The sequence below is a fragment of the Clostridium sp. NSJ-145 genome (assembly GCF_021044725.1).
GTDB lineage: Bacteria > Bacillota > Clostridia > Clostridiales > Clostridiaceae > Clostridium > Clostridium disporicum_B.
Genome location: NZ_JAJNOS010000001.1, coordinates 403,699 through 461,369, shown reverse-complemented (window position 1 = coordinate 461,369; position 57,671 = coordinate 403,699). Strand labels below are relative to the sequence as shown.

The 57,671-nt window shown below is 28.0% G+C and carries 57 protein-coding genes and 2 riboswitches (2 of these 59 only partly in view); of the genes, 49 read left to right on the top strand and 8 right to left on the bottom strand.

Annotated elements, in window-relative coordinates:
* Positions 1–242, bottom strand: the beginning of a protein-coding gene (locus tag LQE93_RS02340) for a class I SAM-dependent methyltransferase (RefSeq protein ID WP_055264680.1). It extends 370 nt beyond the left edge of the window; 242 of the gene's 612 nt are visible here — the first part of the coding sequence; it begins with the start codon at positions 240–242; its stop codon lies off the left edge, out of view.
* A 259-nt stretch (positions 243–501) separates the two neighbouring features.
* Here LQE93_RS02340 and LQE93_RS02335 point away from each other — a divergent pair, with 259 nt between their 5' ends.
* The 11 genes from LQE93_RS02335 (at position 502) to LQE93_RS02285 (ending at position 12,015) form a co-directional block, all read left to right on the top strand.
* On the top strand, positions 502–1,773 hold the full coding sequence (locus LQE93_RS02335) for an MFS transporter (RefSeq protein WP_055264681.1): 1,272 nt from the start codon (positions 502–504) through the stop codon (positions 1,771–1,773).
* A 229-nt stretch (positions 1,774–2,002) separates the two neighbouring features.
* Positions 2,003–3,658, top strand: a complete 1,656-nt coding sequence (locus tag LQE93_RS02330; protein ID WP_231071823.1) for a M28 family peptidase — start codon at positions 2,003–2,005, stop codon at positions 3,656–3,658.
* Positions 3,659–3,911: 253 nt separating this feature from the next.
* Positions 3,912–4,349 carry a LytTR family DNA-binding domain-containing protein gene (locus tag LQE93_RS02325; protein WP_055264683.1) on the top strand — a complete coding sequence of 146 codons (438 nt, stop codon included), beginning with the start codon at positions 3,912–3,914 and terminating at the stop codon, positions 4,347–4,349.
* 14 nt (positions 4,350–4,363) lie between these two features.
* On the top strand, positions 4,364–4,822 hold the full coding sequence (locus LQE93_RS02320; RefSeq protein ID WP_231071822.1) for a hypothetical protein: 459 nt from the start codon (positions 4,364–4,366) through the stop codon (positions 4,820–4,822).
* Positions 4,823–5,710, top strand: a complete 888-nt coding sequence (locus LQE93_RS02315) for an ABC transporter ATP-binding protein (RefSeq protein WP_231071821.1) — start codon at positions 4,823–4,825, stop codon at positions 5,708–5,710.
* Positions 5,711–5,712: 2 nt separating this feature from the next.
* Positions 5,713–6,525: an ABC transporter permease subunit gene (locus LQE93_RS02310; RefSeq protein WP_231071820.1), complete on the top strand. Its 813-nt coding sequence runs from the start codon at positions 5,713–5,715 to the stop codon at positions 6,523–6,525.
* A 216-nt stretch (positions 6,526–6,741) separates the two neighbouring features.
* Positions 6,742–7,662 (top strand): ABC transporter ATP-binding protein, encoded by a 921-nt coding sequence (locus LQE93_RS02305; RefSeq protein ID WP_231071818.1) that lies wholly within the window; start codon positions 6,742–6,744, stop codon positions 7,660–7,662.
* Positions 7,662–8,885, top strand: a complete 1,224-nt coding sequence (locus tag LQE93_RS02300) for an ABC transporter permease subunit (protein ID WP_231071817.1) — start codon at positions 7,662–7,664, stop codon at positions 8,883–8,885. The genes LQE93_RS02305 and LQE93_RS02300 overlap by 1 nt, the downstream gene beginning before the upstream one ends.
* A gap of 501 nt (positions 8,886–9,386) precedes the next feature.
* Entirely contained in the window at positions 9,387–10,049 is a 663-nt protein-coding gene (locus tag LQE93_RS02295) for an ABC transporter ATP-binding protein (RefSeq protein ID WP_231071816.1), read from the top strand.
* Entirely contained in the window at positions 10,049–11,224 is a 1,176-nt protein-coding gene (locus LQE93_RS02290; RefSeq protein WP_055264690.1) for an ABC transporter permease, read from the top strand. Before LQE93_RS02295 ends, LQE93_RS02290 begins: the two co-directional genes overlap by 1 nt.
* 2 nt (positions 11,225–11,226) lie before the next feature.
* Positions 11,227–12,015 carry a hypothetical protein gene (locus LQE93_RS02285; RefSeq protein WP_055264691.1) on the top strand — a complete coding sequence of 263 codons (789 nt, stop codon included), beginning with the start codon at positions 11,227–11,229 and terminating at the stop codon, positions 12,013–12,015.
* 192 nt (positions 12,016–12,207) lie between these two features.
* On the opposite strand, the gene LQE93_RS02280 is transcribed toward LQE93_RS02285, so the two are convergent.
* Complete coding sequence (locus tag LQE93_RS02280) at positions 12,208–13,368, bottom strand: 3D domain-containing protein (RefSeq protein ID WP_070205659.1); 1,161 nt, start codon at positions 13,366–13,368, stop codon at positions 12,208–12,210.
* Positions 13,369–13,552: 184 nt separating this feature from the next.
* On the opposite strand from LQE93_RS02280, the gene LQE93_RS02275 reads away from it, so the two are divergent.
* The 8 genes from LQE93_RS02275 to dhaL all read left to right on the top strand — a co-directional run bounded on the left by LQE93_RS02275 (position 13,553) and on the right by dhaL (position 22,394).
* Positions 13,553–14,416 carry a nitroreductase family protein gene (locus LQE93_RS02275; RefSeq protein WP_231071815.1) on the top strand — a complete coding sequence of 288 codons (864 nt, stop codon included), beginning with the start codon at positions 13,553–13,555 and terminating at the stop codon, positions 14,414–14,416.
* Between the two features lie 131 nt (positions 14,417–14,547).
* The gene (locus LQE93_RS02270) at positions 14,548–15,747 is read left to right on the top strand and encodes an alanyl-tRNA editing protein (RefSeq protein WP_231071813.1); all 1,200 of its coding nucleotides are present in this window, start codon (positions 14,548–14,550) and stop codon (positions 15,745–15,747) included.
* Between the two features lie 77 nt (positions 15,748–15,824).
* Positions 15,825–16,439 carry a Yae1 family protein gene (locus LQE93_RS02265; protein WP_231071812.1) on the top strand — a complete coding sequence of 205 codons (615 nt, stop codon included), beginning with the start codon at positions 15,825–15,827 and terminating at the stop codon, positions 16,437–16,439.
* Positions 16,440–16,623: 184 nt separating this feature from the next.
* On the top strand, positions 16,624–17,208 hold the full coding sequence (locus LQE93_RS02260; RefSeq protein WP_231071810.1) for a hypothetical protein: 585 nt from the start codon (positions 16,624–16,626) through the stop codon (positions 17,206–17,208).
* A gap of 264 nt (positions 17,209–17,472) precedes the next feature.
* Complete coding sequence (locus LQE93_RS02255; RefSeq protein WP_055264696.1) at positions 17,473–17,760, top strand: ArsR/SmtB family transcription factor; 288 nt, start codon at positions 17,473–17,475, stop codon at positions 17,758–17,760.
* A 52-nt stretch (positions 17,761–17,812) separates the two neighbouring features.
* Positions 17,813–19,132: an MATE family efflux transporter gene (locus tag LQE93_RS02250; RefSeq protein ID WP_231071808.1), complete on the top strand. Its 1,320-nt coding sequence runs from the start codon at positions 17,813–17,815 to the stop codon at positions 19,130–19,132.
* The gene (gene gshAB, locus LQE93_RS02245) at positions 19,126–21,447 is read left to right on the top strand and encodes a bifunctional glutamate--cysteine ligase GshA/glutathione synthetase GshB (protein WP_231071806.1); all 2,322 of its coding nucleotides are present in this window, start codon (positions 19,126–19,128) and stop codon (positions 21,445–21,447) included. The genes LQE93_RS02250 and gshAB overlap by 7 nt, the downstream gene beginning before the upstream one ends.
* A 305-nt stretch (positions 21,448–21,752) precedes the next feature.
* Positions 21,753–22,394 (top strand): dihydroxyacetone kinase subunit DhaL, encoded by a 642-nt coding sequence (gene dhaL / locus LQE93_RS02240; protein WP_055264699.1) that lies wholly within the window; start codon positions 21,753–21,755, stop codon positions 22,392–22,394.
* A 150-nt stretch (positions 22,395–22,544) separates the two neighbouring features.
* Here the strand turns inward: dhaL and LQE93_RS02235 are convergent, their stop codons facing one another.
* Positions 22,545–23,429 carry a hypothetical protein gene (locus tag LQE93_RS02235; protein ID WP_231071798.1) on the bottom strand — a complete coding sequence of 295 codons (885 nt, stop codon included), beginning with the start codon at positions 23,427–23,429 and terminating at the stop codon, positions 22,545–22,547.
* Between the two features lie 175 nt (positions 23,430–23,604).
* Here LQE93_RS02235 and LQE93_RS02230 point away from each other — a divergent pair, with 175 nt between their 5' ends.
* Positions 23,605–24,474 carry a radical SAM/SPASM domain-containing protein gene (locus tag LQE93_RS02230; protein WP_231071796.1) on the top strand — a complete coding sequence of 290 codons (870 nt, stop codon included), beginning with the start codon at positions 23,605–23,607 and terminating at the stop codon, positions 24,472–24,474.
* Between the two features lie 242 nt (positions 24,475–24,716).
* On the opposite strand, the gene LQE93_RS02225 is transcribed toward LQE93_RS02230, so the two are convergent.
* Together LQE93_RS02225 and LQE93_RS02220 are read right to left on the bottom strand one after the other, a co-directional pair.
* Positions 24,717–26,456, bottom strand: a complete 1,740-nt coding sequence (locus tag LQE93_RS02225) for an LTA synthase family protein (RefSeq protein WP_231071794.1) — start codon at positions 26,454–26,456, stop codon at positions 24,717–24,719.
* A 114-nt stretch (positions 26,457–26,570) separates the two neighbouring features.
* Positions 26,571–26,891 (bottom strand): TIGR04104 family putative zinc finger protein, encoded by a 321-nt coding sequence (locus LQE93_RS02220; protein ID WP_231071793.1) that lies wholly within the window; start codon positions 26,889–26,891, stop codon positions 26,571–26,573.
* 150 nt (positions 26,892–27,041) lie between these two features.
* Here LQE93_RS02220 and LQE93_RS02215 point away from each other — a divergent pair, with 150 nt between their 5' ends.
* The 8 genes from LQE93_RS02215 (at position 27,042) to LQE93_RS02180 (ending at position 35,416) form a co-directional block, all read left to right on the top strand.
* Positions 27,042–29,669 carry a cation-translocating P-type ATPase gene (locus LQE93_RS02215; RefSeq protein ID WP_231071792.1) on the top strand — a complete coding sequence of 876 codons (2,628 nt, stop codon included), beginning with the start codon at positions 27,042–27,044 and terminating at the stop codon, positions 29,667–29,669.
* Positions 29,670–29,889: 220 nt separating this feature from the next.
* Positions 29,890–30,141 (top strand): hypothetical protein, encoded by a 252-nt coding sequence (locus LQE93_RS02210; RefSeq protein ID WP_186838140.1) that lies wholly within the window; start codon positions 29,890–29,892, stop codon positions 30,139–30,141.
* A 249-nt stretch (positions 30,142–30,390) separates the two neighbouring features.
* Positions 30,391–31,515 (top strand): MGDG synthase family glycosyltransferase, encoded by a 1,125-nt coding sequence (locus LQE93_RS02205; RefSeq protein ID WP_055264721.1) that lies wholly within the window; start codon positions 30,391–30,393, stop codon positions 31,513–31,515.
* A 63-nt stretch (positions 31,516–31,578) separates the two neighbouring features.
* On the top strand, positions 31,579–31,965 hold the full coding sequence (locus LQE93_RS02200) for a desulfoferrodoxin (RefSeq protein WP_231071790.1): 387 nt from the start codon (positions 31,579–31,581) through the stop codon (positions 31,963–31,965).
* A 109-nt stretch (positions 31,966–32,074) separates the two neighbouring features.
* Positions 32,075–33,292, top strand: coding sequence for a beta-N-acetylhexosaminidase (gene nagZ / locus LQE93_RS02195; protein WP_231071788.1), 1,218 nt, complete (start codon positions 32,075–32,077; stop codon positions 33,290–33,292).
* Between the two features lie 141 nt (positions 33,293–33,433).
* Positions 33,434–34,267, top strand: coding sequence for a mechanosensitive ion channel family protein (locus LQE93_RS02190; RefSeq protein WP_231071782.1), 834 nt, complete (start codon positions 33,434–33,436; stop codon positions 34,265–34,267).
* A 201-nt stretch (positions 34,268–34,468) separates the two neighbouring features.
* Positions 34,469–34,984 carry a flavodoxin domain-containing protein gene (locus tag LQE93_RS02185; protein ID WP_055264708.1) on the top strand — a complete coding sequence of 172 codons (516 nt, stop codon included), beginning with the start codon at positions 34,469–34,471 and terminating at the stop codon, positions 34,982–34,984.
* A 204-nt stretch (positions 34,985–35,188) separates the two neighbouring features.
* On the top strand, positions 35,189–35,416 hold the full coding sequence (locus tag LQE93_RS02180; protein WP_055264709.1) for a hypothetical protein: 228 nt from the start codon (positions 35,189–35,191) through the stop codon (positions 35,414–35,416).
* A 188-nt stretch (positions 35,417–35,604) separates the two neighbouring features.
* Here LQE93_RS02180 and LQE93_RS02175 read toward each other — a convergent pair whose 3' ends face one another.
* Positions 35,605–35,814, bottom strand: a complete 210-nt coding sequence (locus tag LQE93_RS02175) for a cold-shock protein (protein ID WP_055264710.1) — start codon at positions 35,812–35,814, stop codon at positions 35,605–35,607.
* A gap of 168 nt (positions 35,815–35,982) precedes the next feature.
* Here LQE93_RS02175 and LQE93_RS02170 point away from each other — a divergent pair, with 168 nt between their 5' ends.
* On the top strand, positions 35,983–37,218 hold the full coding sequence (locus LQE93_RS02170; protein ID WP_055264711.1) for an NAD(P)-dependent oxidoreductase: 1,236 nt from the start codon (positions 35,983–35,985) through the stop codon (positions 37,216–37,218).
* A gap of 86 nt (positions 37,219–37,304) precedes the next feature.
* Positions 37,305–37,404, top strand: a riboswitch (purine riboswitch).
* Positions 37,405–37,711: 307 nt separating this feature from the next.
* Positions 37,712–38,287: a xanthine phosphoribosyltransferase gene (locus LQE93_RS02165; RefSeq protein WP_055268305.1), complete on the top strand. Its 576-nt coding sequence runs from the start codon at positions 37,712–37,714 to the stop codon at positions 38,285–38,287.
* Between the two features lie 110 nt (positions 38,288–38,397).
* Here the strand turns inward: LQE93_RS02165 and LQE93_RS02160 are convergent, their stop codons facing one another.
* Positions 38,398–38,637, bottom strand: coding sequence for a hypothetical protein (locus tag LQE93_RS02160; protein WP_055268307.1), 240 nt, complete (start codon positions 38,635–38,637; stop codon positions 38,398–38,400).
* Between the two features lie 71 nt (positions 38,638–38,708).
* Positions 38,709–39,704 (bottom strand): serine hydrolase, encoded by a 996-nt coding sequence (locus LQE93_RS02155; RefSeq protein ID WP_231071781.1) that lies wholly within the window; start codon positions 39,702–39,704, stop codon positions 38,709–38,711.
* Between the two features lie 244 nt (positions 39,705–39,948).
* Here LQE93_RS02155 and LQE93_RS02150 point away from each other — a divergent pair, with 244 nt between their 5' ends.
* The 19 genes from LQE93_RS02150 to LQE93_RS02060 form a co-directional block, all read left to right on the top strand.
* The gene (locus LQE93_RS02150; RefSeq protein WP_186838133.1) at positions 39,949–40,626 is read left to right on the top strand and encodes a response regulator transcription factor; all 678 of its coding nucleotides are present in this window, start codon (positions 39,949–39,951) and stop codon (positions 40,624–40,626) included.
* A gap of 88 nt (positions 40,627–40,714) precedes the next feature.
* Positions 40,715–42,106 (top strand): sensor histidine kinase, encoded by a 1,392-nt coding sequence (locus tag LQE93_RS02145; RefSeq protein ID WP_055268313.1) that lies wholly within the window; start codon positions 40,715–40,717, stop codon positions 42,104–42,106.
* Positions 42,107–42,173: 67 nt separating this feature from the next.
* Complete coding sequence (locus LQE93_RS02140) at positions 42,174–42,818, top strand: HAD family hydrolase (protein WP_055268315.1); 645 nt, start codon at positions 42,174–42,176, stop codon at positions 42,816–42,818.
* Between the two features lie 131 nt (positions 42,819–42,949).
* A complete protein-coding gene (locus LQE93_RS02135) occupies positions 42,950–45,139 on the top strand; it encodes a stage V sporulation protein D (RefSeq protein WP_055268317.1) in 2,190 nt (729 codons plus the stop codon).
* Positions 45,140–45,150: 11 nt separating this feature from the next.
* A complete protein-coding gene (gene ftsW, locus LQE93_RS02130; RefSeq protein WP_055268320.1) occupies positions 45,151–46,347 on the top strand; it encodes a putative lipid II flippase FtsW in 1,197 nt (398 codons plus the stop codon).
* Positions 46,348–46,675: 328 nt separating this feature from the next.
* Positions 46,676–47,578, top strand: a complete 903-nt coding sequence (locus LQE93_RS02125) for a DUF5685 family protein (protein ID WP_055268322.1) — start codon at positions 46,676–46,678, stop codon at positions 47,576–47,578.
* Between the two features lies 1 nt (position 47,579).
* Positions 47,580–48,200 carry a J domain-containing protein gene (locus tag LQE93_RS02120; protein WP_055268324.1) on the top strand — a complete coding sequence of 207 codons (621 nt, stop codon included), beginning with the start codon at positions 47,580–47,582 and terminating at the stop codon, positions 48,198–48,200.
* Positions 48,201–48,295: 95 nt separating this feature from the next.
* The gene (locus LQE93_RS02115; RefSeq protein WP_055268326.1) at positions 48,296–48,838 is read left to right on the top strand and encodes a DUF2232 domain-containing protein; all 543 of its coding nucleotides are present in this window, start codon (positions 48,296–48,298) and stop codon (positions 48,836–48,838) included.
* Between the two features lie 86 nt (positions 48,839–48,924).
* A complete protein-coding gene (locus LQE93_RS02110) occupies positions 48,925–49,773 on the top strand; it encodes a DegV family protein (protein WP_055268328.1) in 849 nt (282 codons plus the stop codon).
* 207 nt (positions 49,774–49,980) lie between these two features.
* On the top strand, positions 49,981–50,268 hold the full coding sequence (locus LQE93_RS02105; RefSeq protein WP_055268330.1) for a DUF503 domain-containing protein: 288 nt from the start codon (positions 49,981–49,983) through the stop codon (positions 50,266–50,268).
* 91 nt (positions 50,269–50,359) lie between these two features.
* Positions 50,360–50,579, top strand: a riboswitch (SAM riboswitch).
* 116 nt (positions 50,580–50,695) lie between these two features.
* Positions 50,696–51,658, top strand: a complete 963-nt coding sequence (locus LQE93_RS02100; protein WP_055268332.1) for a methionine ABC transporter ATP-binding protein — start codon at positions 50,696–50,698, stop codon at positions 51,656–51,658.
* A gap of 13 nt (positions 51,659–51,671) precedes the next feature.
* Complete coding sequence (locus LQE93_RS02095) at positions 51,672–52,307, top strand: methionine ABC transporter permease (RefSeq protein WP_055268346.1); 636 nt, start codon at positions 51,672–51,674, stop codon at positions 52,305–52,307.
* A 30-nt stretch (positions 52,308–52,337) separates the two neighbouring features.
* On the top strand, positions 52,338–53,156 hold the full coding sequence (locus tag LQE93_RS02090; RefSeq protein ID WP_055268334.1) for a MetQ/NlpA family ABC transporter substrate-binding protein: 819 nt from the start codon (positions 52,338–52,340) through the stop codon (positions 53,154–53,156).
* 132 nt (positions 53,157–53,288) lie between these two features.
* The gene (locus LQE93_RS02085; RefSeq protein ID WP_055268336.1) at positions 53,289–53,978 is read left to right on the top strand and encodes an N-acetylmuramoyl-L-alanine amidase; all 690 of its coding nucleotides are present in this window, start codon (positions 53,289–53,291) and stop codon (positions 53,976–53,978) included.
* A gap of 206 nt (positions 53,979–54,184) precedes the next feature.
* Positions 54,185–55,144: a YkvA family protein gene (locus LQE93_RS02080; RefSeq protein ID WP_055268338.1), complete on the top strand. Its 960-nt coding sequence runs from the start codon at positions 54,185–54,187 to the stop codon at positions 55,142–55,144.
* Positions 55,145–55,164: 20 nt separating this feature from the next.
* Complete coding sequence (locus LQE93_RS02075; protein WP_070205707.1) at positions 55,165–55,785, top strand: ribonuclease H1 domain-containing protein; 621 nt, start codon at positions 55,165–55,167, stop codon at positions 55,783–55,785.
* Positions 55,786–55,859: 74 nt separating this feature from the next.
* Positions 55,860–56,024 carry a YtxH domain-containing protein gene (locus tag LQE93_RS02070; protein ID WP_148315783.1) on the top strand — a complete coding sequence of 55 codons (165 nt, stop codon included), beginning with the start codon at positions 55,860–55,862 and terminating at the stop codon, positions 56,022–56,024.
* A gap of 154 nt (positions 56,025–56,178) precedes the next feature.
* Positions 56,179–57,480, top strand: coding sequence for a helix-turn-helix domain-containing protein (locus LQE93_RS02065; protein ID WP_055268342.1), 1,302 nt, complete (start codon positions 56,179–56,181; stop codon positions 57,478–57,480).
* 16 nt (positions 57,481–57,496) lie between these two features.
* On the top strand, positions 57,497–57,671 hold the 5' portion of the coding sequence (locus LQE93_RS02060; RefSeq protein WP_231071779.1) for a helix-turn-helix domain-containing protein. The gene runs 1,085 nt beyond the window's last position; 175 of the gene's 1,260 nt are visible here — the first part of the coding sequence; it begins with the start codon at positions 57,497–57,499; its stop codon lies off the right edge, out of view.

Sequence of the window (57,671 nt, the reverse complement as noted above, 5' to 3'; positions counted from 1 at the left end):
TCCATTTCTACACCTGTAACATTAGAATTAAAAAAATGATTTATATAAAATAATAATCTGCCTTTTCCACAACCATAATCAACAATATAATCAGAGTCACATACTTTATACTCTTTAAATAAAAGTTCAAGTGCTGAATATGGTGTTGCCTCGTATCTATTATAGTGAAGTGATTGGTGAAAATTCTTTTGTTCTTTCTTTGTTTCGATATTTAATAATCTTTCGTAATCCTGTTCTATCATAGTATTTCCTTTCGTAATAGTAGTTTTTCTACTGTTTATATAATGAAAATAACCATATATATAATAACATTAGAATAAGGTAAATATAAATAGTATATTTAATTCTGTGAATATAATTTGAAAAATATGAATTACTAGATATACAATAATTTATTATATATTGCAATATAATTTCAGTAATGGAAAATTAAATAAAAAACAAACAATATTAAGGTTATGTGGTATAATTTACAGGATAAGAACTCAAAAGGAGAAAGATATGAGAAGTGAAAAATCTTATAAATGGACAATTATAGCTTGTTATATAGGATATTTTGTACAAGCTACAGTAATAAATTTAGTACCAATATTGTTTGTAACGTTAAGAGAAGGTTATGGGTTATCTTATTCTCAGTTAGGTGCGTTAGTACTTATAAATTTTGTTACCCAAGTAATATTTGATGTAGTATTTAGTAGGCCTGTTGATAAATATGGGTTTAGACCATTTGTTGTAGTTGCTCATGGAATATGTGCATTAGGGTTAATATTATTTTCTATAACTCCAAGGGTATTTAGTGAAAATATTTTCGCAGGCTTTGTGCTTTCTACTATAATATTTTCAGGAGGGGGAGGACTTTTAGAACTAGTTATTAGTCCGATTATTGATTCTATACCATCAGATGATAAGGCAACGGCAATGAGTTTGTTACATTCATTCTATGCATGGGGACAAGTAACGGTTGTTGTTATAACATCTATTTTTTTATTTTCTTTTGGAAAAGAAAAATGGTGGATTATTATGATGATTTGGGCAATAGTTCCTATAGTAAATTTCTTTATATTTATGAGAGTGCCATTAACTCAAAAATTACACGAATCTAAAATTATGAAGATAAGAGAACTTATAAAAAATCCTATTTTTATAGTTGCTTTTTTTGCAATAATGTTAGGTGCTGCATCAGAAGTTAGTATGAATCAGTGGGCAGCGACTTATATGGAAAGAGGACTTTTAATACCTAAGTTTGTAGGAGATATGTTAGGTATGTGCTTCTTTGCAATTATGTTAGGAATAGGTAGAGCTATATATGGAGTATATGGTTCTAGAATAAATATAAATAAGGTGATGATTTGGGGATCGCTAGGAGCAGCGATATGTTATTTAGTAGTAGCTATATCACCGTATAATTGGTTATCTATTATAGCCTGTGGAATTTGTGGAATATTTGTAAGTTTATTATGGCCAGGAACATTAGTAGTGGCATCAAGCAGGTTACCATTAGCTGGAGCTTCCATGTTTGCATTACTTGCTGCAGCAGGAGATGTTGGAGCAGCTATAGGGCCTTGGCTTATTGGTAGAGTTACTGATTTTACAACTAGTAATTGGACATCTTCTGCTAGTTATTCAATTAATTCTGAACAATTTGGATTAAGAGTAGCTATACTTTTAGCTGCAGTGTTTCCAATATTGACAATGATTTTTCACAGTATATTAAAGAATATTAAAGTAAAACAGAAAAGTTATGAATGTGAGAAGATAAGTTACGGAGAATAAATGAGCGATTAAGCTAAAAAGCTACAAATAATAATTTAATGTGATTTAAAACACTCTAAATATGATATTTAAAAAGTTATCTTATTAGTTCAAGATAACTTTTTATTTTTAGAAATAAAATATTTGATTATCAAAATAAATTCTGATATTATATCTGTATTGTAATTTTTACATAAGCTATAAAGAACCTCATTAATGGGGTTACTTATATTGAAGGGTGGTAAAAAAGATGAGAAACAAAGGAATTATTTTATTTTTATCAATTATTTTATCAATTGTCTTAGGAGTTACTTCGTTATATACTCCAAGACCTAAAAGTGAAGACAGTGGATTTTCTACAGAAATTGCAAAGGAGCATATAAAAGAGATTTCGAAGGAAGTTCATAGTATACAAGAACCAGAGGCCCTAGGAAGAGTTAGAGAGTATATATTAAATGAGTTAAAAGAATTGGGATTAGAACCAGAAGTATTTACATATGAAGGTGTAGAAAGTTCTAAAGGTGGTATATATGACATAAATAATATATATGCTAAAATTGATGGAAAAAATGGAGAAGATGGAAGTTATATTATGCTAGCATCTCACTATGATTCATCGCCTAAGAAGAGGTCAGGAGAGGATGGAGAGTCAAAAGGAGCAGCAGATGCCGGATATGGTGTATCTACTATCTTAGAAATAGTTAGAATTATAAAAGAAAGTGGACAAGAATTAGAAAATGGTATAAAGATATTAATTACTGATGGTGAAGAAATGGGGCTTATGGGGGCAAAGGAAGAGATGAATAATAACTTTGACCTATATGAGAATGTTAACTTTGTAGTTAATTTAGAAGCACGTGGAATTAAAGGACCAGCTTTGATGTTTGAAACTAGTAACAATAATAAAAAGGTTATAGATTTATACAAGAAGGCTAATTTACCAGTATCATACTCTTTAGCTGCTGATGTATATAATAAGATGCCTAACGGTTCAGACTTTACAGAGTTTAAAAATGCAGGTTTACCTGGAATAAATTTTGCTGTATTGAATGACTTAGATTATTATCATACAAAGAATGATAATTACGATAATATAAGTGATACATCTATCCAACATTATGGAGAACAAGTACTACCTATAGTACAAGAATATGTATACAACGCAAAATATGGACAAGCTGATTATTTTCAATCTAATCAAAATAGTGTGTTCTTTACCTTATTACCAAATGTATTTATAAATTATACTTCACTTATAGCTACTATACTTGCGGTAATTTCATTAATAGCCTTAGTAGTTATTATGAGAAACTTAAAAGTAAACGCTAAGATGGTAGTAAAATGGATAGCTGTTTGGACAGGATTAGCATTAGCTAGTACAGCAATAGGTATAGCAATATCTTACATAATTTCAATGGTAAGTGGTATTGAATTTAAAATAACGTATATGCCTAGAATTACAGGTTCAGATTTCATTGTTTTAATGGCTGTAATTTTAACTTCTATTTTAGTGGTACTATTATCAAAGAAATTAGCTAAAAATAGAGAAGATTTAGAGTCTATGCTGTTTGGGGGACTTTGGTTTAATGAGTTTTTATTAGTAATATTTATGATAGCCCTTCCAGGGGGAAGCTACTTGTTCTTATGGCCAGTAATTATTACTCTTATCTCTATAATTTTAACTAAGAAATTTAAAAATCAAAATATGTTATTAATAGCTACTATGTTTACTATAGTTATGTATGTACCTGTAATTTACAATATTTACATTGCGTTAACTATTGGGGCATTAGGAGTAGTCATGTTATTAACATTAATGTCTCTATCAACTATAGTACCGTTAGTTCTTAATGTATCTATGGAGAATGAGAATGTTATTAGAAATATATATAGAAAAGTTGCATAGATAAAATATAGATGGGTATGTATCAAAATAATTTTTGATACATACCCATTAAAATTAAATTTAGCCTACAGAAACTTCATTTTTAGAATCAATATACTTTAAATTATCTGAAGTTTTTAATTTTCTCATTTCAATGTTATATAACATATTTACATCTTAGTATGAAATATATGCAACTTAGTATAAAAGCATTGTAGTGTAATAATAGAAGTCATATACTTAAAATATGGAAAAATTATAGAGGGGGCTTTAAATGAGAATAATTATAAATGAATCGGAAGATATAGAGGAATTAGAAATAGTAGTTAATTGTAAGAGAGTAGATGAAAATTTGCTTAAAATGATAGCTACAATTAGAGCCTTCGATAGAAAGATAACTGGAACAAAGGATGGGAAGTTATTCATTTTAGATGTAGATCACATTTACTATTTTGAATCAGTTGATAAAAAGACTTTTATTTATCTTCATAAAGATGTTTATGAGAGTAGTTTAAGATTATATGAATTGGAGGATAAGTTTGCCAATTCGGATTTCTTTAGAGCCTCTAAATCAACTATTATAAATCTTTCTAAAATAAAAGTTATTACTCCTGTATTTGGAGGAAAGCTAGAAGTTATTTTGGAAAATAACGAAAAATTAGTAGTATCAAGGCAATATGTGCCTTTATTAAAGAGAAAGCTTAATTTTTAAGGAGGTGTATTATTATGAGAACATTCTTCATTAATAGTTATGAGATAAAGAAGTTATGCTGTTTGTTTTTTGCAGGTGAAGTTATAATGTATGCTTTAATAGGACCATTTATTGGTGTTGATAGTATATCGTTTTCTCTTATATGGCAAATGGCTGCAATATCAATATTGTTAACTATGCTGCAATATGTATTATATACTTTTAATTTTATGAATAAGGTAAAAAGGGAAGTTAAAGTATTAATTCATTATCTTATATTAATAGGATTAGGATATGGATTCGCAAAAGTTTTTAATTGGTTTAATTTAAATGATTTAAATAATATCATTATAGCAGTTAGTATTTTTACTGTATGCTTTATAATAACAGCTGGCTCTATTTACATTTATACAAAGCTTACTGGTGAAAGATTTAATGAAAGGTTGAAGGTATATAAGGAATTAAAAAAAAGTAATGAAGGTGAGGGAAATTAGATGTATGCTATTGAAACGAAAAGTTTAACAAAAAGTTATGGGAAAAGTAGAGGTATAGTAGATGTTAATTTAAAAGTTAAAGAAGGAGAAATTTTTGGATTTGTAGGACCTAATGGAGCGGGTAAATCTACTACTATAAGAACATTATTAAATTTTATCTTTCCAACATCAGGAGAAGGTAAAATTTTAGGGAAAGATATTGTAAAGGAAAGTTCAGAAATAAAAAAGATTCTAGGATATGTACCTAGTGAAGTTAAGTTTTATGACGATATAAAGGTTAAAGATATAATAAAGTACTCATCAAGCTTTTATAATTCTTGTAGTAAGGAAGAAATAACTAGGCTTTGTGAAAATCTTGAGGTAGAAGTTGAAAAGAAAATGGGAGAGTTAAGTTTAGGCAATAAAAAGAAGGTTGCTATAGTACAAGCTCTTATTCATAACCCTAAATTACTTATACTAGATGAACCAACAAATGGATTAGATCCACTTATTCAAAAAAAGCTATTTGAAATTTTATTAGAACAAAATAAGAAGGGAACTACAGTATTTTTATCTTCTCATAATTTAGTAGAGGTTGAAAACTTCTGTCACCGAGTTGCAGTTATTAAAGAAGGTAGAATTATTGATACTATTGAGATAGATAAGCTAACTAAAAATCTAGGATTGAAAGTTACTATAGAAGCGAAAGAAATAAAGAGAGAAGATATAGAAAGCTTAGGAGGAGAAGTTATATCTTTAAAAGGTACTGAATTTATATTTAATTATTCAAATGGTGCAGATGATCTTATAAAAGCCTTATCAAAATTTTATATAAATAAGATTTTAATTCATGAACAAAGTCTTGAAGATACTTTTATGAACTATTATGAAAATAAAGGGGGAAAATAACCATGAATATTTTTAAATTTGAATTTAAGAGGCAATTTAAATCTCTTATAATTTGGTCTATTGTATGTAGTGCATTAGTTATAATGTTTATGGCTCTTTTTCCTAGTATGAAGGATATGGGAATGCAAGAACTTGTCGGAGATAAGCTAGGTGCGATGCCTTCTACTCTATTGGAAGCTTTTAATATAGATGAAATGATGGATTTTTCAAATATTAAAGATTATATGGGGTATTGTCTTCAATATATAGTGATGGCAGCAGGAATATATGGGTTAATATTAGGAGCATCAGCTTTAAGTAAGGAAGAAAAAGATGGGACAATAGAATTCCTTTATTCAAAACCTATAACTAGAAATAAAATAGTTACCTCAAAGCTTTTAGCATCTATAGTAATTATCTTTATATTCATTTTTATAATTGGATTAGTAACGATGGCAATAGGTATAATAGTAAAACCAGAGGATATAAAGACTATAGATTTATTGATGGATATTAAGATTATGTATATTGGAATGGCTATGCTTTCTTATACATTTATGGCAATAGGATTTTTATTATCAATGATAATAAAAGCAAGAACTAATGTTACAGCAGTAGCTTTAGGAGTGTTTTTTGCAAGTTACTTTGTAGGTGTATTAGGAAAGTTAAAGGAGTCTTTTGAATGGCTAATATATTTTTCTCCTACAGATTATTTTATACCAGCTAAGATATTTAAAGATGGATTTGAACTTAGATATGTAATTGTAGCAACTGTTTTAATATTAGTGAGTATTGTTGGAACTTATATAATTTATAATAAGAAGGATTTAGGCTAAGTAGTAAAATTAATAGCTACGATATAAAATCTAAAAGTTTTTAAAATATAATAATAAAAATTTAAATATTAACTAAAAAATTATATCCCAATGATATGCAAAAAAGTACGTATCATTGGGGTATGTTATTTTAAGGAAATTTTAAGAATTTCTATAGCTTATATTTAAGATTTTATATTTATAATCATTATTATCATGAAAAATGGAGGAAAAGTAATGAAGGTTTTAGAGGTAAATAATTTAAAAAAGACCATTGGCAAGAGAGAAATCATTAAAGGTGTAAGCTTTGAAATAAATTCAGGAGAAATTTTTGGCTTCTTAGGTCCTAATGGGGCTGGTAAGACTACTACAATAAGAATGCTTGTAGGTTTAATTAAACCTACAGATGGAGAAATTAAAATATGTGGACATGATTTAAAAAGGGATACAAGCAAGGCATTAAAAGAAGTTGGAGCTGTAGTTGAAAATCCTGAGTTATATAAATATTTATCAGGAAGAGAAAATTTAATGCAGATAGCAAGAATAAGAAAAATATCTAAGGAGCAAGTAGAGGAAACTATAAAACTTGTTGGACTTGAAAATAGGATAGATGATAAAGTAAGAAAGTATTCATTAGGTATGAAGCAAAGATTAGGATTAGCAGCTTCACTTTTATCAAGACCTAAGCTTCTAATTTTAGATGAGCCTACAAATGGATTAGACCCTTCAGGAATATTAGATTTTAGAGAGGTAGTTCAAAAGGCTGCTAGAGAAAGAGATATGGCTGTATTTGTATCTTCTCATATTTTATCTGAAGTTCAGAATCTTTGTGATAAGGTTGCTTTTATTAATGATGGTGTGATTAAAGCTGTAGAGGATATTAATAAAGAAAGCAATACAATGGAAACAGATAGTGATGTAGTATGTTTAGTTTCTAATGATGATAACAATATTTTAGTTAAGGAAATAAGCAAGTTATCTTATATTTCATCATGTAATGAAAGTGATAAAGGATTAAAGATAATAATGGAATGTAACTCCACTCCTAAACTAGTTAAACATTTAGCTATGAATAACTTTAGTATTGAAGAAATTTATAAAGAAAGAAAAGGACTAGAGCAGAGATATATGGAACTAGTAGAGGGAGGTATAAGATAATGTTACTTACACTTATTAAAAATGAACTTATTAAATTATTAAAAAAGGGAAAGACATGGATAGTATTTGCGCTGTTTGCTTTGTTTATAGGAATTACAATCTTTGGGCAATATAGCTCAGATAAGAATATGAGGATGTGGCAGTCTCCAGAGAAACAATTGGAGATGGCAAAAGAGAACTTAGATTACTACAAAGAGGAGCTTGAATTAAATAAAAATTCTGATGTAAATCCAGAGTATATAGCATCTTTGGAGGAATCAATAGAATATTCTAAAGAGCAGATAAAGAGTTATGAAGATATAATTAAAAATGGTGTAAATGAAGATGAATGGAAAAAGCAATTAGATGAAGAAATAGAATATGCCAAAGAATCTATAATAAGATATGAGAAGTATGATGATGAATGGTCAAAGCAGTACGCTATGGAATCAAAAGAAAGATTAGAGCAATTAACGTATCTTAGAGATAATAATATTCAACCACTTTATGGATGGGAATATGATGCATATAATTATATGAGTTCACTAATGCAGTTTTTAGGAATGGCTATATTAGTAGCTGGTATAGCTGTATTTATGAGTGATATAGTATCAGGAGAATGTACTCCTGCAACATTAAAGTTTTTACTAATTCAGCCTGTAACTAGAGGAAAAGTGTTATTATCAAAATTTATAGCAGTTACTATAACTGTTCTTACGATGATTTTAGGAGCAGAAATTGTAGGATTCTTATTTGTTAATATAACTAGTGGAGTTAATAATTCTGCATACCCAGTAAGTATTGGAACAGTTTATGAAAAGATAATAAATGCTGATGGAACAACTATATTATCAAAAGTTGTAGGTTCAGGACATATGGGAACAAACTTAGAGTTATTTACAAAAGCTATGTTATTCCAAGCCTTATTTATAATAACAGCGTGTGCAGTTATCTTTATGATTTCTACATTAATAAAAAGTAGTATGATAACTATGGCGATTTCAGTAGTAGTTACAGTATTCTTAACTATAGGAAGTTATAACCTGTCAGCATTAAGAAAAATTGCACATTTAGTATTTTTAAACTTTGGGGACTCAATAAGTGTATTCACAGGAAGCAGTGCTATGATGATGCAAAATCCAAATATGACAGTAACAAATGGAGTAATAGTAATGATAGTAACAACATTAGTTGCATATTTAATAGCACATATTAATTTTAGTAAAAAAGATATATTAATATAGTAATAAGGAGTTGTTTTGAGACAACTCCTTTAGTTTTGGTTAAATGTGGAGTATGTTTAAAATTATTGTGTATATAGTTGAAAATAGGAATTTTTATAGTAGAATAAAATGTAGAGTTTTTTAGGGGTAGGAGGTGAGAAATTATAAGTTTTTTTAGATTTAATAAAAAGATAATAGCGTTGCTATTGGCTTTTTATTTGATTATTAATATTTTTACCAATATACAGTACTCAATATTAAATGAAAATCACAATTGCTTAAGAGGTCACTGTGAAATTTGTATTAATATTGAAAAGAGTGCAGAAAATTTGCAGCATTTTGGATCAGCACTTATAATCTTCTCTCTTATGAAATCTATAGGATTAGATTTTATCCAATATCTTGTAAGAAAAACTAAATATTTTCTTAATAGTATCACATTAATTAGTTTGAAGGTGAGGCTTGATATTTAAATCTCTAGATAATCATTTTAAATATTTAATACATTAAAAGGAGATTATAATGATAGAAATAAGAGACGTTTATAAAGAGTTTTCAAATGAGAGAATTAATTTTAGCAATATAAAATTTGAAGATAATAAATCATATGTTATATTAGGACCTTCTGGATGTGGTAAGTCGACATTACTAAATATTATTAGTGGAAATATAAAAGCTGATGGAGGAACTATTACTATAGATATTGATAATTCTATATATAATTTAGAAAAATTATCAAGTGAAGAACTTCAAAAATATAGACGAGATAATATAAGTTATGTATCTCAAGAATTTAATCTTTTTAATGATTTTACGGTTAAAGATAATTTAAAGTTAATTGAAAAAGTTAAAGGGAAGAGGATATCTATAGAGGAAGCTTTAGATGTTGTAAGTTTAAAAAATAAAGTAAATCAGAAAGTAAAAACTTTGTCTGGAGGAGAAAAGCAAAGAGTTTGTATAGCAAGAGCATTGCTTCAAGAAGGAAAGATACTTTTATGTGATGAGCCAACTGGTTCATTAAATCAAGCTTTAGCTAACGACATTATAAAATCTTTAATAGATGTTCATAAGAAAAATAAAAATATGTTAATAGTAGTTACTCATGATGATAGATTAATAGAGAACTTTGATTGTGTAATAAAATACGATGACTTTATAAAGATGAATATTGGAGGTGCTAATTAATGTTTAGATATTCAATAAAATCTTTATTAAGCAAGAAAACAGTAAGTATATTATTTATTATATCAATATGTATAGCAATTTCTATAAGTATGTTATCTATAAATATTAGTTCACAAATAGATGAAGGATTTTATCAGGTAGATAAAAAATACGATATTATAGTTGGACCTAAAGGTAGTAGTACTCAATTAGTAATGTCTAGTTTGTTTTTCTCAGATGACCCATTAGGAACTATAGATACGGATTATTTAGATAATATAATGGATGAATATGAGGTAACTACTATAGTTCCATTAGCTATGGCTGATTCATATAAAGGAAATAGAATAGTAGGAACTACAACTGATTTGCTAAATGATTATAGCTTGAAATCAGGAGAATTATTTAAAGAAGATTATGAAGTTGTTGTAGGATATAACATTGCTACTAGCTATAATCTTTCTATAGGAGATGAAATTACTACATCTCATGGGACAAGTAACTATGCAGAAGAACACACAAGTTCACCATATATTTTAGTTGGTATCTTAGATAAGACTAATACATCATATGATAACACTCTTTTTACAAGTATAAATAGTGTATGGAATGCACACGATGAAGAACACATTCATTCAGAAGAAGAAGAGCATTCTCATGAAGGGGATGATCATAATATGGGTTATACATCTATACTTGTTAAAACAGGAAGTTTGGCAACAGCAAATAAAATAGAAACTTCTTTAAGTGAAGATGTTGATGTACAAGCTGTAAACACTACAAAGATATTAAGAAAGCTAGTTGGTAATATTGATATGAGTAAGCAGGTTGCTTTATTGCTTTGTGGAATAATAGTAGTGTTAGCATCACTATTAACTTGTGTAATGAGCTTTTTAATGCTTGTTAATTCTAAGAATGATATTAAGTTACTTAAGTTTTTAGGAATGAATAAGAGTAAAATATATAGCTACGTTTTAGGACAAGTAATAATATTAATAGCTGTAAGTATAACTATTTCTTTATTAATTAATAGGGTAGCTTTAAGTCTAGTAAATAATATATCATCATCTTTAGGAATAGTACTTGACTTAACAAAGGTATATCCAACAGAGTTTTATATTGTATTCATATATGTTGGAGTTATTATAGTATCAACCCTTATATATTCTTACATTAGAGTAAAAAAGGAGAAGTAGTAATGAAAAAGCTAGTTTTTATATTATTTATAATACCTATGATAATGATTGGATGTGTGGCATCAGGTGAAAAAGATAATAATGAAATAACAGAAGTAAAATTTAAAGATATGATAGATATAAAGGAATTAGAAAAGTTAGATGGAAAGAAGATAAAAATGGTTGGATTCTTTGCACAGAGCTCTCCGTTAGATGGATCAATGGCGTATTTAATGAATATGCCTTATCAGAATTGTGCATATTGTCTACCTAATACAAATCAACTTATGAATACTATGGCGGTATATCCTAAGAAAGGTAAACAAATAGAATTTACAGACCTACCAGTAGAAATTATAGGAACTATAAAGTTTGAAAATATAACTGATCAAATGGGATATTCATATAATTATAGAATAGTTGATGCTGAAATATCTTTAGCAGATGTTGATTCTATGAGTGATGATGTGAAAATATATACTGATTTAGTTGATAGGGGGTTTCCTGATAAAATAAGCAATATAATATTACTTATAAATAATATACAGTCAATTAGAGTTGAGGGAGAAAATTTAGAGTCTGTAGAATTAATTCCAGATGAATTAGTAGAAGAGGTATATGAATTATTTAACGGATTAGATAAAGATAAGTATATTGATGTCCTAGCAATAGTTGATGAGGTAAAAATATTAGTAGATAAAGTTAATAATTCATTAATAACTAAAGATTATGATAGTATGGATGAGTATATAGATAATGAAGTTGAAATTTTTTATAAAGTATATGAATGGTTAATGAAGCCACAAGTATAATTAAATATATATATTTATATAATATTAAACACATTTTCAAATGTAGAATCAACTAAAAATATAATATTTTATTGTTAATTAAGAAAAGCTTGGACATAAAATGTCCAAGCTTTTAACTTTATATCTGCCATAAGGCATCTTTATATTAAACTAAGTTAAATATGATTCATTTGCCATAAATACAAACCTAGTTTACCATTCTCCTGGATAGGCAAGAATAGTAACTTCTACTTGTCTACGTCCCCAGCTAACACACTCACTATGTGTGTTAAAATATACATCTACTATGTTTCCTTTTATAGCACCACCTGTATCTGATGCTATTGCAACTCCATAACCTGATACATGAACCTTTGAACCTAAAGGAATAACATTTGGATCAACTGCAACGGTACTTATTCCATTTGGATTATGGATTGGCTTTAGCCCAATAGCTGTTATGCCACCACCAGTATAAGCTGTTGATTCCATTTGATATGTTGCTTTACCATCTTCATCTAATGATGGAGGGGCAACAGGTGGAGTGTTTGCCTCTTCAATTATAACATTACCTTGATAAATTCCATCTTGAGCTAGTCCAATTACATAAGAGCTAGTTAATTGAGGGAGTAATCCTTCAAGTGTATTAACTGCATCTTGAATTTGTGATATTGAAGAGGTAGAAGAGTTAATAATTGATAATGGGTGCTCAACAAGAGTTTTTTCATTAGCTTCAATTATTGCAAAAACCTCATTTTTTTGTTCGTTAAGTTCATTTAAAGCTGATTGCTGTTCAGACTTCTTACTTTCAACTTCAGCTAAATCTTTAGATATTTCTTCATTTAGTGAATTCAATTCATCTTCATTCTTTTTTAGTGATTCAGAAGTTTGTTCAAGTTTTTCTTTCTTTTCATCTATATCCTTCATAAGTTCTTTATCAAGAGATATTATTTTTGATACAGAATGTATTCTGTTAAATAAATCTGAAAAACTTTCTGAATTAAGAACAAATAATATAATATTAGAAGTAAGGTTGCTTTTATACAGGGAACGAACTCTAATATTAAGTTTATTTTGTGCTTCATCCATTTCTTTTTCATTTTGGATTAATAGGTTTTTAGTGTTTTCTATCTCTATTTTTGTATCTTCAATTTTTCTGTTATTTTCCTCTAGATTTTGATTTATTTCTTCAATTTCTACATCTAAGCTAGAGATCTTTTCATTTATTTGTTTAATTTCCGTGTTAAGTTCTTGGTACTTAACTTTATGTTGATCAATAGATGTATTTTCAGGAGCTGCCATTACAGGAAAAGAAACATTAAAAGTAACACATAGTGCTAAAGCGCTAGCTATTAATTTTAATTCTTTATTCAAAATATACCTCCTAGTATCTAATGGTTACATATCTAGTATATAACATAAACATAAGAAGATGCAAATTTACTCTAGCAAAAGGAATATATGTAAAAAATACACAGTAATGATATAATGGTTATAGTGCATATATTTTGTTATATAAAGATAAGAATAACATGAATATATATTTAGGAGAATAATAATGAGTAATACAAGTAGTATAAATAAAACAATATCTGAAATAATTAAGGAAAGAACCTCAGTAAGGACATATGAAGAATGTGAAATTGATGAAGATAAGATAGTAAAAATTGAAGAGTATATTAATAATTTGAAGGGGCCCTTTAATGAAAAAGTAAGATTTAAGTTAATAAACTCAAAGGAACCTTTAAAGGGAGAAAAGATAGGTACTTATGGAATTATAAAAGGTGCTAATAATTTTATTGCAGTTGCATATGAAAATGGTGAAATGGCATTAGAAGAAGTTGGGTATGAAATGGAAAAAGTAATTCTTTATATAACCTCTCTTGGATTAGGAACTTGTTGGATTGGAGGTACCTTTAATAAGGGAGAGTTTTCGAAGTCTATGGAATTAAAGGAAGATGAGCTTTTACCTATAGTAACTCCTTTTGGTAAGAGTGGAGAGAATAAGCGTTTTATAGAAAAGACTATGAAGTTTTTGACTAAATCAAAAAAGAGAAAAGAATGGTACGAAATTTTTTTCTTAAGAGATTTTTCTGTACCATTGACACCAGTAATTAATTTAGGTTACTTTAAAGAGGTACTTGAAAATGTTAGATTGGCTCCATCGGCACTTAATAAGCAACCTTGGAGAATAGTTAAAGATGGTAATAAATTTCATTTCTATATTAACTCATCTAAGAAGAAAAATGATAAGTTAACATTTGATATTCATAGAATTGATATGGGAATAGCTATGTGTCATTTCGATTTAACATGCAAGGAATTAGGATTAGAAGGAAGGTTTATTAAATGTAATCCAGAGATAACAGATACACCTAAAAATGTTAGTTATGTTATTACTTGGGTCCATGAGAGTGTTTAAGTTAGGTATATATAGATACTTTTTATAGATAAATTATTAAATATGTGGATTTCTAATTTTGAAAATATAAGTGTATTATAATTACTTATGAGAAAGTTTGTCTTATGACAATATAATGGAGGAAAAAGTAAATGGAAAAGTTATACTATTTAGATAGATATATTAAGGAGTTTACAGCTGAGGTTGTAGAGGTTAAAGAGATAGATGGAATGTATCATGTAGCTTTAGATAAAAGTGCATTTTTCCCAGGTGGAGGTGGTCAACCTGGAGATACTGGATTTATTGAAAGTAGTAAAGTAATAGATGTATATGAAGATAATGGAGTAGTTTATCATGTTCTTGAAAAGAAACCATTAAAAATACATAGAGTAAAATGTAAAATTGATTGGGAAAAAAGATATGATGGAATGCAACAACATTTAGGACAGCATGTCTTATCAGGGTGCTTTTACTCATTGTTTAATGCTAATACTGTAAGCTTCCATATGGGAAGTGAAAGTAGTACTGTAGATATTGAGGGATTCTTAGAGGAAGATAAAATAAGAGAAGCTGAAAGATTTGCAAATGAAATAATTAATCAAAATATAGAAGTTGAATTTTTTACGCCAAGTAAATCAGAGCTTAAAAAGATAAAAATAAGAAGAGCTTTACCGAAAACTGATGATGCGATTACTATAGTAAAAATAGGAGATCTTGATATAAATGCTTGTTGTGGAGTGCATCCTAAATCAACTTTAGATTTAAGAATGATTAAGATTAAAAGATGGGAAAAACATAAAGGAGCAACTAGAGTAGAATTTTTAGCAGGGAAAAGAGCTATAGATGATAGCTTAAGGAGAGATAGTATAATTGCGACTATTTGTAAGTCAATGAAATGTGGAGAAAGTGAAATACTGAACATAATAAGTAAATCAGCAGAGGAAATTAGAGAATATCAAAATGAAAATAGAATGTTAAAATTAGAACTAAGTAAATATGAGATAAAGGAAATGATAGAATCTGCAGATAAGATTGGAGATATATCTATTATTAAGAAGATTTATGAAAAGTCGGATTTAAAGCATATTGGGAAGCTTGCAGAAAAGTTAGTAGAAAATAAAAAAACAATAGCGTTGTTTGCTGTAAAATATGATGATAAGTCAAATCTAATCTTTGCATCGTCAAAAGACAATGATATATCTATGAATGAGTTATTAAAGGATGCAATTACCTTAATTGATGGTAGAGGTGGAGGAAGTAAATTTTTAGCTCAAGGTGGAGGGAAAAAATCAAATAATTTAGAAGCCACTATAGATTACGCCTTTATGAAGATAAAAAATAGCCAAAATTAATATACAAACATTTAACATATTCATCCATAATGCATATAATGTAGTATAAAATTAACTATACAAAGGAGATAGGAATTATGGACAAAAGATGTTTTAATGATTTTGATGATTTTGATGATTTTGATTTGAATGAATTTGATTTGGATGAATTTGACCTTGATGATGAAGAAAATATAGAATGTGACAGAGATAGATTTCGTAGAGAAAGAGAATGTGATGAAAATTTTGTAAGCGAATTTGATGAAGATACTTTTACAGAAGGCATAGAAAATAGTAATTGTAATTCTAGAAGTGGACAATGTATTAATGCCATTAATGCAGCTTTTTGTGCTGGAAAAGAGCAAGGATTTAGACAAGGTAGAGCTGTTGGCTTACGAGAAGGTAGAAGAGAAGGTTTTAGAGCTGGATTCAGAAAAGGATTCGAAGAAGGAAGAAGAGTTGGCTTTAGAGAAGGCTGTGAAGCCGGAAAACGTCAAGGATTTAGAAATGGTTTTGAAGAAGGAAGAGAAGTAGGACGTCAAGAAGGTAGAGAGGCAGGAGTAAGACAAGGATTTAGAGAAGGATTCAGAGCTGGGTTTAATGAAGGCTTTAGAAGAGGTAGAGATTGCGTTATAAAGAAAGTATTAGAAAGCTGTAACAATTGTAGAAACATTAGAAACGGTAGAAACTGTAGAAACTGTAGAAACTGTTAGTTATTATAGGTTGTATCAAATTTTGATACAACCTTTTTTGTATCTATTACTTCTATTACATATTTATTATTAATTAGAGTGTTATTTATATTTTGTAATAATTAAAGTATTTAGTGAAATAATAAAATTAGCGGTTGTAATAAATATTACAAAATTTAAAAATTAGACTTTAGGAGGATAAAATATGAAAACAAAGTCATTAGTATTAGCGTTATTTTTAGGAGTAGCCTTATTAGTTGGTTGTGGCAATAATGGTACTACAAATGATACAACTAATAAAGGAGCAACTACTGAAGAAAAAGAAAATACAAATACAAATAATCCTGGAGATGCAGATGTAGTAAGTTCAGCATCTTTAGCAAGTGATGAAGAAACACTTAAAAAAGCTTTAAAAGATAGTTGGATAGTATTATTAAAGAATGATATAACTACAAGTAAAGATTTAGTAGTAGAAGGAGACTTTACTAAACCGGATAAAAATGATTCTTCAAAGATGGTTCCTGCTGGTCGTACAATAGCTCTTTATGAAAATGATGATAATAATACAACTAAATCTTATACATTAACAACACCCAAAATTACTGTTAAGAGTAAGGATACAAAAATAGAAGGTGGAACAATAATTGGAGATATATATGTAGAAGCTGAAGGATTTGAACTTGAAAATGCTAAGATTGAAGGTAATGTGTATTTCTCAAAACAAGAATATAAAGATTCATTTGAAATGGATGATAAGAGCACAGTTACTGGAGTTCAAGAAGTAAAGTAAATTAAGAATAAAAGATAAATATTTAAATAATAATAGTTAATAATAATTTATGGGAGGCATTTAATATGCCTCCTTTTATTTTATTAATTATTACTGTAGTTTAATTAAGTTTATAAATAATGGAAGATCAGAATGATTAGAAAGTAGAATATATTAAATTATATTTAAAAGAAGAAAAAATACTTAGAGTCACTTTGTATATTGACAATGAAAAAGATGTAAACTATATTGAATACATAGATAAGTATCTATATAGGAGGAAAGATGAAAGATAAATATGAAGTAAATGCAAAAATATTTAAAGCTCTTAGCGATCAGAATAGATTGAAGATTATTCATATATTATCAGATGGTGAAAGATGTGCTTGTGAGCTATTAAATTATTTTAATTTCACTCAACCAACATTATCACATCATATGAAAGTATTAATCGACTGTGAATTAGTTACTTCAAGGAAAGAAGGCACTTGGAACCATTATAGTTTAGTAGAAGAAAATGCTAAAGAATTAGTTGATTTTTTGAATGAAATAATATATCCAGAGAGAGAGTAATATGTAGTTACAGGTAGTAAATAAATATATAAAAATTAATCATGGAGGAAAAATGAAAAAAGTTGATTTAACTAAAGGTAAAGTTTTAACAGTGCTTACAGCTTTAGCAGTACCTATAATGGGAAGTTCTTTATTACAATTTACATATAACCTTGTTGATATGCTTTGGGTTGGGGGGCTAGGGAGTGATGCGGTAGCAAGCGTTGGTTCATCAAGTTTTTTTATTGGATTAGGATATTCAATAAATTCTTTAGTTGTTATAGGAGCAGGAATAAAGATATCTCATGCTATAGGTGGAAAAGATAATAATAATGTAAAAGAGTATATAAATACAGGAATAGCTATCAACTTTTTTATAGCAATTGTATATGCTCTAATTCTTATTTTTTTAGGAAAGAATTTTATAGGATTTTTAAATCTAGGTAATCCTATAGTAGAAAGGGATTCATATTATTATCTTGCAATAAATGGACCAATATTGTATTTTTCGTTTTTTAATTTTCTTTATTCAAGGATTTTTGGAAGCTTTGGAAATAATAGCGATGCTTTAAAGATTAATGCGATAGGGATAGCAGTAAATATAATTTTAGACCCTATATTCATTTATATCTTTAAATTTGGAGTTATTGGAGCAGCATTAGCTACATTGATAGCTAATGTAATAATGTATGTATTGTATAAGATGAAATCTAAAGGTTTATTAAAGTATGATAGAAGTTTAAATGTAAATTACGAAAAAGTAAAAGAAGTAGCTAAGTTAGGGTTTCCTATGGCATTTCAAAGAGTGTTATTTACTCTGGTAAATATAGTTCTAGCAAGAATTATTGCAATTTTTGGTACCAATGCTATTGCAGCTCAAAAGATAGGATTACAGATTGAATCTATAACATATATGGTTATAGGCGGTTTAAATGGAGCTATATCAAGCTTTACAGGACAAAATTTTGGGGCCAAGAAGTTTAAAAGAATTAATGATGGATATAATACTGCACTAGCAATTGGAATATCGTATTCTATATTAATGTCCTTAATATTTATATTTTTTAAGGAACCAATAATAAAATTATTTATAAGAGATGTAGATACAAGTTTAATAGCTTATGGATATTTACAAGCAGTAGCTTATTCACAAGCTTTTAGTACAATAGAAATGGTATCTAATGGACTTTTTACAGGACTGGGAAAGCCCAAAATACCTGCGACTATAAGTATAATATTTACTGTATTAAGAATTCCAATGGCATTAGTACTTATTAAGTATTATGGAATAAATGGGATATGGTGGAGCATTGCCATATCAAGTGTTTTAAAAGGAGTAGCAGCTTATTTAATATATAAATTGAAGGTAAGCAAGGAGTATAAAATATGTTAGATAAAATTAAAGATATAATTATAAATAATAAATCAATAGGTAGTTATGGTATTGAAAGGGAAGGACTAAGAGTAACTAATGAAGGAAAGCTAGCCTTAACGCCTCATCCAAAGGTTTTTGAGAAAAAGATATGCAATCCGTATATAACAACAGATTTTTCAGAAAGCCAAATTGAGGTAATTACACCAACATTCAATTCAGTAGAAGAATGTTATAATTTTACAAATGTACTTTATGATATTGTAGCTCAAGAAATTGGAGATGAATACTTATGGCCAATTTCAATGCCCTGTATCTTACCAGAAGATAAGGATATTCCAATAGCTGAATTCTGCGAGTGTCCTATGGGAATAAATGCAAGAAGGTATAGAGAGCAATTAATGAAAAAATATGGAGGCAAGAGACAATTAATATCTGGAATTCATTATAATTTTTCATTTCAAGATGACTTTTTAAAGGAGCTTCATAAAAAGGTAGGTGAAGGAACGTCATTTAGGGAGTTTAAGGATAATGTTTATTTAAAACTTGTAAGAAATTATTTAAGATATAGATGGCTTATAATATATCTTTTATGTGGTTCAAATGTTATTCATGATAGTTTTGAAAAAGAATACATAGAAAGCTTAAATAAGATAAATGAAGATACATATCATAATGAAAGTGCTTTATCTTATAGAAACAGTCAATATGGTTATAAAAATAATATAGATCTTTATCCAAATTATGACTCTGTTAAAGCTTATGTAGATAGTATGAACAATTTTGTTAAGGATAAGGTTTTAGAAAGTCATAAAGAATTATATAGTCAAGTAAGATTAAAAGCAGCAGATATAGATAATTTTTTAGAATCTTTAGAGAAAGATGGAATAAAGTATTTAGAATATAGGAGCTTAGATATCAATCCTTTTGAAAAAGGAGGAATCTCTTTAAATGATTTAAAATTCTTAGAAGTATTTAATATTTTCTTATTGGTTAAAGAAGAAAGTGATTATGAAAAGTGGCAAGAGGAAGCATTAGATAATCAAAAGCTAATTGCAGAGCAAGGATTAAGCAATGTAAATTTAAAGAGAGATGGGAAAAATATTTCTAAAGAAGAATGGGGATTAGAATTATTAAGATATATTAAAAATATTAATGATGAATTAAATTTAGTATCCAATGAAATTATTTTAGAGATGATTGATAAAATTAAAGACTTTAAGATTACTTATGCTTATAAGATGCTTAAAAAAGTAAAATCAGAAGGTTTTGTAGAGGCAAATTTAAGCTTAGCTAAGAAATATAAAGAAAGTGCATATAAAAATAGATTTAAGCTTGAAGGATATGAAGACTTAGAATTATCAACTCAAATTTTAATGAAAGAAGCTATTAAAAGAGGTATAAAAGTTGATGTATTAGATAGAAGTGAAAATTTTATATCATTAAAGAAATGTGATAAAAAAGAGTATGTGGTTCAAGCAACAAAAACTTCTAAAGATAATTATGCAACTATACTAATTATGGAAAATAAGGTAGTTACAAAGAAAGTTTTAGAAGATAATAATATTAGAGTACCTAAAGGTGAAGAATATACTTCTATAGAAGAAGCAAAGGTTAAGAGTGATAAATTTATAGGAAAACCAATAGTAATTAAACCTAAGTCAACAAATTTTGGCATAGGTATTAGTATATTCACTGAAGGTGCAAGTAAAGATGATATGATAAAAGCCTTTGAAATAGCTTTTGAGAATGATAAAACTGTTTTAATTGAAGAATTTATAAAAGGAAAAGAGTATAGATTTTTAGTTATAGGAGACAAGGTTGCCGGAATACTTCATAGAGTACCAGCTAATGTTATAGGTGATGGAAAGAGCACTATAGCAGAACTTGTAGAAATTAAAAATCAAGATTCTTTAAGAGGAAAAGGATATAAAACACCGTTAGAAAAGATTATACTTGATAAAAATGCAGAACTTTTCTTAAAACAAAGAGGACTAGATTTTAATTATATTCCTAAATGTGATGAGATAGTTTATTTAAGAGAAAATTCTAATATAAGCACAGGCGGAGATAGTATAGATTATACTGATGATATTCCGCAAAAATTCAAAGATATAGCAGTAAAGGCGGCTAAGGCAGTAAAGGCAAAAATATGTGGAGTAGATATGATGATAGAAGATTATAAAGAAGAAAATTCACCATATGCAATAATAGAATTAAACTTTAACCCTGCAATTCATATCCACTCATATCCATATAAAGGTAAAGAACGAAAGATTGCCGTTGAAGTACTTAAGTTATTAAATCTTATTGATTTAGGTGATAATCATAAATAAATATTCATGTGCATAAAAAGAGAACTTTTAATTAGTTAAGTATTATATATAGAATAAAAACTCTGCTAAATTATATATTTAGTGGAGTTTTTTAGTAAGAGTTTACTCTTTTCTATTTTATATTTAGCTAATCAGTTAATAAATGTTGTGCAATCTTCTTTTTAAATTCACTTTAAATACAGGGTGTAAATGTTTAAAAATATTAGATTTAGGTATTAACTATGAAAAAAAACAATATTATTTAATATAGTAAATAGTTAATTAGAGTGGGAAAGTAATAGGGGTTAAGGAGTTGAGTAAACATTATGGGATTAACATTAAAAGAGGTACTTTATACATTTGAGAAAATAGAAAAGAAAATTACTTATTATAAACAGTTTTTAAATGAGCTTGATGCTATTATTGGAGATGGAGATCATGGAACAAATTTAAGCAAGGGATTTAAAGTTGCAAAAGAAAAAGTTAAAGATAAAGAGTTTAAAGATTGGGGAGATATATTTAGAACAGTAGGTATGGCTATTTTGTCTAATGTTGGAGGAGCGTCAGGACCACTGTATGGAACTGCATTTATGAAAGCATCTATGATTGGAAAAGAAAAAGTTGAAATTAATATTGAAGATTTTAGAGATATATTAAAGGTTTCAATAGATGGAATTAAGATGCGGGGAAAAAGTGAAAAAGGAGATAAGACTATGCTAGATGCATTAATTCCAGCTTATGAAGAAATTAATTATGGAATAGAAAATAAATTATCTGTATTAAATACGCTTAAGAATTCAGTTGAAGCAGCTAGAAATGGTGTTGAATATACTAAGTTTATAGTTGCTAGTAAAGGAAGAGCACTTTATTTAGGGGATAAGAGCATTGGACATCAAGATCCAGGAGCAACTTCGTCTTTAATTATTTTAGAAGTAATATTTGATACAGTAAATGAATTAAGGAATTAAAATTTAGGTTTTAAGAGGACCTTGTGATGGAATATGTGAAAATGTTTTCGGAAAATTGCATTTATTAAATTGCATTTATTAAAATATAAAAAAGTACGGAAAGATGTATTTAAAGACATTTCGTACTTTTTTTATATTTATTAAATTAATTTATTCGATTACTGTAGTTATAGAATTTATCCAATCATTCTTCAAGATATTTATATCTTTTCCTGTAATATCTTTTAAAGCTTCTTTTGTATTTAATGATTTATAGATTTTAATTAGATTATCTTTGCCAATAGAATATTCTAAATACTTAACAAAGGATGCAGAGTAGATATAAAAGATTGGTTCACTATTATAATCAATATAATTAGGTACACCATTTTTTCCAACTAAATCAAAAGCTGTTAAACTTTCTAACGTTCCACTATTATAAAATTCAAGAGAGAGTTTATCAATGTCACAGCCATTATTAGGATAAGTAGGATCTCCATTAAGTTTATCATTTAAATATACAGCCAAACCTTCTTTAATCCATAAGGAACTACAATCCCAAGCTATTATATGAGTTAATTCATGGATATAGGAGCTAGTGTTTTCCATTACATTATCTACTGATATTAAAGCAGTATGTTCTATATTAATATTTTCATTGTTAAACTCAGGATCGTCCATAGACCAATCTATACTAACAAAAACTCTAGAATTAATATAGTGATCAGAATTTAGATTAATCCCCAAATAATTTTCTATAGCTATAATTCCATTATCAATTTTTTTTGCAAATTCTATCAATTCATCTTCAGTTAAATAATCAGCTCTAGAATATAAAATGGCATATTCTGTGCAATATCGTATATAATCCTTTTTATAATCATAATCAAAAGTATATAATTCATCTAAGTCAAGTTCTTCTTGTAATTCTGTATCTATAGTATCATCTTCGGCTACTATTGGATCAGCATAATTATTAATGCTGTAAAGAGCGTTAGAACATATGATTATAACAATAATAATAAAAGTTAAAATTACAAATCTTATTTTCCTCATAAAATAATAACCTCCATTAAAGTTATAGTATTATATATTCTTAATAATTAATAAAAAGTATAGGAATTTAAAACTTTATTAATATATGAGGAAGTATAGGGAAATGTTCTATTGTATAAATTCATTTTTTTATGGTAATGTAATAACTATAGATTTAATTGATAGAGGTAGACTAATGAAAAGATTTAAAAAGGTTTATATAGAAACAACCAATATTTGTAATTTAAGTTGTAATTTTTGCCCTAAAACTAGTAGAGAGTTAAGGTTTATGGAAGTGGATAGCTTTAAAAAAATAATTGATGATGTAAAACAATATAGTGATTATGTATATTTTCATCTTATGGGAGAGCCATTTTTGAATAAAAATTTAGAGGAATTTTTAGAAATATGCAAAGAGGCTGAGTTAAAGGTTAATATTACGACTAATGGAACTTTAATAAATAATGTTAAGGAAATTTTACTAAAAAGCAAAGCTTTAAGACAAGTTAATATTTCACTTCATAGTTTTGAAGCAAATGATAGTAAAGTGACTTTAGAAGAATATATAACTAATATTACTAGCTTTATAAATGAAGCTAATGAAAATTCCAATATAATCTGTTCAATAAGGTTATGGAACATGGATACTGAAGAGTTAAAGGCTTGTAATAGCTTAAATAGCAATATATTGAGAATTCTTGAAGAAGAGCTTAATATAGAATTTAGTTTAGGTGAAAGATTACAAGAAAAGTCAGGAATAAAGGTAAGAAAAAATTTATATGTAAATATGGCAGAAAAATTTGAGTGGCCTAATATAAATCTAGTAAATGAAGAAGCTGAAGTGTTTTGTTATGGATTAAGAGACCAGATTGGTATATTAGTTGATGGAACAGTAGTTCCTTGTTGTTTAGATAGCGAAGGAAATATTCCGTTAGGAAACATATTCAAAACTCCACTAGGAGATATAATAACATCAAAAAGAGCAATTGATATATATGATGGTTTTTCTAATAGAAAAGCCGTTGAAGAGCTTTGTAAAAGATGTGGATATGCTAAGAGATACTAATTGAAAGAAAGTGCGAAGCACTTTGGTGAGAAGTTTAACTTCGTCAAAGGGGAAAAGTCAGCTAAAGCTGAGGAGAAAATAGTGCCTATGTCAATAGGGAAAAGATATCTAATGAGATAAAATGCTTTTCTTTGCTACTTATAGTAGCATTTTTCCCTTAACGTAGTTAACTTTTCCACGCTACGTAGTAGCCTTTCACTTCGACAAAGTCGACTTTTCACTTGCGAGCCTTAGCTCGCACTTTATTTATTAGAGTAGCTTTCTCCTTCAACTCTATCGTAGGTTAACACATCTAATATAGCATCTCTATCACTAATACTTTGAATATTAGGAGAGTATATTGGTGTTGTTTCCATATGATTTATCATAGTTGATGAAAATTTATCTAAAGGTGTTCCTAACGACTCTATAACTACATATGGAAGATAAAATGTAGATATTTTCGTATCATTCAAATATGAAAAATCTTTATCATAATTATTATATATTAGGTATTTTTGATTATATAAGTTTTCTGTGTTACTAGAGTCTATTCCAAATTGACTATATATATCAGATGTAGGGGTAAAGAATGGATAATGATCCCCAACAAATACTAATATTACATCTTCCTCGAAATTATTTAACCATTCTAAAAACGACTTCAAGTCATCAGAAGTTTTCTTAATACCTTCAAGGTAGTATTTAAGTTCATTTAGGTCAGATGTACCATCTGTAATATTGTCATCATCGTAATACGGTTGATGATTTTGCATAGTAGTAGTAAATATATAACTTGGACTATCATCTTGCTCTAATTGTTGTTTTATTTTCTCAAAAACAGAATAATCATCTATATATCTTCTGAATCTAGTACTATCGTTAATCATATCTTCTTCAAAGAAAAGATTATTAAATCCATAACCACCATAGATAGAGTTTCTACTATAAAAAGAACCGCTAAAAGGATGAATATAAGTTGTATTATATCCTAAATCCTTAAAATAAGATGGTATAGAGTTAGTTAGATTATCATCAGTTAATAGATTATGAGGTATTGATGGTGTATTAAGAGAATACACTGGTAGTCCAAATAGTAATTCAAATTCTGTTCTTGGAGTGTAACCTCCAAAAGTTGGAACAACACAATTACCTATAAAATTATCTTTTGAAATTTCATCAAAGCTTTCGTAGTAAGATGATAAATCTAAAGAAGATTCAAGACTTCTAAAATCACCAAATGATTCAGACATAATAAATATTACATTAGGTTTTTTATAATCATCAGAAGTTTCATTTATTTCAGATAAACTGTTATTTACAAGATATTCAGAATAATTTTCAGGTTTACGTAATCTCGAAGTAAATTTATTAGATGTTGTTTGAGATAAAAATCCTATAAGACCGTTTGACTCGAAGCTCTCGTTTATAGCAAATATATTTGTTGATGTTTCGTTATCTAAATTAAAAGTTGCATAAATATTTGTTGAAGGTTTAGGAAGAAGTATACCTAAAAGTAATGTGCAAATGCAAATGAAGCTTGTTAAAAATCTTCTTTTGAAAGTAAAAGGAAGATTAAAGGTATATTTCTTGCACAATACTATATAACCAATAATTAATATTAAGCATATTATTAAAGGCCAAGTGAAGTTTAGTTTTGCAAACTTTCCTACGTCTCCTATATTTCGAGTCATAACTAAATCACTTAAAGTTAGATGAGTTCCACTAGTTGTATATTTAAAATACTCTACTGTGGAAAGTATATACAAGGTTATACTTAGAATTCCTACTGCTATATGACTCTTTTTTGTAAAAAAGAGTATTGCAAAAAAGAGAACTGAAATTAATAATACGCTATATAAAAATGCTGGAAATTTACTAGTTACAAAACCTAGTAGTTTATTGAAGCTTTGCATATGATTAAATTCAGTAATTAATACAATAAAAATAGGAAAAAAGCAGTAAGTAATAATTTTAATTAGTTTATTATCCTTTAATTTCATATTAACCACCTATATTATAAAAATTTAGTATATATTTTATTATGATACTATATTTTACAAATAAAGCAATTGATAAAAACTTAAATAATTCTTAAATATTCTGTAAATATTACCCTATCTTTTGCTTTTTGATAAATCTTCAAAAATTTCAAACTTATAAGTTAAAGGTTCTATTATAAAAAATAATATAAAAAATAAAATGAATGCTAAAAGATATTTTATCCAAGATTCGATATTTATATAAGCGGAGTCAGTTATGATTGCCCAAAAGATAAAGGTTAATAGCATTATTACACTAAAAATAAATTTAGATTTTATTGATGCGATAAGCTTATTTTTGCATTGAGGACAAGTTATATATTGTGAATGTTTTCTGATAAAAATATCTTTAGTAGAAAATTTATAATTACAATGAGGACATATTTTCTTAAACATTTTAATACCTCCTAAAATTTACAAATATAATACTATGTATTATAAAATTTTTATAAATATTACAGCTAAACTTATTATATTAAATAAAATATTGTTAAAGGATAATACTATAATTATAAATTCATCACAAATTATAGAAGGAGTAATTATATGTATTATAGAAAAGAATATTCTGATGTAATAAAAGAATTAAAAAGTGATGCTGAAGGTATAACAAGTAGCGAAGCCAAAGATAGACTAGAAAGAGATGGATACAATGAGTTAAGAGAAGGATCTAAAGTTCCTATATGGAAAATGTTTTTAGAGAGTTTTAAAGATCCATTAGTTATAGTATTACTTATAGCAGCTATAGTACAGATATTTTTAGGTGAAGTAGTAGAATCGCTTATTATATTTTTAGTAGTAATATTGAATTCAGTGTTAGGTGTTACTCAAACAAGGAAAGCAGAAAGTTCATTAGATAGTTTAAAAAAGTTATCAGCACCAAGTGCTAAAGTACTAAGAGATGGAAAAAAGGTAACTATTCCTGTAAAAGAGATTGTAGTTGGTGATGTTGTATTTTTAGAGGCAGGAGACTATATACCAGCAGATGGTAGACTTATTGAGGCCCAAACATTAAAAGTAGTAGAGGGAATGCTAACGGGAGAGGCTGAGGCAGTCTTAAAGCATACAGGTAAAATAGAGGAAGAAGTAGGAATAGGTGATAGGAAAAACATGGTATTTAGTGGTGCTACTGTTGTTTATGGAAGAGGCAAGCTAGTAGTTACCCAAACTGGTATGAACACTGAAATGGGAAAAGTTGCATCACTTTTAGAAACAGCAGGAAATAAACAAACACCTCTTCAACAAAAGCTTGATGATTTTGGCAAGAAGTTAGGAATAATGATAATGCTTTTAGCAGCAGCTATATTTGCTATTCAAGTTATAAGAGGATATTTAAGCGGAAGCGATTTAAAAGCATTAATTTTTGATTCATTTATGTTTGCGATTGCTGTGGCAGTTGCAGCTATTCCTGAAGCTCTATCTTCAATAGTAACTATAGTATTAGCTGTTGGAACTAAAGATATGGCAAAGAAGCAAGCTATAATAAGAAAGCTTCCAGCAGTTGAAACCCTAGGATCTACTAGTGTTATTTGTACTGATAAAACAGGAACATTAACTCAGAATAAGATGACAGTTGTAGATTTCTTTATGTATGGTATTACAAAAGAAGAAGTTAAAGCAGAAAGTGATTCTTCAGAACAAGTTGAAGCCATGAATTTAAGTTCTACGTTATGTAACGATGCAGATATTACAGAAGATGGAGTTGAACTTGGAGATCCAACTGAGGTAGCACTTTTAAGATTTGCAAATAAAAGAGGGATAGATTATAAAGAGTTAAGAGAAAAATATGATAGATTGAGTGAAATTCCTTTTGATTCTGATAGAAAGTTAATGTCTACTGTAAATTCAATAAATGGAAATGCTATAATGTTTACTAAAGGTGGACCGGATGTAGTATTTAGTCGTGTGACAAAAGCATTAGATGATGGTGAAGAAGTAGATATTTCAGAAGAAATATTAGATAAGTATAGAAAACAAAACGAATATTTTTCTAATAGAGCATTAAGAGTATTAGCTTTTGCTTTAAAAGATGTACCAGACGAGAACTTTGTACCAGCGTTAGAGGATGAGGTAGATATGACTTTAGTTGGATTAATGGCAATGATAGATCCACCTAGAGAAGAAGTGTTTGGGGCTGTAGCTGAAGCAAGTGGAGCTGGTATAAAAACAGTTATGATAACTGGTGACCATAAAACTACAGCAGCAGCTATAGCAAAAGAAATTGGAATTATGCAAGATGGAGATATAGCTTTAACTGGTCAAGAATTAGATGCTTTAAGTGAAGAGGAATTAAAAGAAAAACTTGAACGTATAACTGTTTATGCAAGAGTTTCACCAGAGAATAAGATTCGAATAGTAAAGGCATGGCAAGAAAAAGGTTATATAACAGCTATGACTGGAGATGGGGTAAATGATGCACCAGCTCTGAAACAGGCTGATATAGGAATAGGAATGGGAAGTGGAACAGATGTAGCTAAGGATGCTGCAGCTATGATATTAACAGATGATAATTTTAAGACTATAGTTTCAGCTGTTGAAGTAGGAAGAACTGTATATAGTAATATAAAAAAATCTATTACCTATCTTTTCGCAGGGAATCTAGGTGCTATAATAGCTATTCTATTTGCAGTATTTGTAGGATGGCCAAATCCATTTACAGCATTGCAACTATTATTTATAAATTTGATAAATGATTCTCTTCCAGCAATAGCTTTGGGGCTTGAACCAGCAGAAAAAAATATTATGAGCGAAAAGCCAAGGGATATTAATGAGGGAATATTACAAGGTGGAACATGGCAATCAGTACTTATTAGAGGTATTATAATAGGCGTTGTAGTTATATTAGCTCAGTATGTTGGAAATAGAGTATCACCAGAACTAGGGGCTGCTATGGCATTTTCAACAGTAACAATATCAAGAATATTTCAAACTTTGCCAGCTAGATCAGATAAAGTTACAACATTTAAATTGGGTATATTTAAAAATATATATGCTATTGGCGCTATAATAATATGTCTTTTATTATATTGTTTAGTGCTTATTCCAGGAGTTAGAAGCATATTTGATATACCAGATAGCTTTGGAATGTTTAATTTCCTAATTTGCTTAGGATTTGGATTACTCGCAGCACTAATTATGGATATAAGTAAATTGTTTAATAAAAGAAAAGTTTAAAAAGAATTATTATATAGTATGCATCGTATTTCTTTAAAGTTAGTAATTAACATGTTGTTATTTTATTGAAGTACGATGTATTTTTGTTCAATAAAATATTTATTAAGATAGATGATATAGGGTGTAAATGTTACTTAACTAAATTATAATTAGATGTTTAGTAGGAAGTAAAATAATATGCTATAATATTAGGATAAGAAAATGTATGAGGAGATAGGGTATGGTATTAGTAAGTTGTCCATTAAAGCAAGATGATATAGTTAAATTAATAGAAGAGCATAGAATAAATGGCGAAAAGGTATTTGCTTTACATAATAGAAAAGGAGTAAATCTTTATTTCGATTCTAAAATTGAAAATGATGAAGAAGCATCTTTAATAATTAAAAAAATAATAAAGTCTTATAAATATAGTAGTGCATTAATGTATAATGTTGTAACTTGTGATGGAGAAAAAATAAATTGGTATAAATAGATAGAATCAAATTTAGGATATCTTAAGAATATATTAAGATATATTTAAAGAAAAATAGGGGATTAAGGTGATATAATAGGTTATGGTATTATCATAGATAATAGAGCTATGTATGAAATGCGTAGTAAAGTTATTAAAAATGATATATAATATACAAACGAATATTTATCACAATTAAAAGTATACAAAATTGATAAATACATAATTTTAGAAATGTATTTAGATATTAGAAGAGGGAGCATGCAAAAAATGAATATACTGATTTTATCAGCATCCACTGGTGGAGGCCATATGAGAGCTTCAAGAGCTATAGAAAATTACATGAGTGAGCATGATAAAAGTGCAAATGTTAAAATCGTAGATAGTTTATTATATATTAATCCAATATTGAATAAAACAGTAACAAGTGGATATGTATATTTGGCAACAAAGACACCAAAAATATATGGTAAAATTTATGAACTAACAAATAAAGAAGATCGTTGGATTAGTTTTGTCAATAGATTAAATTATTTATTTGCAAATAAATTGTTACCGTTAATTGATGAATTTAAACCGGATGTTATAATTACAACACATCCATTTCCAACAGAGATGGTATCAATACTTAAAGCAAAAGAGCTTGTAAATATACCATTAGTATGTATAATGACAGATTATGCGCCACATAAAACGTGGGTAAACCAAAAAGTTGATGCGTATATAGTTTCAAATGATGATATGGTTAAAGAAATGAGCAAAATAGGTGTTAGGGAAGAGGTCATATATCCATATGGTATTCCTATAGAGCAAGTATTTTTTGAAAAAAAAGATAAGGATTTAGTATTAAATGAGTTAGAGTTAAATCCAAATCTACCAACAATATTAATGATGGCAGGAAGCTTTGGAGTAACAAACGTTTTTAAAATATATGAAGATATAATTAATATAGATAGAGAATTTCAGGTAATTGTTATTACTGGAAAAAATCAAAAGTTGTATGATGAATTTGCTAAAGTAATAAATAAGAGTGAAAAGCATACAAAATTAATATATTTTACTGATGAAGTTAACAAGTTTATGCAAGCAGCTGATATTATAATAACTAAGCCAGGTGGTTTAACAATTACTGAAGCTTTAGCATCTAATATACCTATGGCAATATTTGATGCTATACCAGGACAAGAAGAGGAAAATGCAGAATTTTTAATAAATCACAATATGGCAATTAAATTAGAAAAAAATCAAAGCTGTGATAAGCTAATAGAAGAATTATTAATGAACAAAGAAAAATTAAATAATATGAAAGAAGCTTGTAGGTCTTTTGATAAAAATGATTCATCTAAAAATATTTGTGCATTAATAAATGAATTAGTTGAAAATAGTAAAATGTAGTATTAATGTATAAGTGGTGTAATATATATAGTATTGGTTAATTGATTTTAATGGGGGTATTAAATGACAAAAACGAATGCTATTTACAAGTGTAATATATGCGGAAATATAGTTGAGGTATTACAAGAAGCTCCAGGAATGCTAGTATGTTGTGGGAAGCCAATGATTTTAAAGGATGAAAGAACAAAGGAAGGTGTTGGAGAAAAACATATACCAGTAGTAGAAAAGAAAGATGCTGGAGTATTTGTTAAGGTTGGAGAAGTTGAGCATCCAATGCTTCAAGAGCATCATATTCAGTGGATAGAAGTTTTAACTGATACAGAAGTTTATAGATTAAATTTAAAATCAGGAGATAAACCAGAAGGATTATTTAATGTAGATTACGATAATATAGTTTCAGTAAGGGAATATTGTAATTTACATGGTTTATGGTCTATTAATTTAAAATAAAGCAACAATTGTGTACTTAGAATAACTAGGTACACTTATTTTTTTGATTAAAGTAAAGATAAAATGTTAATATATAATAAGTATAATTTTAATTTAAAGAGGTATAAGAATGAGAAGTATTAAAATTTTTATGATATCTGCATTTATGATATTATTAATGGCAGGCTGTGGGGGAGATAGTATAAAGGAAGAGAGTAGTAATGAATATAATACTGAAAAACATACTGAAGAAACTAAAGAATTAGATAAAATAAAGGAAAAGATAGATTCTATGACGCTAGAACAGAAAATTGGCCAACTTTTTATAGTAGGTTTTGAAGGAGATATAATAAATGATGAAATTATAGATCTTGTAAATAATCAAGAAGTTGGAGGGCTTATATATTTTTCAAGGAATGTTGTAGATTCAAATCAAATAATAACTTTAAATAATGAAATAAAAGATATAAAAAAAGATATTCCTTTATTTATATCTGTAGATGAAGAAGGAGGAGTTGTTTCAAGAGTTCCAGATGAATTCCTAAAACTTCCTTCAAGTGGATACATAGGTAAATTTGATGATGAGAATTTAAGTTATAATATAGGGAGTATTATTTCAAAAGAATTAAAGAGTCTTGGATTTAATATGGATTTTGCTCCAGTACTAGATATTGATAGCAATCCAAATAACACAGTAATAGGGGAAAGAGCTTTTGGTAATAATGCAGACATCGTTTCAAAATTAGGAATAAAAACTATGGAAGGGTTAAGAGATGGTGGAATAATTCCCGTAGTAAAACATTTTCCAGGTCATGGTGACACAGATATTGATTCGCATTATGGATTACCTATAGTTACAAAAACATTAGAAGAGCTTAATAACTTAGAGTTTATTCCGTTTAAAAATGCTATAGAAAATGGTGCAGATGTAGTTATGGTTTCAAGTATAATATTATCAAGTATAGATAGTGAATATCCAGCAACTATGTCAAAGAAAGTTACAACTGATATTTTAAGAAATAAGTTAAATTTTGATGGAGTAATAGCGACAGATGATATGACTATGGGGGCTATCATGGATAATTATAATTTGACAGATGCTGTCATCATGGCTATAAATGCAGGAAATGATTTAATACTTGTTTGCCATGGATATGATGATATTATAAAATCAATATCAGCTGTTAAAGATGCTGTTAGTAGTAATATTATATCAGAAGAAAGAATAGATGAAAGTGTATATAGAATCTTAAAATTGAAAGAAAAATATAGAGTAAATGATGATATAATAAGTAATGAAATTGATATTGAAGGTATAAACTTAGAAATAAATTCTTTACTTAACTAAGAAAGATTATAGATATATTGATTTGGAAGTAATTGTTATTGAAAAAAATTCTTTTTTAAATTAATGTATAAAAGAAAGCTATTAATAATAGGCGAAGAATTAAATTATAGTTAAAAGTAGCAAATGAAAAATGGAGGAAGTATGACGATGCAGTTAGAAAAAATATTGGACTTTTCAGTTAATTGGATTTTGACTGAAGGAGTTAAGATAGGAATAGGTCTTTTAGTATTATCTATTGGATGGAAGTTAATAAAAAAATTTAAAAAGTTTATAAATTCATTAATGGATAAAAAAAATGTAGATAAGACTTTAGGAAATTTTTTAGATACTTTTATAGAAGTTGTATTAAAGATTTTATTGATAATGATCGTTATGGAAATTGTAGGACTTAAAGCAACAGGATTAGCAGCACTGTTTGCATCAGCAGGATTAGCTATAGGGCTTGCACTTCAAGGAAGTTTATCAAACTTTGCTGGAGGAGTAATAATTCTTTTAATAAGACCTTTTAATGTAGGTGATTATATTGAAGGAGCAGGACATTCAGGAATAGTTGAAAAGATAAGTATATTTTATACTTGTTTAGTTACTCCAGATAATAAACAAATATTAATTCCAAATGGAGCCTTAGCTAATGATAGTATAGTAAATTATTCTTCTAAAGATACAAGAAGAGTAGATTTGGTTTTCGGTGTATCTTATGATGATGACATATTTAAGGTAAAAAGAATTCTTACACAAGTTGTAGAAGCTAATGAATTGATATTTAAAAATCCAGAGCCATTTATATCAATAAATGAACATGGTGAAAGTTCTATAAATTTTGTTGTAAGAGCATGGTGTAAAACATCTGATTATTGGACAGTTCATTTTGATTTGTTAGAGAAGGTTATGGTTAAATTTAATGAAGAGAATATAAGTATACCTTACCCACAAATGGATTTACATTTAAAAGATGGGAAAATACAAGGAAATTAATGATATATAATTAAAGAAAAGATTATTGCATAACTATAAAATGCAATAATCTTTTTTATTATATTATAAAAGTGCAAAAGTTATAATTTAAGGAATTATATAATATAAAAAAACATAATAATTAACATTATATAATTTATATTTATAAGATATATGTTTTTATAAAAAATGAAATAAATTAACTATGGGGTGAATTGAGAAATGAAAACTTTAATTATATATGGGAGTAACCATGGATGCGCAAAAAAATGTGCAGAGCTTTTAGAAGAGAACTTAAAAGGTGAAGTAGATATTGTTGATATAAGAAAAGATATAACTCTTGATTTAAATAATTATGATAAAGTTGTAATTGGTGGATCTATTTATATGGGAAAAATTCAGAAAGAGATAGAAGAAGTGTGTGAAAGTTATTGCGATAATCTTAAAGAGAAAAAATTAGGATTATTTATTTGCTGTATGAATGAAGAGAATGTTGAAAAACAAATTAAAGATAATTTTCCGGAAAAGTTGATATTATCTGCAAAAGTTCAAGGGTACTTTGGAGGGGCTTTTAATTTTAAAGATATGAACTTTTTTGAAAGGTTTATAATTAGAAAAGTATTTAAATCGTTAGCAAATACTAATGATAAATTTAAAGGGATTGATATGAAAAAGTTTGTTGACATGATTGAAAGAGAAAATATCGAGAACTTTGCAAAAGCAATGAACGAGATTTAAATATAGGAAGATAAGTTATGTATAATAAAAGATAAATTTCATATAATAACAATATAGCCAACTAACTTTTGCTTTTAAAGTTATAGGTGGTTATGGGGCGTTGCAGGACAAAATGCAACGTCTTTTAATTTGCTTAAAAAAATGGTAGCACATACATAAATCTAAACGTATTATAACAGTAAAAGGTATAAAGTGGAGGAATGTATGGACGCTTATCAATTAATAGGACTTCTTCAAAGAAAAATGCAAGATCCTAGGTTTGCAAGTAAATTCAATCAATTAGCAGATGAATTAAATTCTATACCAGGTTTACAACAAAAAGTAATGCAAATTGTTCAAATCGATAATGAAAAAAAGAGACAAAAAGAACTAGATAAATTACCGGCTAGAGCAAAAGCTATTGTTAAAGAGTTATTAGAAATGTTAAGATAATTACTTAAAATAATAAGTAAAAAAAGTGTGAATCACTTTTTGAGTTAAGAGTGAAGAGTTAAAAGTGAAAAGAGTTTAGGATGAAACTGCTATGCAGTTTCTAAATTTTAAAGTCAGATGTGTTAACTGTATTCCTAAACCATTAACTCTACACTCTTAACTTTTAATCAAAAAAAATGTAAAGCAATTTAAATTTTTTGTACATTTATGGCCATAGGACCTTTTTCTCCTTCACCAATTGAAAAAGATACATTTTCTCCTTCATGTAAATCTTTATCTGTTCCTTTTTCTTTTACTTGAGAATGATGTACAAAAACATCTTGACCATCATTTGCAGAAATAAATCCATATCCTTTCTCTTGATTAAACCATTTTACAGTACCTGTGTAGCTTGACATAAAATCTCTCCTTATTGTATAAAAAATATAATGAATCATTAAATAGTGTTTGATTTAAAGATATTAATTATACGTAAAGTTAAAAGTGTAAAGTTAATGTGTTGGATTTATTCTTAAAGATGATATAATAAATTTAAAAATCATATAGAAATATTAGGAGGATAAAATTTGAGTAGTCACGTATTAGAAGAAGCTAGAAAGTGTCTTGGATGTAAGAAGCCGAGATGTACGGCAGCATGTCCAGTAAGTACAGAGATACCAGAGGTAATAAGATTATTATTAAGTGGAGATATAGATTCAGCAGGAGAAAAATTATTTAATAATAATCCGTTATCGGTAATTTGTTCACTTGTGTGCCCTCATGAAAAACAATGTGAAGGTAATTGTGTTTTAAATGCAAAAAATAATCCAGTACATTTTGGAGATGTAGAAAATTATATATCTGATTTTTATATACATAAAGCTTTTACTAAGTCAAAAATAGATAAAGAAAAGAGAGTAGCCATTATAGGATCGGGCCCTGCAGGAATAACAATTTCAATATTATTAGCTCAAAAAGGTTATAATGTAACAATTTTTGAAGCTCATGATAAGATAGGTGGGGTTTTAAGATATGGTATACCAGAATTTAGATTATCAAGAGATATATTAGATAATATAAAAGAAAAACTTGTAGAGATGGGAGTTAAAATACGTCCAAATACTATGATAGGGCCGTATATAACAATTGATGATTTATTTAGAGATGGATATAAAGCTATTTTTATAGGAACGGGTGTATGGAATCCTAGAACATTAAATGTTAAAGGGGAAACACTTGGACATGTTCATTATGGAATAGATTATCTAAAAAATCCAGATGTTTATGATTTAGGCGATAGAGTTACTATTATAGGAGCTGGAAATGCTGCTATGGATGTAGCTAGAACAGCAATAAGAAAAGGTGCAAAAGAAGTATATGTAATGTATAGAAAAGGTGAGATAGATGCTCCAGCTGAGAAATTAGAAGTAGAATATGCAAAGCTTGATGGAGTAAAGTTCCTTTATTATAAAAATCCTTTAGAAATTTTAGATGAAGGAATAAGATATACTGAAACTAAAGAAGTTTTTGATGATGAAGGAAATAGAAGTGTAATTGAAGATAAAGGTAAAGAAGGCGTATTTAATACTAATTCAGTAATAATTGCAGTAAGTCAAGGGCCAAGAAGTAACATCGTCTCAACAACTAAGGGGATAAATACATTACCTTCAGGATTAGTACATGTGGATGAATATGGCAGAACATCTAGAGACGGGGTTTTTGCTAGTGGAGATGTAGTTACAGGGGCAAAAACTGTAGTAGAAGCGGTAAGATTATCTAAGAAAGTTGCGGAAGCTATTGAAGAATATGTAACTTCAAATTAATATTTAGTATGAAAATTTATAAGATAATTAAATGTATTTGAGAAAATTAAATAAAGGCATATATTTTTAGTTAAATATATGTTATAATTCGTTTATAATATGAAGCTCGTATAAATTCGGTAATTGGTCCGAAAGTTTCTACCTGCTAACCGTAATTGGCAGACTACGAGGTATGTTATTTTAGTGTATAAATTTCTATTTATTATAGATTTTTGACTTAAATTAACCACCTCAAGTTTTTTTGAGGTGGTTTTTTCATTACTTTAATAATTAAATTAAAGTATACAGGTTTTTCTGTTTTTTTATTTATAAAAATATAGAAATTTATTTTAAGGTTTAAATATTTATAAGTATTATAGTTAGATATGTTTAAAGAATGAATTTATATGATACGTGATTATTTCTTTAGCAGTATTAAGAATTAATTGTAGTAGCTCTAATACTTAAATTTAACATTGACTTAAGAAAAAATAGAAATTGGAAGGTGTATATTATGGAAAATTTGCGTAGAAAGATATTAAAAGAAGGACAAGCGTTGAGCGAAAATGTTCTTAAGGTTGATTCGTTTTTGAATCATGGAGTTGACCCAGAACTTATGTATGAGATTGGAACTCATTTTAAAGATTATTTTATGCAGAAGAATATAACTAAAATATTTACAATTGAAAGCTCAGGAATTGCTCCAACGGTGATGACAGCATTACAAATGGGAATACCAATGGTAACTTTAAAGAAGCAAAGTTCAAAGATACTAAATGGTGAAGTATATCAAACTTTAGTACATTCTTTTACAAAAGGTAGTGATTATGAGTTAACTCTTTCAAAAAAATATATAAGTGAAGATGATAATATATTAATTATAGATGATTTTTTAGCAAATGGAGAGGCTGCATTAGGAGCTGCAAGATTAGTAGAAATGGCAGGAGCGAAGGTTGCAGGAATAGGAATAGTTATAGAGAAATCTTTCCAACCAGGAAGAGAAATGTTAAATAAAAAAGGGTATGATGTATATTCATTAGCTAGAGTAGCTAAGTTAGGTAAAGGGATTATCGAGTTTATAGAAGAGTAGAAAATAATATAAAGATGTCTCAAAATAAATTATACTAAGATAGTTAAATTTATTTTGAGACATTTTTTAAATATAAGTAATATACAATCAAAACTTTATTTGTAAAAATATTATTTTGATTTATTTGATGAAGGTCTTGGTTTAGAGTTTCTTTTATTTATAAGAGAAGAAATAGCAAAGCCTATAAATAGAGTTATTAGAGGAAGTACCATCCAAAACATATTATCCGTTAAAATAAATAATATGAAGGCTATTATTACACCAATTGTAAGACCTGATACAATTCCATAGTATAATATTTTTTCAGCTTGCTCATTGCGTTTTGATTGTTTATTTTTCTTTTTACCCATAAATACTCTCTCCTTTTATTACATAATATACCATATTTTAATTATAATATATTACAAATCCTTTTAAAACATTAATAAGTTAAATTGTTATATTGATATAGAGCATTTGATATATTAGCAATTTTTTCTTCTGCATCTTCAAGATCATGTGTGTATAAAATAATTATGTAAGGACTATTATCAAATACAATGCCAACATCATGTATGTATGTATCATAAGTTCCAATTTTATGTGCAACGATATTTTCATCTATGTATTTAGTTAGTCGGTCATTATATTCTGATTGAGTTAAGACTGATAACATATGTTTAAAGTTTGGATAATAACTATATTCATAGATACATTTCAATATTTTATATTCAATAGCAGGAGTTATTATATTTTCAGATGAATTAAAGTCTATTTTAAGTAAATTATATAAATTTTTACGAACTTCTTCATGACCACCAAGATAGCGTCCAAGCATATTTGTCGCAATATTATCAGAATATATAAGTGATAGGTCAAGTAATTCTTGAATGCTATAAGAATCAATATAATATTCATATTGTAAAATGCCTGTACCTTCTTCATAATCTTCAGGTAAATATTCAATATATTCGTTTAAATCTAATTGACCAATTGAGTTTAAGTAGTAAGCGTATAAATTCAAACCAACTTTGTATGTGCTTGCTGCAATAAATTCCATATTATCATTTATATTGATACAAGTATTATTTTCCAAATTATAATAAATTAATCCAATATTATCTATTTCATCACCAAGATATATTTTTATTCTATCATCAATTAAATAATTGTTATTAAAGAGTATACCTAATCTTTCAGAATAAGATAAAGATGTATAATCTAAACTAGATATAGACAGTGTAGTTACACTATCAGAGTCAGGTGAGTTAGAAGAAATAATTCTAGAAGATATATTATCTTCTATTGTAGAATTTACTTCACTTATATTATTTTGAGATGATAAAAAGCTATAGATAAAAAATGACGATAGTAAGAGTATAGTAAATAATATAGTTAATGTAGATATTTTTCTTTTATGATTTCTCTTTATTTTCAAATTTGTCACCCTTCCTAAAGTGGTATGTTTGTATTTTAATAAATTTATGTAGATAAAAAATGAATTGTATTATAAAGATAAATGAATAAAAGTGAAAAATATATTGATTAAATTCAGATAAATTTCAGATTGAGGTGATAAACTAGCGCAATTAGATATTATGAAATTTAGGTGAATTAGATTAAAGATAAGACCTATATGATAAAATAGTACTTAATGTAAAAAAGTTTTGTGGAGGAAAGTCATGAATAGTAGAATTTTAGTAGTAGAAGATGATAATCAAATACAGGAATTAATAGTAGAGTTTTTATCATCACAAGACTATATTGTAGATACGGCATCAGATGGAATTGAAGGATATGAAAAGTTTAAAAATGGAAATTATGATTTAGTTATTTTAGATGTAATGATGCCAAAGCTTGATGGATATGGATTATGCAAGATGATAAAAAGATTAGATGAAAATGTTCCTATAATATTTTTAACTGCTTTAGGTGATGAGGAAAGTGAAGTGAGAGGGTTTGAGCTTAAAGCTGATGATTATATTTCAAAACCATTTTCTTTTAATATATTAATAAAAAGAGTAGAAGCTGTTTTAAGAAGAAATAAGAAAGAAAAAAATGAAAGCGATATTTTAGAATTTGAAAAGCTAAGATTAGAATTGCAAACATTTAAAGCCTATGTTAATAATGAGGAAATTGAGCTTACCTTAAAGGAATTTAATATATTAGCTTTAATGATTAATAGCTATCCAATGGTAGTATCAAGAGAGATGTTAATAGAAAAAATATGGGGTTATGATTACTTCGGAGATACAAGAGTTATTGATGCTCATATGAAAAATATAAGAAAAAAAATACAAAAGGATTATATAAAAACTATAAAGGGTGTAGGATATGTTCTTGAAAAACAAGTGGAATAATCTAAGTATAAAGAAAAAAAACTTTATATGGAGTGTTCTCATTATAATTATTTCGTTTACTTTGCTATATGGTGGGATATATTTATTTATGCCTAAGGTATATGAAAATTATAAATTAAATAAGATTTATAGCAGCATAGAGGAACTAAAAACCACTTTAGAGGAAACTGAAGATTTAGATTTATCAGTTACATTAGATAAGTTTTCATATGACAATAATTTAGACTTAATTCTTGTTAAAAAGGATAAAGAAAATAGGATAGTTTCAATTGTGTATAGTTCATTTAGAGAATGGATAAATGATCCAGGAAAAATACCATTCTTAAAAGAAGAGGAATTACCACCTCATATTTTGAAACGTTTTAAATTAAGCCAAGATGAAGTGAATGAGGCAGTATATAAACCTATAAATAAAAAAGGAAGTTTAAATATTGAAAATGATATAACAATACGTAGTTTAAAAGGAAAGTATTCTCTAATAGTTCATGTAGCTGTAAGTCCTATTGATGAAGCAGCTACAATTGTTGCATTATTCTTCCCATTTGCAATAATAACAATAATTGTTATAGCAATTGCTATCTCAACATTTTATTCTATACAGATAAGTAAGCCATTAATAAAAATAAATGATGTAGCTAAAAAAATGTCTAACCTTGATTTTGATAATGTAATAGAGATTAAAGGGGATGATGAAATAGGGCAATTATCAAAAAGCTTAAACTTAATGAATGAAAACTTAAAAAATTCTTTTAAAGAGTTAGAGCATGTTAATTCTAAGCTTACTGAAGAAATAGAGTTAGAGAGAAAAATAGAAAAGCAAAGAAGGGAATTTATTGCAACAATATCTCATGAACTTAAATCACCTATTACAATTATTAGTGGACAAATAGAAGGAATGATTTATAAAATTGGAAAATATAAAGATAGAGATAAATACCTTAAAGAATCTTATGATGTAGTACAAAAGATGAGAGAGCTTGTACAAGAATTGCTAGATATGAGTAGGAGAGAAGACCAAAAGTTAAAGTGTATTTTTGTTAATATGAATTTATCGATGTTAGTTGAAGATATATTAAATGATTTATATTATTTTTGTGAAGATAAAAATATAACTTTAGAAAAGCATATTGAAGAGAGCGTTTATATAAATGGGGATATAAATTTATTAACAAGAGCAATAACAAATATAATAAAAAATAGTATTGTACACTCACCTATAAATGAAAAAGTTATTATTAGCTTAAATAAGAAAGAATTAGCAGTTCAAAATACAGGTGTAAATATACCTGAAAATGAAATTGAAAATATTTTTGAAGCATTTTATAGAGTTGATAAATCTAGAAATAGAAAAACTGGTGGTACTGGATTAGGGCTATATATTGTTAAAAGTATATTAGATCAACATAAAAATATAAAATATTCAATATACAATAAAGATAATTCGGTTGTGTTTTATATGAGATTCGATGATAATAATTAATAAATTATATGATATAATACATTCTAAGTGATAATAGATTATATTTTAATTAAGGATGGTATTATTAATGATAAAAAGTATTATATTTGATTTAGATGGAACATTATTAAATACAATAGAGGATTTAGCAAATGCTTGTAATTATGCATTAACTACTTTAGGATATAAGACTCACGAAGTAGAGAAGTATAAAACTTTTGTTGGAAATGGAAGATATAAGCTTGTAGAAAGAATGTTGCCAGAAGATAGAAGAGATATGGAGAATATAGAGAAGGCATTAAAATTATTTGATACTTATTACGAAAAACATATGATAGATATGACAAAGCCATATGATGGTATCATGGAAATGTTAGATAGTTTAATTAATAGAGGAATTAATATAGCTGTAGTTTCTAATAAACCTCATGAATTTACAACAGAAGTTGTTAAGAATTATTTTGGAGATAGATTTAAGGTTGTATATGGACATAAGAAAAATACTAAAGAAAAGCCAGATCCTTGGGCTGTACTTGAAGTGATTGAAGAGTTTAATGTGAATAAAGACGAGTGTCTTTACATAGGTGATTCTGAAATTGATATAAATACAGCTAAAAATGCAGGTGTTAAATCTGTTGGTGTTGAATGGGGATTTAGAGGAAAGGGAGAACTTGAAGCCGCGGGGGCAAATTATATAGTGAACAAACCAGAACAAATACTAGAGATACTGTAAAAAGTATCTCTTCTTTTATGTTTAGGTATTTATATTTTTACTAAAAAGCAATATAATATAAGATAGTTAAATAAAGTAATACTTGGCAGCGGGGTTATGCTCATGGAAGATATTGAATGGAGAGTTAGAAGATGAAGACAGTTAAGGAAAAGAAGAAAAAAAGAGTTGTAAAAAGTAATGCAATGAATAGGTTAGCGGGTATTGGTACTTTAATATGTTTAATTTTCTTACTTTTAGTTATAAGGTTAGGTTACATAGTATTTGTTAAGGGAAATGAATATAAAGATAGAGCTGATACTCAATGGAATCAAGAGATACAAGTAACAGCCAAAAGAGGAAATATATTAGATAGAAATGGAAAGTACATTGCTGCATCTGCAACAGTATATAGAGTTGACTTTGATATAGAAGCTCTTTTAACTGAAGCAACAGAAGAAGAGATAGATGTAAAAGAAATTGCTCAAAGTTTAGCTGATACATTAGATATGACTAGAGATGAGGTTCTAGAAATAATTGAAAGCGGACAACCTTATCCAAATTTAATTAGAGGAATTGAGCAAAGTAAAGCAGATGAAGTTAAATCTCTTAATATATATGGAGTAACAGTTAGTAATGATGTAAAAAGATATTATCCTAATGGACATTATTTAGCACAAGCTTTAGGAAGTGTAAATACAGATGGACAAGGATTAACTGGAATTGAATTACAATACGATAATTATCTTTCAGGTGTTCCAGGGTTAAAGATTGAGGGGGTAGATAGTAATCAAAATACTATGCCTTTCGTACCATATAAATTTACACCGGCCATTGATGGAAAGGATGTTGTCCTTACTATAGATGAAAATATTCAGTATTTTGCTGAAAAAATAGCTCAAAAAGGTTTAGATGAAAATAAAGCTAAAGGGGCTTCGGTAGTAGTAATGAATCCAAACACAGGAGAGATTTTAGCAATGGCTAGCAAGCCAGATTATGATCCGAATGAACCTCTAGAAGGATATGATAGTTTTGAGGGAACAGATGACAATGAAAAAATACAATCAATGTGGAGAAACAATATTGTAAGTAATGCATATGAACCAGGATCTACATTTAAAGTTATAACTATGATAGCGGCTATGGAGGAAGGAGTTGTTTCTGAAAATGATACCTTTAACTGTACAGGAAGTGTAAATTTTGGTGGAACAGTAGTACATTGTTGGGATTTAAATGGACATGGAGTACAAACTTTGCCAGAAATATTGAAGAATTCTTGTAATCCAGGGTTTATGGCATTAGGGGAGAAGTTAGGAAAAGTAAAATTAAATGAATATATAAAAAAATTAGGATTTGGTACAGAGACTGGAGTAGATTTGCCAGGAGAAGCTGTAGGTATAGTAAAAGCTACAGAGGAGATTTCAGAGATAGATTTAGGAACAATAGCTTTTGGACAAACAAACTCCGTAACAATAATTCAGCTGATGACCGCTTTTAATGCTATAGCTAATGGTGGAGATTTGATTCAACCACATATAGTGAAGGAAATATCACATACAGATAATAATGGAAATACAATCGTTGATGAAGTTATTGAGCCTACAATAAAGAGAAATGTCTTATCTGAAGAAAAAACATCCATACTTAGAGGGTATTTAGAAAGAACTGCCACTCAAGACGGAGAGCCTGGTTCTTTCGTACAAGGATATGATATTGGGGCTAAGAGTGGAACTGCAGAAAAGTATGATGCAGCTATAGGAGGATATTCTAATACTAAATATATTGCATCAATGATAGCATTAGCACCAGTTGAGAATCCGGAAATTACTGTTTTTATATCTGTAGATGAGCCTAGTACAGGAAAATATTATGGTGGACAAGTAGCTGCTCCGTTGGTTAAAGAATTATTTAAAATGATTTTTGATTATATAGAATCACCTCTTGCTAACAATGAATATAGCTTAGCTAGAGATATAATAGTTCCAGATGTAAGAGGAATGAATAAAGTTGAAGCAGAAAAAGTTCTTGAAGATAACGGGTTAACTATTAAGATAAATGGTAAGGGAGATAGTATTGTATCTATGGATCCTTATCCAGGAACAACAGTTAAAGAGGGTGCAGAGATAGAACTTTCAACACGAGGAAGCAATATTGATAAAAAAGTTGTAGTTCCTGATTTAAAAGGTAAAACTAGAGAAAATGCAAAGGCTCTTTTAGAAAATTTAGGTTTAACATGTACTTTTGAAGGGGAAGGCGATGTGTATTATCAAAATACACCTAAAGGTACCGTGGTAGAAAAGGGTTCTTTAATAAAGTTAACTCTTAAAAAAGAATCAGAGTATTAAGAGGTGTAATTATGAGTACTATAGATTTGCAAAAAAGAATTAAATATAATAAGAGTAAAAAAAAGAAGAAAAAGAAGACTAAAATAACTATTGATAGAGATAATGGAGTATACGTAGCGGTAATATTATTAGTTTTAATTGGATTACTTCTAGTATTTACATCCAGTTCTTATTATGCATTATATGAACAAGGTGATTTGTATTTCTTTATAAAAAAGCAAGCAATTTGGGCTGTGATAGGTCTTGGCTTTATGAGCTTTTTTGCTAGAGTTGATTATCATTTTTTAAGAAAGTTAACTTGGCCTTTAGCTATTGGTACATTAGGATTGCTTGTATTAGTATTAGCTATAGGTAAAGAGATAAACGGAGCTAAAAGATGGCTTGAGTTTGGAGGATTATCAATACAACCATCAGAAATAGCAAAATATGCAGTAGTATTTGTTTTAGCTCATGTCATTGTGAAGATGGGAAAAGAAATTAAAACTATAAGCAAAGGGATTGTTTTACCACTAGCAATTGGAGCAGCTTTTGCTGTATTAGTTTTAGCTGAGAAAAACTTGAGTATTACTGTGGTTATAGCCCTGGTTACTTATTTTATGATAATGGTTGGTGGAGCTAATATTAGAGTATTGATAGGGTTAATACCAGTCGGATTTTTAGCAGGACTTGGATTAATTGTAATTGAGCCATATAGATTAGAAAGATTAACTACTTATTTAAATCCATGGGCAGACCAATCAGATTCTGGGTACCAATTAGTTCATTCACTTATGGCTATAGGATCAGGTGGTGTAACTGGACAAGGGTTAGGTAATTCAATGCAAAAGGCTTTATATATGCCTGAACCTCATAATGACTTTATATTTGCAATTCTTGCAGAAGAGTTCGGATTATTAGGATGCATATTTGTAATAGGATTATTTATATTTTTTATAATTTCAGCAATAAAAGTTGCTATGAGAGCAAAAGATATTTATGGTAGATTACTTGCTATAGGGATAACTTTAGTTATAGCTATTCAAGCAATAATTAATATTGCTGTTGTAACAGGGTCGATACCTGTAACTGGGGTACCGCTTCCTTTTATTAGTACAGGAGGTACATCATTACTTATAAATTTAGTAGCTATGGGAGTGCTTTTAAATATAGCAAAGCAAGGAAAGAAGAGTAAAGTAGATGCTGAAGATAAGGTAAGAACAATAAAATAGAGCAAATTTTGATTGATTAAAGAATAAAATCTTTAATCAATCATTTTTTTTTATAAAAAATTTCCTAGGAAATTAAACAAAAGTAGATTTTAAATAGTCTAGATAGTGAATTAGTAAATAGGCTTATTAAATTGATTCAAAATAGGAGGATAAAATTAGTCCTTTTGATATTGATTTAATTAAATAATATAATATAAATTTAAAGATTATGTAAATATATATTGAATAACCTATTTTTGTGAATTTTACCTGATAAAAGTATAAAATTTATTTGATGGATTAACATAATAAGTTATAATACTAATATAAATATTTAGGGAGTGATTTTTTGTTTGGATATGTAACTCCACTTAAGCCAGAGATGAAAATAAGAGAGTATGAAACTTTCAGAGCATACTATTGTGGTGTATGTATGCATATTAAAGAGAATTTTGGAAATATACCAAGAATGACTTTAAATTATGATATGACTTTTTTAGCCATGCTTTTAGATGCACTTCATAATGAAGGACCAAAATTTGAAATGAAAAGATGTATAGCTCATCCTCATAATAAAAAGCCTATGGCCATAAAAGGGGAAGCTTTGTCATATGCTGCAGCTATGAATGTTAGCTTAATTTATTATAAGCTTATAGATGATATAAATGATGATAAGAGTATTAAGAGTAAGATAGGAGCAATGGTTTTATCTCCTTATAAAAAGAAATTTAACAGAAATGTTACAAGGGTAAATGATATAATAGAAGAAAATTTAAATAAACTATCTTTATTAGAAAAAGAGAAAAATTTTAATTCTATAGATGAAATATGTGATCCTTTTAGCTTAATAGTAGCTAATATACTAAAGTTTTATCCAGAAGAAATAGATAATGATTCTGAAGAGCTAAGAGATAATCTTTATAGTTTAGGTTATGCTATAGGAAAATGGATTTATGTAATAGATGCTTTAGATGATTTAGAAGAGGATATTAATAATGATAAGTTTAATCCTATAAATTACTTATATAATAAGGAGAATAAGCCATATAAAGAATTTATTCAAGAAATAAAACCGAGAATAGAATTTACAATATTAAATTGTGGCTATAACTGTAAAGAGTCTTTAGAAAGATTACCATTAAAGAGAAATAAAGAAATACTAGAAAATATAATTAGTCTTGGTATGATGGATAAGTATACTAAGATAGTTGAGAATTGTAATTGTAAAAGTAGCAAGAAAAGAGGTATATAAAATGAATCCATATGAGGTACTAGGGGTAAAGCAAGGAGCTTCCCAAGAAGAAATTAAGGCAGCTTACAGAAAGTTAGTTAAGCAGTATCATCCAGATCAATATGGAGATAATCCACTTAAGGATTTAGCGCAAGAGAAATTAACAGAAGTTAATAAAGCTTACGATATGCTGAAAAATGGTGGAGGAAGTACTGGAAGTAGCTATAACTCAAACTATAATAATAATTCAAATTCAAGTTACAGTGGGGGATATAGCAATAATGTAGCTGATTATGCTGAAATAAGAAGACTTATTCAGATGAGAAATAATATTGAGGCAGAGAGAAGATTAAATGCTATGGCTAATAGAGATGCAGAATGGCATTTCTTATATGGAGCAGTTCAGCTTAATAAGGGATGGTTTGATTCAGCTCTTAGCAATATTGAAAAAGCATGTCAGATGGACCCTAATAACTTTGAATATAGACAAAGTTTAAATCAGTTAAAGATGAGAGGTGGAGGATATGCAAATCCTTATAGAACTTCACAAGGAGGAGTAGATGCATGTACTTGCTGTAATAACCTTATATGTGCTGACTGCCTTTGTGAGATGATGGGTGGAGATTTAATAGGGTGTTGTTAAAGCGTGAAAAAATCAATTTATATAGTAGTTATTGATAAGTAAAAATAGTAAATATAAATTAGAAGGTTTGAGTTAATGAAAGGAGAGTGTATTAAATGAAATCTAAAGAAATAACATTAGGAGGAATAATGGTTGCATTAACTAGCATTATTCTATATTTAACTTCATTGATACCAATCAATACATTAACTATATTAACAGTAGCTTCAGCGATAATACCAATATGTATTATAAGAAGTGATATTAAGACTGCTATTTTTGTATATATAGCTTCAGCGTTAATAGCGTTTTTCATTGTACCAATTAATATAAGCATGCTTTATGCCATATTTTTTGGTATATATGGTATTATAAAATTTTTCGCGGAAAGAAATAGGAGTAAGTTTGAAGCTTTATATAAAATAGGCTTTTTTAATATAGCATTTATAGTGGGATTTATCTTATTTCAAAATGTATTAGGAATAAATATTTTAAAGGGTGTAGAAGAAATACTTTCAAGATTTATAAATGGAGATATTAAGGTTATAACTTTTGCATTATTTTTAATAGTGGCCAATTTAGCTTTTTTAGTGTTTGATTATGCATTAACACTTATAATAAGTTTTTATATGGAGAGAATTCACAAAAAAAGCAGGTAGAAATAGTAATTGTCAAAAAATTAATATGGTTAATTTGAATTTAATATGATATATTTATGATATCGTTTAAAGTAGGGGGAAGTAATTTGCAAAAGATAGCTATAATAACTGATAGTGGATGTGACTTAAGTCAAGAAACTATTAAAGAGAATAACATACATGTACTACCATTTAGAATAATCTATAGTGATAGAGAGTTCTTAGATAAAGTGACAATAAGTGAAGAGAAAGTATATGAAGACTTAGCAAATGGAATTATTCCAACAACTTCATTACCAGATTTACAATATACAGAAAATATTATTGAAAAGCTAAAAAATGAAGGATATACTCATGCCGTGGTAGTTACTGTATCAAGTAATTTATCAGGTACATTTAATAGTATACAGCTACTTTGTGAAGAACACCCTGAGCTTACATATCATTTCTTTGATACAAAAACTTTGGGATTCCCCGTTGGAGCTATGGCTTTAGAGGTGGCTAAACTTATAAAAGAAAAAGCTTCTTTTAAAGAAATTGTAGACAAGCTACCAAGTATAAAGGAAAATGTAAGTGCTTATGTTACATTTAATACATTAGAGTTTTTAAAAAGAGGCGGAAGAATAGGAAAGGTGGCAGGAACTGTAGGAGAAATTCTCCACTTAAAACCTATTATTTCATCAGATGATGAAGGACAACTTTATCCATTTTGTAAAGTAAGAGGGAGAAAGAAATCTATATCTAAATTAAAAGAGATATTAAACTCTTATTTAAATGAAGGTAAGTGTAGAGTTTGGGTACTAAATGGTGCAGCCCTAGAGGAAGCCAGAGCATTTTTTGAAGAAATTAAGAATTACCATAATATTAGCAAAATCTCGTTTGAAACTATAGGTGCAGCTATGGGAGTGCATACAGGTCCAGGTGCAATTGGATTATGTATAAAAAAAGAATATTAATACATATAAGTAATAAAAATTAATAGTATATACATAGAAAAGCGTGAAAATGAAAAGTTCACGCTTTTTATTAATTTAATCTCTTAAATTAATTTGTTTATATATATAAGAGATAAGTAGTTTAATAAAATAATATAAAAGTTATATGAATATTGTAAAAAGGAAAAACTACAATTATAGAATAATAGGAAATTATGAGGTGATGTTTTGAAAGTTCTAGTGTTAGTGATTAAGTTAAGAGCATCTTGGGTACATTCATTAAAAGAAAAACGTATGATACTTTTAAGTATAACTAAAAGATTAAAAAATAAATATAATGTATCTGTAGGGGAAGTAGGAGAACAAGATACACATAAAATTATTCAAATTGGAATTTCTCAAGTAGCAACTTCTAAAGATGTGCTATATGCTTCAAAAGAAGATATAATCACATTTATAGAGGAGAATTGTGAGGCAGAAATAATTGATATTGAAGAAGAAATTATAGATTTTTAAAAAAATGCAAGTTAAAGCTTTGGAAATATATTGACATCAAGGGAAATAAAGTATATATTTATAATATCAAATAAATTAAAATTAAATATTTTTCTTATCAAGAGTGGTGGAGGGACTGGCCCTGTGAAACCCGGCAACCTGTTAATAGTTAACAGTTATTAGTTAATAGTGAAGAGTTTAGTAATAATTATAGAAAGTTATTATTAAGAAATTACGAAAATATTTCATATAAAACTCTAAATTTTAAACTTTTAATTTTTAACTGTATTCGTGGTGCTAATTCCAGCAGCTGTAGAGCTGATAGATGAGAGGGTAAATTAATAGTGACTTATTTCGCACTTGAGTTTATTCTCAAGTGCTTTTTTAATGTTTTAAAACTAAGTTTTACAATAATGGAATGGTGTTATTCTAAAAAGAGGTGATATGAATGATTAAAATAAGCAATATAGAAAAAAACTTTGGAGATACGAAAGTTCTTAGGGGGATTACTTTAAATATTAATGAAGGTGAGATTTATGGACTTATTGGACATAGTGGAGCTGGTAAATCAACATTGCTTAGATGTATTAATGGATTGGAAAACTATAATGACGGTTCAGTAATTGTTATGGGGAAAGAGGTAAAGGATCTTAAAGAAAAAGATAAAAGAGAGTTTCGAAAAGATTTAGGAATGATTTTTCAAGGTTTTAATCTTCTTAAAAGAAAAACTGTATTTGAGAATATTTCATTACCTCTAGAAGTTTGGGGATATAAAAAAGATTATATTAAAAAAAGAGTGGACGAGCTTTTGGAACTTGTTGGATTAAGTGATAAATCTAAAAGTAAGCCATCAGAACTAAGCGGTGGGCAAAAACAAAGAGTAGCTATAGCAAGAGCCTTAGCTTTGGAGCCTAAAATTCTTTTGTGCGATGAAGCTACATCAGCATTAGATCCTAAAACTACTAAAGATATTTTATCGCTTTTAAATGATATAAATAAAAAATTAGGAATTACTATAGTAGTTGTTACTCATCAGATGGAGGTTATAAAGCAGATATGTGAAAAGGTAGCTCTAATTGATGGTGGGGTATTAGTAGCAGAGGGAAAAGCTGATGATATATTCTTAAAACCAGGTATCTCACTAAAGAAATTCTTAGGAGAAGAAGATGATGATACTTTATCTCATGAAGGAGTAAATATAAAATTATTCTTTCCAAGTAAATCTTCAGAAAATGCTCTTATAACAAAGATGGCAAGAGAACTTAATATAGATTTCTCAATAGTTGGTGGAAAGCTTGAAAAGTTTAGAGATGAAGTTTTAGGAACTTTAACTATAAATATTAATAAAGAAGATAGAGAAGCTGTTATGAGCTATTTATCAAATAAAGATATTATATTGGAGGTGTTATAGGGTGGATGCAAAAATGGTAAATATAATAATAAAGGAATTAGGCGCAACAGTATATATGGTGTTTTTCTCAACATTATTTGCAACTATTCTAGGATTTGTTTTTGGAATAATAGCAGCTATTACTTCCCCAAGTGGATTAAAGCCGAACAGAATAGTGTACAAGATTCTTGATACTATAATTAATGTACTAAGAAGTTTTCCTTTTATTATTTTAATAGTTTTTATAATACCGTTGACAAGAGCTATAGTAGGAAAATCTATAGGAAATACTGCGGCTATAGTTCCTTTAACGATAGCTGCAGCACCGTTTGTAGCAAGAATAATTGAATCTTCATTAAAGGAAGTAGATCCAGGAGTAATAGAGGCAGCTAAATCTTTTGGAGCATCAGATAGTCAAATTATATTTAAAGTAATGCTTAAGGAAGCTGTTCCAAGTATTATTTCAGGATTAACTTTAACAATTATTAGTGTTATAGGATATTCGGCTATGGCTGGAAGTGTTGGAGCAGGGGGACTTGGAAAGGTTGCAATAACATATGGTTATCAGGGATTCCGAACAGACTATATGGTAACAACAGTAATCATTCTGATAATAATAGTTCAAAGCTTACAAAGCTTAGGAAATTATTTATATAAGAAATTAAATTAGAATTAAAAAATATTGAGGGGGCAAACAAATATGAAAAGAAAATCAATTTTATCATTAGTATTAACAGGAGTATTAGCTATATCACTTATAGGATGTGGAGGAAGCAATTCATCATCAAGTGATGATAAAACTATAAGAATTGGAGTATCACCAGTTCCGCATAAGGAGATTGTTGAACAAGCTGTAGAAGAATTAGAAGATAAAGGGTATACAGTAGAAATAGTTGAATTTGATGATTATGTATTGCCAAATACAGCAGTGGAAGAAGGAGAATTAGATGCGAATTATTTCCAACATATTGCATATTTAAATACGTTTAATGAAGAAAATGGAACACATCTTACGTATACAGCTGAGATTCATTTAGAACCAATGGGGGCATTTTCTAATAAGTATAAGTCTGTAGATGAAATTGAAGATGGAGCAACAGTAGCAGTTCCAGATGATTCTAGTAATGAAACAAGAGCTTTAAGAGTTTTAGAGGCTGCAGGACTTATAGAACTTGCGGAAGGTGATATATTAAAGGTTACTGATATAGTTTCTAATCCAAAGAACCTACAATTTAATGAGTTAACTGCAGCAAGTTTACCAAGAGTATTAGAAGAGGTAGATATAGCTGTAATAAATGGTAACTATGCTTTAGAAGCTGGATTAGATGTGAATGAAAATGCATTTTATTCAGAGGATAAAGATAAAGATTCATTAAAGGAAAGAAGAAACGTATTAGCTGTTAAAGAAGGTACTGAGAATAGTCAAAAAATAAAAGATTTAACAGAAGCGCTTACCTCTGATAAAGTTAGAGATTTTATAAATGAAAAATATAAAGGGGCAGTTGTTCCAGTATTTTAATAATTAAAAATGATAAATGGCAAATGGCAAATGATCACTTGCCATTTTAAATTTGCTATTAATTTAATCACAAAGGTGTTTATGAGTTAATATATTAAATATATAGCATTGTTTCAAAGGAGACAGAAAAACATGGCTGTCTGGATTTTAGATGCAGGTCATGGTGGAAATGACACAGGTATTGTTGGAAGAGCGCTTGGTATAAAAGAATCAGATATAGTATTAGAAGCGGTATTAGAAGCTAAAAAACATTTAGAGAGAAATGGTGAAAATGTTGTATTAACTAGGGATGATGATACTTATTTATCCTTAGAAGAACGTATAAACATTGCTGAAAAAAGTGGTGGAAAGTTTTTTGTAAGCTTTCATATGAATTCTGATATAGATAGTAGTATAAAAGGAGTACAAGTATTTTATACTAAAGATAATTATGATAGTAAGAGGCTTGCAAAACTTATAAGTGAGGAAATACTATGTGACTTGGGGACAAATGAAAAAGGGGTATTAAAAGATGAGAGCGAAAAATATGATAAATTTTCTGGTATTGCAGTGATAGTTTATGGTGAGTACTTAAGTAATAATGATGTAGAGAAAGAGTTTGATGGTAAAAGGTTTGGACGTATGATTGCAAAAGCATGTTTAGCTATGGTTGATAAGGTGTTATTACTTACTCCAATTACTGAACCTAAGGAAACTCAACAAAGGGCTTGGAGAGTATGCATTGGATATTATAGAGATTATAATGAAGCTATAGATGTAATGGTAGATATGCATAAAAAGGGGTTTAAACGAGCTCATGTAGTTCCTTACAATGGAAAATAATTTTTGTTAAAGAACTATGAGAGAATATTAAAAGTTAATATTATTATAAAAACCTTTAGAATATGTTTTTTATTCTAAAGGTTTTTCTTTATATGAAAAATAGAAAGACAAGCTTTTAAAATATAATTAAATGAAGTATACTTTTAAGTAAGATTCTAAATTGATAATTAAAAAATAGGTTGAACTTAGGGGAGTGGGCTAAAATTATGAATATAACAAATATAGCTGTAGGATTAACAGGAGGAGATCTTTTAAGTATATTAGATGATTTTGTATCTATAGAGGGGTTAACTATATACAGTATAGATATGTCAGATTGTATACTTATAAGAGGAAACTTTAAAAAAGGAATATCTATTGATTTTGAATGTGGATTAAGAGTTAAATCGATTGAGAATGATATGATTCAAGGGGAGATATGCAAGTTTAGAGTATTAAATATAGGAATAGCATCATTTCTTAGAAAAATAGCATTAAAATTTGCGTTAAAATCTTTTGCTGATAAAGGTATATATTATAAGGATGGAAAAGTAAACATTCAATATAAGTATATATTGAAGGATGTTCCATATATAGATTTTAATATAAATGATTTAAGATTGTTAGATAATAAATTAGTAGTTGGAGTTAATAATGTTTCTATTTCTTTAGGTGGAGAACTTAAAAAAGAGGTTAAATTATTTAAGGAAGAACAAAATGAAGAAGAAGTTAGAGAAGCAGAGGAAAGAGGAAAGACAGAAGATTTATATACAGTAGGAAGAGAAAAGGTATCTGAAAAGTTACCGGAAAGGGTAAAAAAATATTCAGATTATATTTTTGTTATACCTGATATAGCAGCTTTGTTAACAAGATTATTAAAGGATAATAGGGTATCAATAAAAACAAAGTTAATAATATCAGGATCTATAGCTTATATAGTTATACCGACTGATATTATACCAGATAAAATTCCATTTATAGGTAAAGTGGATGAGTTAGCTGTAGCATTTTTTGCGTTAAATAGAATTGTTAAAGATGTACCATTGCATATAATTTTAGAAAATTGGCAAGGTAAAAACGATATTATATTAGTAATAAAAAATATAATAGAGTATGTAACGAATTTTACAGCGGCACAAAATGTTGAGACTTTATATGAATTTATTGAAGAAGTTTTATCTGTTTAGAAGCGAAAGGAAGATTAAGTTTGAAATATTATGCAGTTTATAAAGGAAAATCAGGAGCACCTAAAATTTTTACTTCTTGGGATGAATGCAAAAAAGAAGTTATAGGATTTAAGGGAGCTATTTATAAAAGTTTTACTTCTGAAAAAGAAGCTATAGATTTTATTGCGTTAAATGCAGGAGTAAAATCATCCACATCAGAAAAAAAAGAAAAAGATAGTTCTATTGAAGGCCTATGTATATATGTAGATGGAAGCTTTATGATAGATAAAGGAAACTACTCTTTTGGTTTAGTAGCAGTAGAAAATGGAGAAGTAATACACAAAGATAATGGAAAAGGCTTTGATGATGAGGCAATTGCCCTTAGAAATGTTTCTGGAGAGGTTCTTGGAGCTCAAAAAGCCGTAGAGTTTGCATTAGATAAAGGGTATAAAGAAGTGACTATAGCGTATGATTATCAAGGTGTTGAGTCTTGGGCAATAGGTGCATGGAAAAGAAATAATAGAATAACTCAAAATTATAATAAGTTTATGCAAGAAAAGATGAAACTTATAAATATTAAATTTAAAAAAATAAAAGGTCATTCAGGAGATAAGTATAATGATATGGCTGATATGCTTGCTAAAGAAGCTTTAGATAAATAAATTTTAATATGTTTAGAATTATAAAAAATACACATACTAAATCTAGTAAAGCTTATTAAAAGAGGTGTATTTATATGTTTAAGAGTTTAGCAACAGGAATAGTTATTGGAGCAGCAGCTGCTATGGTTGTATTACCACAACTTGATAGAAAGACTCAAAGAGCTGTAAGAAGAACAGGAAAGAAAATGTGTTGTATGGCAGGCGATGCTTATGACAATATTCTGAATTATATAAAATAATATAGAAAACTGTTATGATTTTTCATAACAGTTTTCTTGTAATTGGAATAAAATATATACTTTTTTGAAATAAATTATGATATAATTAAAAATAATAAATGGATTTTTAGAAAAAATAATAATAAATTGTAGATAGAAGAGGAAGAGCAGAAATATGGAGATTCTTTCATTAGGTGAGAAGATAAAGAGGAAAAGAAAAGAATTAAATATGACACTAAAAGATTTGGCGGCAGACAGAATTACTCCTGGTCAAATAAGTTTGGTAGAGTCTGGAAGATCAAATCCATCTATGGATTTATTGGAGTATTTAGCAGAGAATCTTCAAACTACAGTAGAATATCTTATGGAATCAGAAGAGAGCCAGGCTGAGAAAATTTGTGTCTTTTATGAGAAAACTGCTGAATCATATGTTTTAAGTGGAGATTTCATAAGTGCAGAAAAATATATAGAAAATGCATTATATTATGCTGAAAAATTTGGATTAGAATATAGGAAAGCAAGAAATTTATATATTAGAGCTGATATAGCCATGAAAAATGGAGAATTAGCTTTAGCACAACAAATATATCTTTCAGCAAATGTTATATTCATAAAACAGAATAAGTATGAAGAAGTTACTAGGACATTTCTTAATTTAGGAAAAATTACTTTAAAGTTAAAAGCATATCATTCAGCAACGAGTTACTTAAGACAAGCTGAAAAAGTATATTTGGATAATAAAATAGGAGACGACTTATTGTTAGGTGAAATATATTATCAAATGGCAGAAGGATATTTTAAGATTGATAATATTACAAAGGCTATGAATTATTCTTTCTTAGCAAAAGAAAAGTTTGAGCAAGTGTATGATGAAGAGAAATATGCAAAAACACTTCTAGGTATTTCTGAAAAATATAGCGAAAATGGTGATTTGAGTAATGCTATAAAATATTCTGAGAAGGCATTAGAAGTATATAAAGATCTTAATAAAGGAAGTCATATAGCTTATATTGAAAATAATCTTGGAAGATTATTTTATGAGTTTGAAAATTTTGAAGAATCATTCAAGCATTTAGAAATAGCTAAAGATTTAAGAAGCAGAAAAAAAGACCAAAGCGTTGTTGAGACTTTATTTAATATATGTGAAAACTATATTAAGCTTAAGGATATTGAAAAATGTGAAACTACATTAAAAGAAATTAATCATGTGATAGATGAGAATTTTGTTGAAAATGTAATAGAATATAATCTTTTATGGTATAGAGTATATACAATAAAAGAAATGTATAAAGAAGCAGAAAATATACTTATTGATACATTTAATTTAGCTAAAGCAAATGAATTATCAAAGAAGGCAGCGCAAGTAGCTATTATGATAGGAAAATTTTATATTGACTGGAAGCAAGATAGTGAGGCGGCTAAATACTTAGATCAAGGTGTAAGTATATTAAAAGAACTAGGCGTTTTAACTAACTAATTTACTGGGGGTAGCAATGGAAATATTATCAACAGGAGACAAAATAAGAAGAGCAAGAGTATACGAAGGGATAACTTTAAAAGAGTTATGTGAAGATAAAATATCAATTTCGAAAATGAGTTGTATAGAAAATGGGAAAATTAAACCAGATGAAGAAACATTAAAATACATTGCAACGAAGTTGAAAGTAA

Bases quoted from the DNA above. Each gene is read 5' to 3' on its own strand.
- LQE93_RS02335 (WP_055264681.1), top strand. From the start codon at position 502: ATGAGAAGTGAAAAATCTTATAAATGGACAATTATAGCTTGTTATATA.
- LQE93_RS02330 (WP_231071823.1), top strand. From the start codon at position 2,003: ATGAGAAACAAAGGAATTATTTTATTTTTATCAATTATTTTATCAATT.
- LQE93_RS02325 (WP_055264683.1), top strand. From the start codon at position 3,912: ATGAGAATAATTATAAATGAATCGGAAGATATAGAGGAATTAGAAATA.
- LQE93_RS02320 (WP_231071822.1), top strand. From the start codon at position 4,364: ATGAGAACATTCTTCATTAATAGTTATGAGATAAAGAAGTTATGCTGT.
- LQE93_RS02315 (WP_231071821.1), top strand. From the start codon at position 4,823: ATGTATGCTATTGAAACGAAAAGTTTAACAAAAAGTTATGGGAAAAGT.
- LQE93_RS02310 (WP_231071820.1), top strand. From the start codon at position 5,713: ATGAATATTTTTAAATTTGAATTTAAGAGGCAATTTAAATCTCTTATA.
- LQE93_RS02305 (WP_231071818.1), top strand. From the start codon at position 6,742: ATGAAGGTTTTAGAGGTAAATAATTTAAAAAAGACCATTGGCAAGAGA.
- LQE93_RS02300 (WP_231071817.1), top strand. From the start codon at position 7,662: ATGTTACTTACACTTATTAAAAATGAACTTATTAAATTATTAAAAAAG.
- LQE93_RS02295 (WP_231071816.1), top strand. From the start codon at position 9,387: ATGATAGAAATAAGAGACGTTTATAAAGAGTTTTCAAATGAGAGAATT.
- LQE93_RS02290 (WP_055264690.1), top strand. From the start codon at position 10,049: ATGTTTAGATATTCAATAAAATCTTTATTAAGCAAGAAAACAGTAAGT.
- LQE93_RS02285 (WP_055264691.1), top strand. From the start codon at position 11,227: ATGAAAAAGCTAGTTTTTATATTATTTATAATACCTATGATAATGATT.
- LQE93_RS02275 (WP_231071815.1), top strand. From the start codon at position 13,553: ATGAGTAATACAAGTAGTATAAATAAAACAATATCTGAAATAATTAAG.
- LQE93_RS02270 (WP_231071813.1), top strand. From the start codon at position 14,548: ATGGAAAAGTTATACTATTTAGATAGATATATTAAGGAGTTTACAGCT.
- LQE93_RS02265 (WP_231071812.1), top strand. From the start codon at position 15,825: ATGGACAAAAGATGTTTTAATGATTTTGATGATTTTGATGATTTTGAT.
- LQE93_RS02260 (WP_231071810.1), top strand. From the start codon at position 16,624: ATGAAAACAAAGTCATTAGTATTAGCGTTATTTTTAGGAGTAGCCTTA.
- LQE93_RS02255 (WP_055264696.1), top strand. From the start codon at position 17,473: ATGAAAGATAAATATGAAGTAAATGCAAAAATATTTAAAGCTCTTAGC.
- LQE93_RS02250 (WP_231071808.1), top strand. From the start codon at position 17,813: ATGAAAAAAGTTGATTTAACTAAAGGTAAAGTTTTAACAGTGCTTACA.
- gshAB (WP_231071806.1), top strand. From the start codon at position 19,126: ATGTTAGATAAAATTAAAGATATAATTATAAATAATAAATCAATAGGT.
- dhaL (WP_055264699.1), top strand. From the start codon at position 21,753: ATGGGATTAACATTAAAAGAGGTACTTTATACATTTGAGAAAATAGAA.
- LQE93_RS02235 (WP_231071798.1), bottom strand. From the start codon at position 23,429: ATGAGGAAAATAAGATTTGTAATTTTAACTTTTATTATTATTGTTATA.
- LQE93_RS02230 (WP_231071796.1), top strand. From the start codon at position 23,605: ATGAAAAGATTTAAAAAGGTTTATATAGAAACAACCAATATTTGTAAT.
- LQE93_RS02225 (WP_231071794.1), bottom strand. From the start codon at position 26,456: ATGAAATTAAAGGATAATAAACTAATTAAAATTATTACTTACTGCTTT.
- LQE93_RS02220 (WP_231071793.1), bottom strand. From the start codon at position 26,891: ATGTTTAAGAAAATATGTCCTCATTGTAATTATAAATTTTCTACTAAA.
- LQE93_RS02215 (WP_231071792.1), top strand. From the start codon at position 27,042: ATGTATTATAGAAAAGAATATTCTGATGTAATAAAAGAATTAAAAAGT.
- LQE93_RS02210 (WP_186838140.1), top strand. From the start codon at position 29,890: ATGGTATTAGTAAGTTGTCCATTAAAGCAAGATGATATAGTTAAATTA.
- LQE93_RS02205 (WP_055264721.1), top strand. From the start codon at position 30,391: ATGAATATACTGATTTTATCAGCATCCACTGGTGGAGGCCATATGAGA.
- LQE93_RS02200 (WP_231071790.1), top strand. From the start codon at position 31,579: ATGACAAAAACGAATGCTATTTACAAGTGTAATATATGCGGAAATATA.
- nagZ (WP_231071788.1), top strand. From the start codon at position 32,075: ATGAGAAGTATTAAAATTTTTATGATATCTGCATTTATGATATTATTA.
- LQE93_RS02190 (WP_231071782.1), top strand. From the start codon at position 33,434: ATGACGATGCAGTTAGAAAAAATATTGGACTTTTCAGTTAATTGGATT.
- LQE93_RS02185 (WP_055264708.1), top strand. From the start codon at position 34,469: ATGAAAACTTTAATTATATATGGGAGTAACCATGGATGCGCAAAAAAA.
- LQE93_RS02180 (WP_055264709.1), top strand. From the start codon at position 35,189: ATGGACGCTTATCAATTAATAGGACTTCTTCAAAGAAAAATGCAAGAT.
- LQE93_RS02175 (WP_055264710.1), bottom strand. From the start codon at position 35,814: ATGTCAAGCTACACAGGTACTGTAAAATGGTTTAATCAAGAGAAAGGA.
- LQE93_RS02165 (WP_055268305.1), top strand. From the start codon at position 37,712: ATGGAAAATTTGCGTAGAAAGATATTAAAAGAAGGACAAGCGTTGAGC.
- LQE93_RS02160 (WP_055268307.1), bottom strand. From the start codon at position 38,637: ATGGGTAAAAAGAAAAATAAACAATCAAAACGCAATGAGCAAGCTGAA.
- LQE93_RS02150 (WP_186838133.1), top strand. From the start codon at position 39,949: ATGAATAGTAGAATTTTAGTAGTAGAAGATGATAATCAAATACAGGAA.
- LQE93_RS02145 (WP_055268313.1), top strand. From the start codon at position 40,715: ATGCCTAAGGTATATGAAAATTATAAATTAAATAAGATTTATAGCAGC.
- LQE93_RS02140 (WP_055268315.1), top strand. From the start codon at position 42,174: ATGATAAAAAGTATTATATTTGATTTAGATGGAACATTATTAAATACA.
- LQE93_RS02135 (WP_055268317.1), top strand. From the start codon at position 42,950: ATGAAGACAGTTAAGGAAAAGAAGAAAAAAAGAGTTGTAAAAAGTAAT.
- ftsW (WP_055268320.1), top strand. From the start codon at position 45,151: ATGAGTACTATAGATTTGCAAAAAAGAATTAAATATAATAAGAGTAAA.
- LQE93_RS02120 (WP_055268324.1), top strand. From the start codon at position 47,580: ATGAATCCATATGAGGTACTAGGGGTAAAGCAAGGAGCTTCCCAAGAA.
- LQE93_RS02115 (WP_055268326.1), top strand. From the start codon at position 48,296: ATGAAATCTAAAGAAATAACATTAGGAGGAATAATGGTTGCATTAACT.
- LQE93_RS02100 (WP_055268332.1), top strand. From the start codon at position 50,696: ATGATTAAAATAAGCAATATAGAAAAAAACTTTGGAGATACGAAAGTT.
- LQE93_RS02095 (WP_055268346.1), top strand. From the start codon at position 51,672: ATGGTAAATATAATAATAAAGGAATTAGGCGCAACAGTATATATGGTG.
- LQE93_RS02090 (WP_055268334.1), top strand. From the start codon at position 52,338: ATGAAAAGAAAATCAATTTTATCATTAGTATTAACAGGAGTATTAGCT.
- LQE93_RS02085 (WP_055268336.1), top strand. From the start codon at position 53,289: ATGGCTGTCTGGATTTTAGATGCAGGTCATGGTGGAAATGACACAGGT.
- LQE93_RS02080 (WP_055268338.1), top strand. From the start codon at position 54,185: ATGAATATAACAAATATAGCTGTAGGATTAACAGGAGGAGATCTTTTA.
- LQE93_RS02070 (WP_148315783.1), top strand. From the start codon at position 55,860: ATGTTTAAGAGTTTAGCAACAGGAATAGTTATTGGAGCAGCAGCTGCT.
- LQE93_RS02065 (WP_055268342.1), top strand. From the start codon at position 56,179: ATGGAGATTCTTTCATTAGGTGAGAAGATAAAGAGGAAAAGAAAAGAA.